The organism is Ruegeria sp. C10 (genome assembly GCF_056537805.1).
On the sequence record NZ_JBQFSC010000004.1, the window covers coordinates 55936 to 113422 of the forward strand.

A 57487-nucleotide genomic window follows, 5' to 3' on the forward strand; every position below is an offset into this window, starting at 1 on the left:
GTATGCACCGGCCACATCGGCATCTTCACCGCGAACGACGCGAAGAAGGCCAGGAACATCAGCGTCTGCATGCCGCCGACGATATAGATGCCCAGTACGCTGAACCCTTCGGACGAGAACTGATGGCTCATCAGCGCCTCGATATCCGTGGTGCCCGCATCCGCATACATCGCAACCATCGCCACCAGCATCAGCACCGAGCCGAGGAAGGTGTATAGGAAGAACTTGAAGCTGGCATAGATGCGGTCCTTGCCACCCCAGATACCGATGATCAGGAACATCGGGATCAGGCCCGCCTCGAAGAACAGGTAAAACAGCACGAGATCCAGCGCCATGAACACGCCCAGCATCAGCGTTTCCAGCAGCAGGAATGCGATCATGTATTCCTTGACCCGGTCCGTGACCTGCCAGCTGGCCAGAATGGTCAGCGGCATGATGAAGGTGGTCAGCAGCACGAAAAGAACGCTGATACCATCGACACCCATCTTGTACTTCAGGCCCAGCAGCCACTCGCCCTCTTCCACCATCTGGAAGCCGGTGTTGGACGGATCAAAGCCGGTATAGATGCCGATTGAGACCAGAAAGGTCACGGTTGTGGCAACCAGCGCAACCCATTTGGCGTTGCGCTGCGCGGCTACGTCCTCGCCATGCAGAAACAGGGCCAGAATGCCTGCTGCGATGGCGGGGATGAAGGTGACAATAGATAGGATATTGTCCATTAGTTTGCGCCTCCGCCGATCGACATCCAGGTGACAAGAGCGGCGATGCCCAAAACCATCCAGAAGGCGTAAGTAAAGATGTAACCCGTCTGAGCTTTGCCTGCGAGGCGGGTAAAGAAGGGCACCACGCCCATCGAAACCCCGTTCAGGAAGCCATCAATCGTGTTGCCGTCACCGCGTTTCCACAGGAACCGACCCAGCGCAACGGTAGGTTTGACAAAGATCGCGTCGTAGATCTCGTCAAAGTACCACTTGTTCTTGAGAAACAGGTACAGCGGCCGCTGGTTCGCCGCCAGACGTGCGGGCAACGACGTGTTCACGATGTAGAACCAATAGGCGACGACAAAACCCAGCAGCATGGCAACAAAAGGCGATACTTTGACCCATTTCGGAGCCTCATGCGCGTCGTTCAGGACATTGTTGTCAGGTGCCATATACAGCGCGCCTTCGCCCGGCTCACCGCCAAAGCTGGCATGCTTTTTGTCCGCCTTGTAGTCACCCTCGCCTTTATCAGCCTTCGCGTCGACTTGGTCGTCATCTGCCTTGGCCTCACCATGAGATGCGTCTGCGGCAACTTCGCCATGACCGCCGGTCTCTTCCGCCAGCGGAATACCGTAGAACTTGGCCACTTTATCGGTGTAGCCGAAGAACTGGTTGTACCACAGCATCCCCGAGAACACCGCGCCCAGAGACAGTACCCCCAGCGGGACCAGCATGACCATCGGACTTTCATGCGCGTGCTCATGCGTATGCTTGTCGCCACGCGGCTCGCCATAGAAGGTCAGGAATATCAGACGCCAGCTGTAGAATGAGGTGAACACCGCTGCGATTACCAACATCCAGAAGGCATAACCTGTGCCACCTACAAAGGCGCTTTCGATTATGGCATCCTTCGACAGGAACCCGGCGAAGCCAAACGTGGTCAGCGGGATGCCCACACCGGTAATGGCCAGCGTGCCGATCATCATCGCCCAGAACGTATAGGGGATTTTCTTCCGCAGACCGCCGTACTCGGTCATCTCTTGCTCATGATGCATCGCATGGATCACTGAACCGGCACCAAGGAACAGTAGCGCCTTGAAGAACGCGTGCGTCAGCAGATGGAACATCGCGGCTGAGTACATGCCAACGCCGGCGGCGACAAACATGTAACCCAATTGCGAACAGGTCGAATACGCAATGACCCGCTTGATATCGGTCTGCACCAAGCCCACGGTTGCTGCGAAAAACGCAGTCGAAGCGCCAAGGAAGGCTATGAACCCGGTGGCCCCCGGTGCGAACTCCATCAGCGGCGACATACGGCAGACCAGGAACACACCTGCGGTAACCATGGTCGCAGCGTGGATCAGCGCGGACACAGGGGTCGGACCTTCCATCGCATCCGGCAGCCAGGTGTGTAGTATCAACTGCGCCGATTTACCCATCGCGCCAATGAACAGCAGAACACAGATCACCTCGATCGCAGTCCACTCACCCCAGAGGAAGCTCAGTTTTTCCTCCGCCAATGCCGGGGCCGACGCGAATATGTCTGAGAAATTGATGCTGTCGGTCAGGAAGAACAGCGCGAAGATCCCCAGCGCAAAGCCGAAATCGCCCACTCGGTTCACGATGAACGCTTTCATCGCCGCTGCATTGGCGCTGGGCTTGCGATAATAAAACCCGATCAGCAGGTACGAGGCGACACCCACGCCTTCCCAGCCAAAGAACATCTGAACCAGATTGTCCGCCGTCACCAGCATCAGCATGGCGAAGGTGAAGAACGACAGATAGGCAAAGAAACGCGGCTTATAGCTTTCGCCTTCACGCCATTGCGGGTCGTGATCCATGTAGCCGAACGAATACAAGTGAACCAGCGCCGAAACGGTCGTCACCACGATCAGCATGATCGCCGTCAGACGGTCCAGACGAATGGCCCAGCTTGTCGACAGCGAACCACTTTCGATCCAGCGCATGATCTCGATCTGCTGGGTGTGGCCATCAAATGAAAGGAAGACGATCCAGCTGAGCAGGCAGGCCAGAAACAGCAGGCCCGTGGCAGTCCACATGGCGGCTTTCTCACCAATGAAGCGCCAGCCAAAACCGCAGATCAACGCACCCACGAGCGGGGCAAAGAGGATGGTGGTTTCCATATTCTCTTACCCCTTCATCATATTGACGTCTTCAACCGCGATGGTGCCACGGTTGCGGAAGAAGCAGACCAGAATGGCAAGACCAATCGCCGCCTCAGCCGCCGCAACTGTCAACACGAACAGCGTAAAGACCTGCCCGACCAGATCGCCGAGGAAACTAGAGAACGCCACGAGGTTGATATTCACCGCCAGCAGCATCAACTCGATGCTCATCAGCAGGATGATGACGTTCTTGCGGTTCAGGAAGAGACCGAAGATGCCGATGACGAATAGCGTCGCCGCGACCGTAAGATAGTGTTCAAGTCCGATCATCGTCTCAAAGTCCCTGCCCCGGTTTCACGTCCTTCAACTCCATCGCTTTGGCCGGGTCGCGCATCATCTGGCCGATGATGTCCTGACGCTTGATGTCCTGACGGTGGCGCAGTGTCAGCACAATGGCACCGATCATGGCCACCAGCAGGATCAGGCCCGCCAGTTGGAACAGAAGGAAGTATTGATCGTATAGAATGACGCCTAGCGCCTCAGTGTTGTGGCGGTCGCTCGGTACCGGCTGCGCCAGATTGGCGGCGGCACCCTGCGCGCTGTCCCATGCTCCGATGGCCATGACGAACTGCATCAGGATCACCAATCCGATCAACAGCGCTAGCGGCATGTAGCGCGCCATCTCGGCCTTCAGCTCGGCAAAGTCCACATCCAGCATCATCACCACGAAGAGGAACAGAACCGCAACCGCGCCGACATAAACGATAATCAGCAGCATCGCCACGAACTCAGCCCCCAGCAGCACGAACAGGCCCGCCGAGGACAGAAAGGACAGGATCAGCCACAGCACCGAATGCACCGGCTGGCGGCTGATCACCGTGAACAGCCCGCCGGTGATGGCGCTGATGGCAAACAGATAGAAGGCAAAGACGGTCATTGATCCTCATCCTCGTTGTCGCCCATGACCTCTTGCGCCAGATCCAGCGCGCGGGTCATGGCCGGGATGCCGGCAAAGACCGACATCTGACCGATCGTTTCCACGATCTCTTGTTTCTTGGCGCCAGCCTCAAGCGCATGGCGCACGGTCTGACGCACCGCCGAGTCCGCCTGAGCGCCCTGACAGGTCAGCCCGGCCAGCGTCAGCAGAAGGCGAGTTTTGGCGTCCAGCCCGTCCTTGTTGACGGTATTGCCGAACATCATCTCCATGACCTCTTTGGGCATGGTTGGCCACAGCGCCTCGAACCCTTTGGGCGAGAAATTCTCCATCGCCGGGTTCATCGCCTTTGCCATGTCCTGAGCTTGCTTCATCATCAGCTCGAACGGATTTGTCGGACTGTCACTCATCTGTACGGCGCGTCCATTTCCAGATTGCGAGCGATTTCGGCTTCCCAGCGTTCGCCGTTATCCAGCAGTTTCTGCTTGTCGTAGAACAACTCTTCCCGGGTTTCGGTGGCGAATTCGAAATTCGGGCCCTCGACGATGGCATCAACCGGACATGCCTCCTGGCAGAAACCGCAATAGATGCATTTGGTCATGTCGATGTCATAGCGCGTGGTGCGGCGGCTTCCGTCTTCGCGCGGCTCGGCATCGATGGTGATGGCTTGTGCAGGACAGATCGCTTCGCACAGTTTGCAGGCGATGCAGCGTTCCTCACCGTTCGGATAACGGCGCAGGGCATGTTCACCCCGGAACCGCGGGGACAAGGGCCCCTTTTCATGCGGGTAGTTCACGGTGGCTTTTGGGGCGAAGAAATACTTCAAGCCCAATTTCATTCCGACCCAGAAGTCCTGCAGCAGGAAATACTTGGCGGCGCGGGTGTAGTCGATTTGAGTCATATCAGCCTCCTACGCTCCAACGGGCAAACGCGCCCCAGAACCAGTCGAATTTCGCCGCGAAGGCCACGAAGACGACCCAGACGAGGCTGAACGGCAAGAACACTTTCCAACCCAGGCGCATCAACTGGTCATAGCGGTAGCGGGGTGTGATCGCCTTGACCATCGCGAAGATGAAGAAGAAGAACGCCATCTTGGCAACCATCCACAACACGCCGTCAGGCAGGCCTGGGATCGGGGACAGCCAGCCGCCAAAGAACAGCAGTGTGGTCAGAGCACACATCAGGAAGATGGCGATGTATTCACCAGCCATGAAAAGCAGGAAAGGCGTGGCCGAGTATTCGACCTGATAGCCTGCAACCAGTTCCGATTCCGCCTCGGGCAGATCGAAGGGTGGACGGTTGGTTTCAGCCAATGCCGAGATGAAAAACAGGAACACCATCGGGAAATGCGGCAGCCAGTACCAGCTGAAGAACCCGAACGAGCCATCCTGTGCGCGGACGATATCACCAAAGTTCATCGAACCGGTCGAGATGATGATGCCGATGATGATCAGACCGATGGATACCTCGTATGAAATCATCTGCGCGGCAGAGCGCAGCGACCCAAGGAATGGATACTTTGAGTTCGACGCCCAACCACCCATAATCACGCCATAAACCTCAAGCGATGAGACTGCGAAGACATAGAGGATGGCGACGTTGATGTCCGACAGGACCCAGCCATCGTTGAACGGGATCACCGCCCAGGCGATCATCGCGAGGACAAAACTGGTCAATGGTGCGAGGATAAACACTGTACGGTCGGCACCTGCGGGAATGACGACCTCTTTCACCACATATTTCAGTGCGTCCGCCACCGATTGCAGCAGGCCGTATACGCCGACAACGTTGGGGCCGCGACGCATCTGGACGGCGGCCCAGATCTTGCGGTCGCCGTAAACGAGGAACAACAGCGAGATCATCACGAACGCAACAACAGCAAGCACTTGCGCCAGAATGATGATGGCTATTCCGCCTGGGGTGTTAAAGAAGTCAGCCATTGGTCCTCACACCGTGGGTATTTTGGTTTCCGCGTGCGATGCAAAGGCCAGATGCCTGCGCAATCTGCGGCTGGGTCGGCGCGTTGGTGTAAACAGCATCTGCCGTCTGTACGCCACCCTTAATCTTCAATTTCACACGCAAATCCGGCGCGGCTATCCGCCACCCGGGCACCGCGTACGTCTGCGATATGAAACGTTTCTGGTTCATTCAGCCGCAATCTTCTCAGTCTTGCGGGTCTGCGCCTGTGCCGATAGTTCGGCCATCAATTGCGAGGCGCGGGCAATCGGGTTGGTCAGGTAGAAATCCTTGATTGCATTGCGGAAGCTGGCTTCACCCAATTTTCCGGCTTGTAGCGCCACTGCTTCATTCTCAATCACCTCATCAATGCGCGCCAGATGCGGAACAGATTCGAGCAAGGAGGTGCGCAATTGAGCCAATGTATCGTAGGGCAGAGTAGCCCCCAGCTCGGCAGACAACGCCCTTAGGATTGCCCAGTTTTCCTTGGCCTCTCCCGGTGCAAAGCCTGCGCGCATGGCGAGTTGAGGACGCCCTTCGGTGTTCACGAACAGACCGTTTTCTTCTGTGTAAGCCGCCCCCGGCAGGATCACATCTGCGCGGTGCGCGCCACGATCGCCGTGACTGCCCTGATAGATCACAAAAGCACCCTCGCCGATCTCGACTTCGTCAGCACCGAGGTTATAGATCACATCGGCCGCGTTGACCGCCTCCATGCCACCTTCGTTGGTTGCATCCACATCCATCGCACCTACGCGCGATGCCGCGGTGTGCAGAACGATCAGCCCACTTTCGGTATTGCTTGCAATGGCTTGCGCGGCGGCCAGAACGGCAGAGCCATCGGCCTCCTGCAGCGCGCCCTGCCCGACGATGACAAGAGAGCGCTTGCTCTTGATCTCATCATCACCACCCATATCAACGATGGTCTGCAGCGCGGCACGGTCGCTGCCTACATGGTGATACTCATAGGTCAGATCGACGGCAGGCCCGACCAGGGCCACCTCGGCGCCGTGTGCCCAGGCCTTGCGGATACGAGCATTCAAAACCGGAGCCTCGTCACGCGGGTTGGTCCCGATCAACAGGATACGTTCAGCCGCATCAATATCTTCGATTGCCGCGGTCCCGGCATAGGCTGCTCGGTTACCCGCAGGTAGTTTGGCGCCGTCGGTGCGGCACTCAACGATACCGCCTTGCCCTTCGATCATCTGTTTCAGCGCATAGATGGCCTCAACCGAAGCCAGATCACCTACGATCCCAGCAGGTTTCTCGGCCCCCTTAAGAACCTCAGCAGCTTTGTTCAGTGCTTCTGGCCATGTGGCAGGACGCAGCTTGCCGTTTTCGCGCACATAAGGCCTGTCCAGTCGCTGACGCCGTAAGCCGTCCCAGACAAAGCGGGTCTTGTCGCTGATCCATTCCTCGTTCACACCGTCATGGTTGCGCGGCAGAAAGCGCATCACTTCACGCCCTTTGGTATCTACACGGATGCTTGAGCCCAAGGCGTCCATCACGTCGATACTCTCGGTTTTGGTCAGTTCCCAAGGGCGAGCGGTGAAGGCATATGGCTTCGAGGTCAACGCCCCTACCGGGCACAGATCGATGATGTTGCCCTGCAGGTTCGAATCCAGCGTCTGGTTCAGGTACGAGGTGATCTCGGCATCCTCGCCGCGTCCGGTCTGACCCATCTGGGTGATCCCGGCGACCTCTGTGGTGAAGCGCACGCAACGGGTACAACTGATGCAGCGAGTCATCGCGGTGCCAACCAGCGGACCAAGGTCCAGATCATCCACGGCACGCTTGGCTTCTTTGAAGCGCGTCCCTGACAGACCATAGGCCATGGCCTGATCCTGCAGGTCACACTCACCGCCCTGATCGCAGATCGGGCAATCCAGCGGGTGGTTGATCAGCAGAAACTCCATCACCCCTTCGCGGGCCTTCTTGACCATGGGCGAGTTCGTCTTGACCACCGGTGCCTGCCCTTCGGGACCCGGACGCAGATCGCGCACCTGCATCGCGCAGGAGGCCGCTGGTTTCGGCGGGCCGCCCACGACCTCGACCAGACACATCCGGCAGTTCCCGGCAATCGACAGACGCTCGTGATAGCAAAAGCGCGGCACTTCGACCCCGGCCTGCTCGCAGGCCTGGATCAGTGTCATCGCGCCATCGACTTCGATTTCCTGCCCGTCGATATTGACTTTGCGGAGGTCAGACATCGCTAGTTCGCCCTCAAATACACGCCGATGGCGCTGTTTCTTTCAATCTCTTTCCGCCCCAACGTGCAGAAAGAATTGGGATTTTCATAAGACACGCCGTTTTGGGTCAGATACGCCTCACCCTTGGCACGCATCCTGTCTTTCTCGGCATCCGAGTCCACATAGGCGCGGATTTCCTTGTCCGAATATCCCAGTTTGTTCGCCTTGGACCGCAGATCCCACATCACCCCAATCGCCTTAAGTCGACGCCCGCTGATCGACGGACAGTACTCCGAAATCTCATTTGCGATCGCGATGTAGTAGAGTTCGTTGTCTATCTCTTTGACATCCCTCAAGGGTGGTTTGGCTTCGGCCATTACAGGCATCGAAATCGCGCAAATCGCGGCCAGAAGTCGTACAACAGTCATGACATTTCCTTTCGTCTTGGGATTCCCAAGACGGCGGTCAGCCGGGCTGCTATGCAATAACAGCCCATGGGTTTTGCCGTGATATGCGATACGGTGGCTCATGGTCGCTGACAGCTTCCGGCATACGTCAGCTTATCGTTTTCGATCCGTAGATTTTGCGGCTCGGTCTCCGGCCCAACCTTCCATACAATTCTGGACGATCCAAAATTCTGAATGCAGAATTTTGTCGCCTCATAGCGGCCCGCTTCGCGTGCGCCTTCCAATGACTGCGAAACGCCATTCACAGTCACAGTGAAATCGGTAGGTGTCGTCTTCTTATCCACGTGTTTAGCGTTGGCGTTGAAGAAAATGCCATCAAACGCCACGCGGGTCGCCCTCGATTTCGCTGTACCGCAGGCAGATACAAGTAAGCTTCCCACCAATACCATTGTCATTACGAATACGCGTTTCGCCATCATGACCACTCCTGTTTCGTGGCTGGCGCTTGTGGCATCCGCTGATGCGCAGGAGAAAGCGTATGAAACAACATCCCGCTCACTCCGCCGCGACCTGTACGCAACGATTGTCGCGCCACTTGCTGGCCTGTTTCAATTCTGCCCACCCAAAGGCATGCTCGCTGGGTCCTTCCGAGCGCAGCTTTTCCAGACGATCCAGCGCTTCGGCCAAACTGGGGCAATGCCCTTCCCGCACCCACCACATGACAAAATGTTGTTCGCCAAGGATTTCGAACCACTCTTGCCGACGCTCGTAGAACTGTTTGTGGATAGTCCCCCAAACAAATTTCTCAAGGCTGGCGACGTCTTCCCAAACCGTCAGGTTCGCGACGAATTGCGGATCATCCCCGATGCTGTTTTCGGTGTTGCCTGTTCCCGGTTCTCCGGACCCTTCCATCATCCAGACAAAGCCGGACATCCGCTTGCCAAGCCCGTTGACGCGATCCAGGTTGGCCATGAATTCAGCCACGCGCGGATCGTCTGTTGGCGCCAACAAACGGCCGACATTCAACTCGGCCAGATGATATCCTTCGGGCTGGATCAAAACGCGGCCACCAAAGCAATAAGGCCAAGAATGAACATGCAGGCCCATCCAACCACATAAGCAACAGACCGGACCCCGCTATGCGGCTTGCCGATCCCGCGCAGGTGAATCACCAACATAACAACCCGCGCCAGCAGCGCTACTGAGGCCAGCAGGTTCACCCAGAACGGGCTGGCCCCCAACAGGATCGCCGCGACTGTAACAGTCAAAAAGGCAGGCAGAGTTTCAGTGCCGTTCAGATAAGCGCGGTTCAAACGATAGGCCCTGTCCGAATAATCCTGATCCGGAGTGGCCCCCGGTGCCAGCCCCTTGCCCGCTTTTGCAAGCGCCGAGAACGGCGACATGAACAGAACGATCAGGGTAAAGATCACCAAAGCGGCGATCGCGTGGGAATATTCGGCATAGACTTCCATCGATTTTACTCCGCTGCCATCGCACCCATGCGGCCCGATTTCTGGGCCTTGATGCGGTCCTCTATTTCTTCTCGGAAATTGCGGATCAGACCTTGGATCGGCCAGGCCGCCGCATCGCCAAGGGCGCAGATCGTGTGGCCTTCAACCTGTTTGGTGACGTCAAACAGCATGTCGATCTCTTCCAGTTCGGCTTCACCGCGTACAAGACGGTCCATCACGCGCATCATCCAACCAGTGCCTTCACGACATGGCGTACACTGGCCGCAACTTTCGTGCTTGTAGAACTTCGACAACCGCCAGATTGCCTTGATGATGTCGGTGGACCTGTCCATCACGATGACCGCTGCCGTGCCCAGACCCGAACCCAGCTCTCCACGCAGATAGTCAAAATCCATGATCGCGTCGCGCATGTTCTCACCGCGCACGCATGGCACCGAAGACCCGCCGGGTATTACCGCCAGCAGATTGTCCCAGCCGCCACGAATGCCGCCGCAATGGGTTTCAATCAGCTCTTCGAAGGAGATCGACATCGCCTCTTCGACGACACAGGGGTTGTTCACATGGCCCGAGATCGCAAACAGCTTGGTGCCCGCGTTGTTCTGACGGCCAAAACCGGCGAACCAGTCGGCACCACGCCGCAGAATCGTGGGCACAACGGCAATCGATTCCACATTGTTCACCGTGGTCGGGCAGCCATAAAGACCCGCACCCGCCGGAAACGGAGGCTTCATGCGCGGCATACCCTTCTTGCCCTCAAGGCTTTCGATCAGAGCAGTTTCCTCGCCGCAGATATAAGCCCCAGCGCCGTGATGCAGGAACAGGTCGAAATCCCAGCCGGAACCAGCAGCATTCTTCCCGAGCAGACCCGCGTCATAGGCTTCGTCAATCGCCGCCTGCAGAGCCTCACGCTCGCGGATGTATTCGCCGCGCAGGTAGATGTAGCAAGTATTCGCGTTCATTGCGAAAGACGCGATCAGGCACCCCTCGATCAGCGTGTGCGGATCATGACGCATAATCTCGCGGTCTTTGCACGTCCCGGGTTCGGATTCATCCGCGTTCACCACCAGATAAGCCGGGCGACCATCGCTTTCCTTGGGCATGAAAGACCATTTCAGACCGGTCGGGAAGCCCGCACCACCACGTCCGCGAAGCCCTGAGTCTTTCATTGTCTGGATGATCCAGTCGCGGCCTTTCTCGATCAGGCCAGCGGTGCCGTCCCAATGCCCGCGGGCCTGCGCGCCTTTCAACGTGCGCTCATGCATCCCGTAGATGTTGGTAAAGATCCTGTCCTGATCCTTCAGCATCGCGTGTTACCTTTGGCTGTCCTGACGCATGCGCCAGAGTTGAAATATGTTGACGCCCGCATAGATGAATCCTGCCAAAGCGGCAAAATCAAACAGCAGCGCATAACGCCCCGGCAATCCGATTGCAGGGCCAATGAACAAGGTCATTCCAAGCCAAATCACCATCGTCACCGCAATGACGATGCCGATATGTCGGCCCTTGCGGGCTATGGCCAGTTCCTTGTCCGTATCCATCTTGTCCTGATGCCCTAGGCGGGCACTCGTTTAATCTTCGTAAGTGCCGTCTTCTTTGGCACGTTTGGCAAACTCGGTTTCTTCACCTGCAGCCAGTTTCGCGGCTTGTTCGATCCACCCGTCCCGCTCGATCCGGCCTTTGAATTTCAGCCGTGCATCGACCCAGGCCACCTGCTCAAGCGTCCATGCAGCGATCTGGTCATAATGATAAAAGCCCAGCCGGTTCAGGGTTTCTTCCAGCTTCGGACCAACGCCCTTGAGCATCTTGAGATCATCCGGCTTGCCACCCCGCGCTGCTTTCAGCGTTTCCGGCTGATCCTCTTTCGCTGCTTTCGCTTCTGCGGCCTGTTTCACAGCAGGTTTCGCGGGGGTCGGCGCTTTGGGTGGCTTCGGCGCGGCTTTGGTCGCTGCTGCTTTGCCATCCTTGCCCAGCCACGGGGTCAGGATCGGAACCTCGGTCCCGTCGATGAGCTTGACGGTATCACCCAGATCGCTCGCTAGCTGGACGCTGGCGTTATACTGCGTACTGCCGCTGTCATATTCTGTCAGGCTTGTCAGCCCTTTGAGGGGTTCCGCCGCATAGCGCCCGTTCTGAGGACCCGGAGTCGGCACTTTGCCCGCCACCAGATCATCGAGAATCTTGCCAAAGCTCTCGGTCGTCAGATCTTCGTAGTAATCCTTACCGATCTGAGCCATCGGCGCGTTGGTGCAGGACCCGAGGCATTCCACCTCTTCCCAGCTCAGCTTACCGTCAGCAGACAGTTCATGCGGCTTGGTCGCGATCTTTTCCTTGCAGACCGCAATCAGATCCTCGGCCCCGCAGATCATGCAGGATGTCGTGCCGCACACCTGAATATGTGCCACCGATCCAACCGGCTGCAGCTGGAACATGAAGTAGAACGACGCGACCTCAAGCACGCGGATATAGGCCACACCCAGCATGTCGGCGACGGATTCAATCGCCGGACGGCTCAGCCAGCCCTCTTGTTCTTGCGCACGCCACAGCAGCGGGATCACCGCGCTGGCCTGACGGCCTTCGGGGTATTTGGTGATCTGCGCTTCGGCCCATTGCTGGTTGGCAGCGGTAAAGGCAAAGCTTTCGGGTTGTTCGGGGTGAAGACGGCGGAGCATTAGCGGTCAATCTCTCCAAATACGACGTCCATGGTGCCGATGATGGCGGCGACGTCGGCCAGTTGGTGTCCTCCGGCAACGTGGTCCATGGCTTGCAGGTGCAGGAAACCCGGCGCGCGGAGTTTGGCGCGGTAGGGCTTGTTGGTGCCGTCGGCGACCAAATAGACGCCGAACTCACCCTTGGGGGCTTCGACAGCGGCATAGACCTCGCCCGCAGGGACGTGGAAGCCTTCGGTATAGAGCTTGAAGTGATGGATCAGACTTTCCATCGAGGTCTTCATGTCCGAACGTTTCGGCGGGGTGATCTTGCCGCGTGCCAGAACGTCACCGGGGCAGTCACGGATTTTGGCGATGGCCTGACGGATGATCAGCAGCGACTGGCGCATCTCTTCCATGCGGACGAGATAGCGGTCATAGCAGTCGCCGTTTTTGCCGACGGGGATCTGAAACTCGAACTCGTCATAGCACTCATAGGGCTGCGCGCGGCGCAGGTCCCATGCCAGCCCCGATCCGCGCACCATTACGCCCGAGAAGCCGTATTTCTGAATGTCATCCTCGGTCACGACACCAATATCGGCGTTGCGCTGTTTGAAGATGCGGTTTTCGGTCAACAGGCCGTCAATGTCATCGAGAACGGCGGGAAACTCGTGGCTCCAAGCCTCGATATCGTCCAGCAGTTCCGGCGGCAGGTCCTGATGCACGCCTCCGGGGCGGAAATAGGCGGCGTGCAGGCGGGCACCACAGGCACGCTCGTAGAACACCATCAGCTTTTCACGCTCTTCAAAACCCCACAGAGGCGGGGTCAGCGCGCCAACGTCCATGGCTTGAGTGGTCACGTTCAGCAGGTGGTTAAGAATACGACCGATCTCGGAATACAAAACGCGGATCAAAGAGCCGCGACGCGGTACTTCAACACCGGTCAGTTTTTCGATGGCCAGACACCAGGCATGTTCCTGGTTCATCGGTGCCACGTAATCAAGACGGTCGAAATACGGCAGATTCTGCAGATACGTCCGACTTTCCATCAGCTTTTCGGTACCACGGTGCAATAGGCCGATATGCGGGTCGCAACGTTCGACGATCTCGCCGTCCAGCTCAAGTACAAGTCGCAGAACTCCGTGCGCCGCAGGGTGTTGCGGGCCGAAGTTAATGTTGAAGTTGCGGATCTTCTGTTCTCCGCTCAGCGCGTCCGTGCTGCCGTCATCGTATCTTGAGCCGTCCATCAACGCCCTCGTTTCTTCTTCGCTTCGGCCCGTACCCGGACCTTTTCCGCCTCAGCTGCCTTGGCAGCGGCCCCAGCCAGCAGAACCCCAAGCGCTCCCAACGCAATCAGTTCCCCCAGACCCATCAGCGGCGCTCCATCTCTTGCAGTTTCATGGCCATGATCCAAATCAGGATCAGCGTTCCAATCGGGATGACGCAGGCTACGACCCAGTATTTCTCGATCCCGAAATGCGGTAGCAGCTTCAGCATCGGGATAATCGTGGCAACCGTGACGGCAATCCAGATCAGGAACTCCATGACTTACGACTCCTGTTTTTCATCCCCCGGAAGAATGTAGTTCGCACCTTCCCACGGGGACATGAAATCAAATTGACGGTATTCCTGAACCAATGAGACCGATTCGTAGACCACGCGCTTTTGCGCTTCGTCATAGCGGACTTCAGTATAGCCAGTGGTCGGGAAATCCTTGCGCAGCGGATAGCCGCGGAAACCATAATCCGTAAGGATGCGTCGCAAGTCTGGATGACCCGAGAACAGGATGCCGAACATGTCGAACACCTCGCGCTCGAACCAATTGGCAGAGGGGTGCACGTCCACGATTGAAGGCACCATGTCATCTTCTCGGATCGAGACTCGCAAGCGAATGCGCTGGTTCTGATACATTGACAGGAAGTGGTAGACCACATCGAACCGCTTGGCCCGTTCGGGGTAGTCGACGCCGGTGATGTCAACCAGGGTCGAGAACTGGCAGGTCCGCTCACTTTTGAGAAACTCAATGAATTCCACCAGATTCGAAGGAGCCACATCGACGTTCAGCTCGCCATGGGTCACATCCCAGGCCAGAACGCAATCTGCACGTTTCAGCTCCAACTGAGCGCCGAGTTCTTTGAGTGCTTCGCTCATCTGCCCTCTCCCTTAGCGTACAATCGTGCCGGTGCGGCGGATTTTGCGTTGCAACTGCATCAGTCCATACAACAATGCCTCAGCGGTTGGAGGGCAGCCGGGCACGTAGATATCCACCGGAACAACCCGGTCACAGCCACGAACGACAGAATAAGAATAGTGATAGTACCCACCGCCATTCGCGCAGGAGCCCATCGAGATCACATAGCGCGGCTCGGGCATCTGGTCATAAACCTTGCGCAGCGCCGGGGCCATCTTGTTGGTCAGCGTTCCAGCGACGATCATCACATCAGACTGGCGCGGAGACGCACGAGGCGCGATGCCGAACCGTTCCGCGTCATACCGTGGCATCGACGTGTGCATCATCTCAACCGCGCAGCAGGCCAGACCAAAGGTCATCCAATGCAAGGATCCGGTCCGCGCCCAGTTGATGATGTCCTCGGTCGAGGTCAGCAGAAACCCCTTGTCCTGCAGTTCCGCATTCAGGGCCTGGGTGGCGACTTCCTTGTCGACGCCGGCGGTGTTTGCGCCCGTCATCACTCCCATTCCAGGGCCCCTTTCTTCCATTCATAGGCAAAGCCGATGGTCAGCACCGCCAGGAACACCATCATCGACCAGAACCCAACATCGCTGATGTCTTTGAAGCCAACGGCCCAGGGGAACAGGAAGGCGATTTCCAGATCAAAGATGATGAAGAGAATCGCGACCAGATAGAATCGGACGTCGAATTTCATCCGCGCATCGTCGAATGCGTTGAAGCCACATTCATAGGCGCTGACCTTTTCGGGGTCGGGATTGCGGACAGCCAGGACCACAGCAGCCAGAATCAGCACGATTCCAAGGCCTACGGCAACGGCCAGAAACACCAGAATCGGGAGGTACTCCCGCAGCAGGTCTTCCACGTATAGCTCCTTTCCTGCGCAAGTCCCGAAAGGGTGCGCCGTCAATTGGCGATTTGACTGGACATTCTCTATCCCTGTGGGGTCAGAGGGTCAACCGAACAGAAACGCGCAGGTCGGCATTGTTACAATCATCCAGCGGGCGATTGCGGAGAATACTTCTGGAACAAAGTGATCGGCTAAACCTAACTAATCCATGCAGGTTTTCGTTTGTCGAAAAAGGCGCCGATTCCCTCTTGCGCCTCATCAGTTTCCCAACGCGCGACAAGCTGTCGAATGGTGTGGTCAATCACCGCGTCATCAATTCGCGGCCCAAGTGACTGGATCAGCTGCTTGGCCGAAGACACTGCACCGGGTGCACAGGACAGATAGGGAAGCACCTCGGCTTCAACCGCCTCGGCCAACGTTTCAGCAGGCACTGCGCGGGCCAGCAGGCCCAGTTCGACCGCTTCCGCCGCTTCGAACAGGCGGGCAGACATAAAGACGCGCCGCGACCGTGCTTCGCCCATTCGGGCAATGACATAGGGTCCAATCGTCGCCGGAATCAGGCCAAGCCGCGTCTCGGTCAGACCCATCTTCAGGCTTTCCACACCGATCGCCACATCGCAGACCGAGGCCATCCCGACACCTCCACCAAACGCGTTTCCCTGCAACGCGCCGATCAAGGGTTTGGGCAGCGTATTTAAGGCATTCAGCATCTCAGCCAGCTTGCGCGCTTCGGCAAAACGCGTCTCGGGATCGGCAGCCATCTGCGCCTGCATCCAACCCAGATCACCCCCGGCGCAAAAGCTCTTGCCCGCGGCGGCCAGAACCACCACCCGCACCGCATCATCATTTGCCAATTGCCCAGCGGCCTTGGTTAGTTCTGCAATCATCTGCGCCGACAGTGCGTTGTGCTTCTCGGGTCGATCCAGCGTCAGAGTAGCCACGCCACGCGCGTCTGTGTTCAGCGTAATGGTCCCGAACATATCTTATTCCGCCCGCATTGCCCGCGCCATGCGCGCCGCCTGTTCCAGAACCGGCACATCCAGACCGGTCTCATATCCCAACCGTTCCAGATGTGCGGTCACGGCTTCGGTTGCGACATTACCGGCCGCACCCGGCGCATAAGGGCAACCACCCAGCCCGCCCACGGCGGTATCAAATACCCGCACACCCAAGGCAAGCGAAGCGTCTATGTTGTCGATTGCCCGCCCGTTGGTATCATGAAAATGTCCTGCAAGCCGGGTAACCGGCACTCGTTCGCGCACGGCCAGCAGCATATGAGCAATCTTGTCCGGCGTTCCCTGCCCAATTGTATCCCCCAGCGAAATCTCATAGCAGCCATGGGCAAACAGCGCGTCCGCCACCTCGGCCACCTTCTCGGGCGGGGTCGGGCCGTCATAGGGACAGTCGGTCACGCACGAGACATAGCCCCGGACGGGCAGATCAATATGTCGTGCCGCTTCGAGAATGGGCACAAACCGTTCGATGGATTCGGCAATCGTCGCGTTTATGTTCGCTTTCGAGAATCCCTCGGACGCCGAAGCAAACACCGCGATCTCATCTGCCTTGGCTGCCAACGCGTCCTCATACCCGCGCATATTCGGCGTCAGCGCAGCGTACCGCACGCCTTCGGTCCGTGTGATTCCAGCCATTACTTCACCGCTGCCCGCCATTTGCGGGACCCATTTCGGTGAGACAAAACTGGCAACTTCGATCCGGTTGAAACCGGCCCGGCTGAGGCAATCGACCAAGGCGACCTTCTCGGCCACCGGGATCTCGCGCTGTTCGTTCTGCAGGCCGTCGCGTGGCCCGACCTCGAATATTTCGACCCGTTCTTTCATCAGCGCATCCCTTCCCGGTTTCTTATCGTTTCAATTGCGGATGGCCCGACTTTGCCACGCAATCCACGGGCCGAACAGATCAATCCTCGGCCAACCGAACCAACGCCGCACCTGCCTCGACCTGTGCCCCCGCTTCGGCCAGCACTTCTGCAACCACGCCATCGCGAGCGGCTAATAGAGAATGCTCCATCTTCATGGCTTCCAGAATGGCCAGCCGGTCGCCCTCTTTCACCTCCTGCCCCGCCGAGGCGAAGACGGCCTTGACCAGCCCGGGCATCGGCGCCTCGATCACGTTGGTGTCACCTGCAGCACTGGCATCGCGGTCCAGAGGGTCAATGACCTCAAATACCTGCCCATAGTCGTCGAATACAGTGACCTGTGACCCGGCCATGACAACATTGGGCATGGGTGTCCCATCGATGGTCCAGCCAGCGCCACGCCGCCGCGCAACAAGCTGCGCACCTTCGATCTCCCAAATCTGCCGATCCGGGCCTTCGACCTGGACATCCAGATCAACAACCTCTCCGTCCCGCAGTAACTGCACAGCGCGATGTAACGGTGCCCATAGCGTAAAGCCCGTTTCAGAGACCGTCTCGGCCAGACCCAACGCCGTCATCGCCGCAGCCACTGCCGAAGCGTTGCTTACGCCAGCTTCCTGCACCAGATCATCAAGATCCCGCCCGATCAGCCCGGTATCCACGTCGCCCGACGCAAACCCGCTGTGCCGCGTCAGAGCACCAAGGAAGGCGAGATTTGTGACAGTCCCGGCGACCTCGGTCTGGCGCAAGGTCCGGTGGAGATTTTCCAAAGCGACCGCGCGTGTCGGGCCATGCACCACGACCTTGGCGATCATAGGGTCGTACCATGGGCTGATCGTATCCCCGGCGCGCACGCCACTGTCGGCACGGCAGCCTTCCGGGAACTGTAGATGAGTCAGCGTACCCGTCGCAGGCAGAAAGCCTTTGGGCACATCTTCGGCATAAAGCCTCGCCTCAAAGGAATGCCCGCGGATCGACAAATCGCCCTGCCGCTTCGGCAGGCTTTCACCCGCTGCTACGCGCAACTGCCATTCGACCAGATCAACGCCGGTAATGGCCTCGGTCACCGGGTGCTCGACTTGCAGGCGCGTATTCATCTCCATGAACCAGAACCGATCCGGGCGCAGCCCGTCCGAGGCATCGACGATGAACTCAACCGTCCCTGCACCTTTGTAGCCAATCGCCTCAGCCGCGCGCACGCCCGCCTGCCCCATCGCCTCACGCATCTCGGCAGTCATTCCAGGGGCTGGGGCCTCTTCGATCACTTTCTGATGTCGCCGCTGCAACGAGCAGTCGCGTTCAAACAGATGCACCGCATGGGTGCCATCGCCGAACACCTGCACCTCGATATGGCGGGGCTTGGCGACGAATTTCTCGACAAGTACAGCATCATTACCGAACGCCGTCTTTGCCTCACCGCGCGCGCTGTCCAATGCAGCCGAGAACTCCTCGGGCGCCTCGACCAGCCGCATCCCCTTGCCACCACCACCTGCAACGGCCTTGATCAAAACGGGATACCCGATGGTATCTGCCGCGCCAGCCAGATGTTCAGGGTCCTGATTGTCGCCATGATAGCCGGGGACGACGGGAACTCCTGCGTCCTCCATCAATACCTTGGCTGCATCCTTAAGGCCCATCTTGCGGATCGCGTCCGCCGATGGCCCGATGAAGGTCAGACCTGCAGCCTCGACTGCATCCACAAAATCCGGGTTTTCGGACAAGAACCCATAACCAGGATGGATCGCCTGCGCTCCTGTATCCAGCGCCGCCTGAATGATCACATCACCCTTCAGATAGCTTTCGGCTGGGGCCGCGCCACCAATATGCACCGCTTCATCCGCCATCTGCGCATGCTTGGCCGATGCATCAGCATCCGAATACACAGCCACACAAGATACGCCCATCTTCTGAGCAGTTTCCATGACTCGGCAGGCGATCTCGCCGCGGTTGGCAATCAGGATTTTGTTAAACATAGCTTACCCCTTAACCGCCAGATCTTCGACAAGGCGGAAGCGTTCGCACAGCAATTCCATCTCGGGATCGAACCCGCCATTGCGTTCGAAATACCGGCGATGATCCTCGCGCCATCCCTCAAGCGTTTCATTCTCACCCTCGGCCAACGCAAAGTCTTCGGTCACATCGCAATATCGGCAGGTCGAGACCTCGACCGTTTCGATCACCAAAGCGGGGCGATCATCCCATTCCAGCGCAATATCCTGACGCCCAACGACCGGGGTATCAGCACTGCCTTCTGGGTAGTCTCGCAAAGCACCACATGTCGCCGTTTTTCGGCCTAATCTTACCAACGCCAGCAGCTCGGCGCTTAGCGATGCGCTGTCTCCAAACTTGAAGGTCTGCGCGCCCGGGTAGCGGGCCATTACTTCATTCAATGAAACGCTCATCTTACATCCTGAACACGCCGAAACGTGTCTCCTCAATCGGGGCGTTAAGTGCGGCACTCAGCGACAATGCCAACACATCGCGCGATTTGCGCGGGTCGATGATGCCGTCATCCCACAACCGCGCCGACGCGTAGAGCGGGTGGGATTGTTCTTCGAACATGCTCAGCGTCGGGCGCTTGAATTCAGCTTCTTCCTCAGCCGACCATGTGCCGCCCTGTCGTTCGATCCCGTCGCGTTTGACAGTCGCTAGGACACCTGCAGCTTGCTCGCCCCCCATCACTGAGATACGCGAATTCGGCCAAGTCCACAGGAACCGAGGCTGATAGGCGCGTCCTGCCATGCCGTAGTTTCCAGCTCCGAAGGACCCTCCGACAAGCATTGTGATCTTTGGAACGCTCGTCGTCGCCACCGCCGTCACCATCTTGGCCCCGTGCCGCGCGATGCCTTCGTTTTCGTATTTGCGGCCGACCATGAAGCCGGTGATGTTCTGCAGGAAGACCAGCGGGGTTTTGCGCTGCGAGCACAGTTCGACAAAATGCGTACCCTTCTGCGCGGCCTCAGAAAACAACACACCGTTGTTGGCAATGATCCCGACCGGGCAGCCTTTGACATGGGCAAAACCGGTCACCAGCGTCTCACCAAATCGCGGTTTGAACTCGTCGAACCGAGAGCCATCGACCAGCCGCGCAATCACCTCGCGAATGTCATAGGGTGTGCGCAGATCGGCCGGAACTACGCCCAAAATTTCCTCGGGATCATAGGCAGGCTCTTCTGGTGTTTCGAACTGTAGGCCAGGCTTCAGCCCTGCACCCCCCAACGACCCGACGGCCCGCCGTGCCAGGGCCAACGCATGCGCATCGTCCTCGGCCAGATAATCCGCCACGCCGGACAGGCGCGTATGCACATCGCCGCCACCCAGATCTTCGGCTGTCACAACCTCCCCCGTCGCGGCCTTGACCAAAGGCGGTCCGGCCAAAAAGATCGTCCCCTGCTCTTTCACGATGATCGTCACGTCGGACATCGCCGGAACGTAAGCCCCGCCCGCCGTACACGACCCCATTACAACGGCGATCTGAGCAATCCCCTTCGCGCTCATCCGCGCCTGATTATAGAAGATGCGGCCAAAGTGATCGCGGTCGGGGAAAACCTCATCCTGATTGGGCAGGTTCGCACCGCCGCTATCGACCAGATAGATGCAGGGCAGATGGTTTTCCTCGGCAATCTCCTGCGCGCGGAGGTGTTTCTTGACCGTCAGCGGATAATATGTGCCGCCTTTCACAGTGGCGTCGTTGCACACCACCATGACCTCGCGCCCCTGCACCCGGCCAATCCCCGCGATCACCCCGGCACAGGGCGCGGCATCTCCATACATCCCATGTGCCGCCGTCGCGCCGATTTCCAAGAACGGAGAACCCGGATCGAGCAGGTTCGCCACCCGACGACGCGGCAGCATCTTGCCCCGCGATTCATGCCGCGTCCGCGATTTTTCACCGCCACCCATGCGGGCCGCTTCGGCGGCATCCGCAATATGTGCCAGCGCATCCAGATGTGCGGCTCGGTTCGCCTTAAACCCCTCAGAGGTTGGTATGGCTTTGGATTTTATTTTCATTCCATCTTCCCCAAGTCGCGCAATTCCACAGCGCGTTCAGCGGTTTCGGTCAGCAGGCAATTTGCAGCAACAATCGAGCGTATCGTTCCATCAGACCATATGCCGTAGGCCAGAGCACATTCAGCATCCCGAAACCCGATCCATGCGCGTTGAGCATCTCGCAACTGGTCCGAAAGTTCGGGACTTTGTTCAGCCAGTTCTGCTCGACGCTGTTTATACTGTTCGTTTAGATATGAATCCCAAATTTGGGTTTCGGCTTGAATACACTCGGTGATGCCAAGGGTTGTTTCATTTCCCGGTATCGTTTGGCAGGCATTGGCAGCTGCGCCGAGACATGATGACATGCTATCGCCCTGCTGCGTCTGAGAAAAACATTGTTGAATATACGACTGGTCTACCCAAGCGCCCTGAGCGGAAACAAGCGATGGTACTAGCGTCGCAGCAAGTGCAATTCGCATCATGTAATTGCCTCCCCTGCAGCCCGCGCCTTCAATTCCTTCCGGATCACCTTTCCCGTCACCGTCATCGGCAACTCTTCCAGAAACGACACCTCACGCGGATAGGAATACTGCGCCAAACGGTCCTTAACCCAATTCTGCAACTCAGCGCCCGACGCCTCAGCCCCCGGCTTCAATACCACATAGGCCTTCACGATCTCGGTCCGCAGCTCATCGGGCTTGCCGACCACGCCCACAGTTGCCACTGACGGATGGGTCAGCAGGCAATCCTCGATCTCAGCCGGGCCAATCCGGTATCCTGCCGAGGTAATCACGTCATCATCACGACCGACAAAGCGCAGATAATCGCCCTCCCACACGCCACGGTCACCGGTGATCAGCCAATCACCTCGGAATTTCTCAGCCGTTGCTTGCGGATTATTCCAGTATTCCAGCAGCATTGAGGCCGACCCTCGCCGGATGGCGACGTCGCCTTCCTCCGTCGTCGGTTGGCCATGATCGTCAATTACCGCCACCTCATGACCCGGCACCGGTTTACCGATACAGCCGGGGCAAACGGGGAAGTCCTCGGCGCAGGAGGATACGACCATGTTACACTCGGTCTGGCCATAAAACTCGTTGATCGTCAGACCAAACGCCTGCTGGCCCCAAGCCAACATCTCAGCCCCCAAAGGCTCGCCCCCGGACGCCACCGACCGCAATCCCGGTATCGACTGATCCGCAGCTTTGAGCATCCGTAAAGCCGTCGGCGGAAAGAAGACGTTCCGCACCCCCGCCCGCGCGATCACATCGGCGCAGGCCTGTGGGGTGAATTTGTCCAAACGCGTGGCAACCACCGGAACACCCAGCGCAAGCCCGGGTATCAGAACGTCGAACAAACCGCCGATCCACGCCCAGTCTGCTGGCGTCCACAGGCAATCCCCATCACGCAGGTGGTTGTGGCTGATCGAGACGCCCGGCAGGTGGCCCAGCAGCACACGATGACCATGCAGCGCACCCTTGGGACTGCCAGTGGTGCCGGACGTGTAGATCAGGACCGCCGGATCTTCGGGGCCGGTATCGGCAAAGGGCACCGGTTCCCCCTCCTGCCCGATCTCGTCAACCAAAAGTGGCTGGGCCAGATCCCCCAGCAACGCGGCCCCTTCTGCATCGGTCAAAACAATCAGGGCGCCTGAATCTCTGACGCGCGATGCCAGCGCATCGTGTTTGAACAGCTTGAACAACGGCACCGAAATCGCGCCGATCTTCCAGATCGCCAGATGCGCGGCGGCACACCACGGCGACTGGCTGAGCAAGACGCCAACCCGGTCTCCTGGCTGGACCCGAGCTATCAACGCGCGAGCGATGCCATCAACCATAAGCTCCAGTTCGCCAAATGTTACCACGCTCGGATCGCCCTGGGTCAGATCCAACAAAGCAACCCGATCGGATTGTTGCGACAGGCATTGCTGCGCCATGTTCAGCCGATCAGGGATCGCCCAGCTTTGGTCGCCGCGCAAACCCGGTATGCGCTCAGCGGGATGCATGCTGATTTTCCCTTATTTCATTAGCGGTTGCAGCTAGCCTCCCCGCTTCAGCAATTTCCGGAGTTTGATGCAGATCAGAGCGTTTTTGCACCGCGGCATTCAAAACATCGGCATCAACGCAAGCAAAGGCACGAATATGACAAAGAAACTCGCCGCTTTGACCCTTTCTACCGCACTTGTCGCTCTGGCTGCCCCAGCCTTCGCCCAATCCCAGGGCGATTGGACAGTCGGTGTTGGTGTCGGCTATCTGGACCCCAAATCCGACAATGGGACTCTGGCCGGGTTCGACGCCGAAATCGACTCGGACACCCGTCCGATTTTCACCGTCGAATACTTCGTTCAGGACAATCTCGGGATCGAGCTCTTGGCCTCGACCCCCTACAAGCATGACATCACTCTCGGCGGCAGCGTTGACGCGGGCAGCGTCAAGCATCTTCCGCCTACTCTGTCGCTGAACTATCACTTCCCGACCAATAGCGCGTGGAAGCCCTATGTCGGCGCCGGTCTGAACTACACCATCTTCTTCGAGGAAGACTCGCCTTTGGGCGATCTCGATCTGGACAACTCCTTCGGCGTTTCTCTGCAGGCCGGTCTGGATTACATGGTCACGGAAAAAGGCGCGGTGCGTCTGAACGTGCGCTGGTTCGACATCGACTCGGACGTCAAACTTGACGGCAACGACATCGGCACCGCCGAAATCGACCCGTTCCTGATTGGCCTGTCCTACGTTCATCGTTTCTGATCCAATCGCAAAAAGCCCCGTGGTTCAATGAACTGCGGGGTTTTCCGTCACAACATCTCGTTCATCATTTCGCGCCCAATCAGCATGCGGCGGATTTCGCTGGTGCCCGCGCCGATCTCCATCAGCTTTGCATCTCGGAAAATCCGGCTGACCGGCGAATCCGACAGGAATCCGGCACCACCCAACGCCTGAACGGCTTGATGCGCCTGCACCATCGCCTGTTCCGAGGCATATAGGCAGCACGCCGCAGCATCCTGACGGGTTACATCCCCGCGGTCGCAAGCCTTGGCAACTTCGTAGACATAGGCCCGCGCCGAATTCATTGCTGTGTACATATCCGCGATCTTGCCTTGCATGAGCTGGAAGCTCCCGATCGGTTTTCCGAACTGCTTACGCTCGGCCAGATAGGGCATCACTTCATCCAAGCAGGCGGCCATGATCCCGGTTCCAATACCCGCAAGAACCACACGCTCATAGTCCAGACCGGACATCAGAACGGCTACACCCCGCCCTTCTTCGCCCAGAACATTCTCGAACGGCACTTCAACATCTTCAAAGATCAACTCAGCGGTGTTCGAGCCGCGCATGCCAAGCTTGTCGAAATGAGGCGAAGTCGAAAACCCGATCATCTCTTTCTCGATCAGAAAGGCCGTGATCCCCTTTGACCCGGCGTCCGGATCGGTCTTGGCATAGACGACCAGAGTGTCTGCATCCGGCCCGTTGGTGATCCAGTATTTGTTGCCATTCAGCCGATAGTGATCGTTTCGCTTTTCTGCACGTAGCTTCATGGAAACCACATCCGACCCAGCCGAGGACTCGGACATAGCCAACGCCCCGACGTGTTCACCCGAAATCAGACGGGGCAGATATTTTTTCTTCTGCTCTTCTGTTCCGTTCAACTTGATCTGGTTCACGCACAAGTTCGAATGCGCGCCATAGGACAAAGATACCGAGGCCGAGGCGCGCGCCACTTCCTCAACTGCCACCGTATGCGCCAGATAGGACATACCGGCCCCGCCATATTCTTCAGGGACTGTGACGCCCAACAAACCAAGCTCACCCATCTCTTTCCACAGCTCATTCGGAAAGGCATTGGACGCGTCGATCTCGGCCGCCATCGGCTTGACCCGTTCCTGAGCCCAGCGGTGCACCATCTCACGCAAGGCGTTCACGTCCTCGCCCAGATCGAATTGCATTGTGGCCATAAACATGCAGGGCTCCTCCGATTGCATTAATGAACAAGCGTTCAATAATCAGATAGCAGCGTTTCCTCCTCGGGTCAATGACGACACGCAGGCCAACGCAAAACGCCGCCCGGCAAGGGGCGGCGTTTTCAGATAAATCGAGCGTGCGCTGAAAGCGCACTCCGCTGGACTATGACTGATAGACAGCGCTGACTTCAGCCCGGATAATGCGTGCAATTTGGGCACAATCTTCCAGCGAAAAGGTCAGTGGAACGCGCATATCCATGATCCCTGCCAATATCCGATCACTGACCGGCATCGGGGCGCTGTCGGCATAACGCCAACTGTCATAGCGTGAGGTAAAGCCCGACGGTTCAGTCCCCCCGAACCACTTCAGTTCGACCCCGCGCGCGGCGCAACGCTGGATTACCTCGGCAATGCGCTCGGGTGTCCAGTCCAGCAACAGGAATTGTATCGATGAACCGACATAGGTCTCAGCATCAGGCCGCTCCACCATCGTCAAACCCGGCGTTTCACGCAGGCCACGCTCAATCTCAACATAGCGTTCGTTCCAGCGCTGCACCTGCCGGTCCAGATCGCGCAACTGCGGGCGCAGGATCGCCGCACGCAGATTATCCATCCGGCCCGAGACATTGGGGGTGGTGTATTTGATCTGCTCGAACACCTCCGGCCCAGGCGCGGCCAGATGGCGTTCATAAAGCATATAAGACCCGGACAACATCGTAGCCTTGGCGGCCAGTTCCGGATCATCCGTGATCAGCAACCCGCCCTCGCCCGAATTGACATGTTTATAGGTCTGGCACGAGTAACATCCAATGGCCCCCTGCCGCCCAGACAGTTGTCCGCGCCACGCCGCACCCATGGTATGCGCGCAATCCTCGATCACGATCACGCCGGCGGCGTCGCACATCTGCATCAGCCGATCCATATCGCACAGATGCCCTCGCATGTGGCTAAGCATTAGTACTTTCGCCTGATCCAGCTTGGCCTCAAGATCATCCAGATCGATGGTCAGGGCTTCGGTCACACCAACAAAGACCGGCTTTGCCCCAACCGACGCGATCGCCCCTGGCACCGGGGCCAGAGTGAACGCGTTGGTCAAAACCGGATCGCCCGGCTTAACCCCCACCGCCCGCAGAGCTGTGGCCAAAGCATACCCCCCAGATGAGACTGCCAGACAGTATTTCGCACCCATTTGGGCGGCGAATTCCTGCTCCAACAAAGCCGTCTCGCTCAATTCGCCAGGGGCAACATTGTAGCGGTGCAAACGACCATGGCGCAAAACGGCCATGGCGGCCTCGATCGCCTCTTCGGGAATGGGTTCTTGCTGGGTGAAATTACCTGTGAATGTCTCAGTCATGAATCCGTTTTTATGCTGAGTGTTAAGCGGGTCAAGGGATCAGGCTGCCGCTCCGATCAAATCGGAGACCAGTTTCGGTAAATCATCAAAATGATGCAACAACGCCTCGGGCTCCAGCGCAGCCATCTCATCGCCCGACGGGCCGAATGTCACCAGTACCGACGGCACTCCTGCAGCCCGCGCCGTATTTCGGTCGGTATCTGAGTCGCCGACCAATACACAGTGGTCAGGGTGCCCTCCCGCGCGACGCGCTGCTTCGCGTAACGGTTCAGGGTCGGGTTTCCGCACCGGTAATGTGTCTGCACCGATCAGTGAAGCAAAGTGATCACGGACACCCATCCGGGTCAGCAGCAAATCAGCCAGGCCTTCGGGCTTGTTGGTGCAAATCCCGACGCCATAACCTGCATCTTTCAGTGTTTCGACGGCTTCAAGCGCACCGGGATAGAAATAGGTATGCGTATCGATCGCCTGCCCATAGACGTCCAAAAAGACCGGATAATAGGCTTCGACAACATCCGCATCATAGGCGCCGACCCGCTTCAATCCATGGGACAACATCAAGCGTGCACCGCGTACCGATACCGCCGCATCAAGCTCGGGCGACAGAACATCCCCATGACCCATCTCGCGAAAACAATGGTTTGCAGCGGCCAGCAAATCACCAGATGTATCCGCCAAAGTTCCATCCAGATCAAAGATTACCGTTCGCATGCTCACCTCCTGAACCGGCGGGATTCCGCCATGTCGTGTTGCAAACGGCAATCTTCTTTGATGGCTGAACCGCTTGCGCCTTTGCCCACAGCGGATAAAACGGGCGGCGACAAAACAAAAGAGAAAACGATTTCATGAGCACTGCCCTTGTCATTCTTGCCGCCGGAAAAGGCACAAGGATGAACTCTGATATTCCCAAAGTCCTGCATCCGATCGCTCAGGCCCCAATGCTGGTTCACGCCATGCGCGCCGGTGCTGTCCTGTCGCCCGAGCGCACGGTGATTGTTACCGGCCACGGTGCGGAAGCAGTCGCGCGTGTGGCTGAAGCCGAAGATGAAAACGCCAGCATTGCGGTGCAGGAAGAACAACTTGGCACCGCCCACGCGGTTGCGCAGGCGCGTGCAGCGCTGGAGGGCTTTCAGGGGGATGTGGTCGTCCTCTATGGTGACACCCCGTTTCTACAGCCCGACACCCTGCAGCGGATGATCGAAGCGCGCGCAAAAAACGATCTGGTCATTCTTGGATTCGAAGCTGCAGACCCCGCCCGTTATGGCCGCCTTGTGATGAACGGAGACGCCCTAGAGCGGATCGTCGAGTTCAAGGATGCCACAGATGAAGAGCGCACTATAACCTTCTGTAACTCTGGTCTTTTGGCATGTGATACTGAAACTTTGTTCTCGCTGATCGATGCCGTTGGAAGTGACAATGCCTCAGGTGAATACTACCTGACCGACGTGGTTGAAATCGCCCGCAGCCGGGGGCTGAACGTGACCGCTGTGGCCTGTGACGAGGCACAAACGCTGGGCGTCAACTCGCGCACTGACCTGGCGGCGGCTGATGCGGTGTTTCAGGTGCAAGCACGGTCTGCATTGCTGGATCTGGGGGTCACACTGATGGCCCCTGAAACCGTGTATCTGGCCGCAGATACCGTAATTGGCCGCGACACTGTCATTGAACCCAATGTGGTTTTCGGCCCCGGAGTGACCGTGGAAAGCGGCGCAACGATCCGGGCGTTTTCACATCTCGAAGGCTGCCATGTCAGCCGAGGTTCGGTGGTCGGACCCTATGCCCGGCTGCGTCCGGGTACAGAGCTGGCTGAAAACGCCAAAATTGGCAACTTTGTCGAGATCAAGAACGCCGAAATCGCCGAAGGCGCTAAGGTGAATCACCTCAGCTATATCGGCGATGCCTCAGTCGGGGCGGCGACAAATATTGGTGCGGGAACCATCACCTGCAACTATGACGGCGTGATGAAGCATAAAACGACCATCGGGGAAAAGGTGTTCATCGGATCGAACACGATGCTGGTGGCCCCGGTCACTCTGGGTGATGGCGCAATGACCGCCACGGGGACCGTAGTGACCAAGGATATTGAGCCAGACGCATTGGCCGTAGCGCGTTCCAAGCAGGAAAACAAACCCGGCTATGCGCGTAAATTGTTTGAAATGTTGAAGGCGAAGAAGGCTCGCCGCGACAAAGGAGCCTGAGTTATGTGTGGAATTGTTGGTGTTCTGGGCAGTCACGAAGCTGCCCCTATCCTGGTCGAAGCACTGAAGCGGCTTGAATATCGCGGTTATGACAGCGCCGGTATTGCGACCGTGAACGATGGCGCTTTGGGCCGCCGACGGGCCGTCGGCAAGTTGGTGAACCTAAGCGACCTTCTGGTTCACAACCCCCTTCCGGGTAAATCCGGTATCGGTCATACCCGCTGGGCCACCCATGGTGCCCCATCGGTTAACAATGCACATCCGCACAAGGCCGGGCCTGTCGCCGTAGTGCACAACGGCATCGTTGAAAACTATCGTGAATTGCGGGCTGAACTGGCCGATAATGGGGTCGGTTTCGTGACGGATACCGACACTGAAACCGTTGCCCTGATGACGGAAAGGTACATGTCCGAAGGGCTGTCTCCGGTCGACGCCGCGTTTAAAACCATTGATCGACTCAAAGGTGCATTTGCGCTCGCCTTTCTGTTCGACGGTCAAGAAGACCTGATTGTTGCGGCGCGCAAGGGCTCGCCCCTTGCAATTGGTCACGGCGATGGTGAGATGTTTGTTGGGTCTGATGCGATCGCGCTGGCCCCCCTGACGGATCGCATCACCTATCTTGAGGAAGGCGATCGGGCGGTTCTGACCCGCACTTCGCTTGAGATTCGAACCGAATCGGGAGAGCTTGCCAACCGCGAAATTCGGCAAATTCAAATCGATCAGACCCGTGCCGACAAAGGCGGCCACAAGCATTATATGGCCAAGGAAATTGCCGAGCAGCCTGTTGTGGTGGCCGAAGCCATCCGCTCGTATCTTCCGACCGGAGGCGATCAGGTTGTATTGCCCGGTGACGGTCTGGATTTCACCAAGCTGGACCGTCTGACCATGGTGGCTTGCGGCACGGCATTCTACGCTTGCCTGACGGCAAAATACTGGTTCGAACAGCTGGCCAAGATGCCGGTTGAAGTCGATATCGCCAGCGAGTTCCGCTATCGCGAACCTCCGATCTCGGACCGGACGTTGGCGCTGTTTGTAAGCCAGTCGGGCGAAACCGCCGACACGCTTGCTGCCCTGCGCTATTGCGAAGGCAAGGCGGACAAGATTGTCTCGGTCGTGAATGTCGCGGAAAGCTCGATTGCGCGCGAAAGCGATGTGGCGTTGCCGATCCATGCGGGTGTTGAGATCGGTGTTGCTTCGACCAAGGCGTTCACCTGTCAGCTTAGCGTGTTGCTGATGCTTGCCCTCAAGGCCGCTGCAGATCGAGGCACGCTTAGCGATGAAGAGATCGCCGATCACGCGGCCGCCCTTCGCGGTTTGCCGACTGTTCTGAATGCTGCGCTGGATCAAAATGACGCTATTCGCCAATCTGCCCAGCGCCTGTCCGAGGCGCGCGACGTGCTGTTCCTGGGCCGTGGCCTCATGTACCCGCTGGCGATGGAAGGCGCGCTGAAACTCAAGGAAATCAGCTATATTCACGCCGAAGGCTATGCCTCGGGTGAGTTGAAGCACGGCCCCATCGCCTTGATCGACAAGCATATGCCGGTTGTTGTCATGGCACCACGCGACGCAGTTTTCGACAAGACAGTTTCGAACATGCAGGAGGTGATGGCGCGCAAGGGCAAGGTTATCCTTGTCTCGGATGATGACGGTATCGCTGAGGCAGAAGATGGAGTTTGGAGCACGATCCGTATGCCACATGTGCACACCAGCCTTGCCCCGATTCTCTATTCGGTGCCCGCGCAATTGTTAGCCTACCACACGGCGGTGGCCAAAGGCACAGATGTTGATCAGCCCCGTAATCTGGCAAAATCCGTCACGGTCGAGTGACGGCAGATGCAGGCCTATCTGGATCAGATCAAAGCCCATGCCGATCCTGAACGCGCAGAACAGGTGGCGGCCTATCACAAGGTAGACCGCCCCTATCTGGGTGTTCCGAACCCGGTTCTGAACGATCTGACCAAGGCTTGGCGGCGCGAACTTGAAGTCATCGACCGCATCGCTGTCGCCGATGGCTTATGGCAGACCAACATTCATGAAGCGCGGGTCGCGGCAGCAAAGCTGCTGACCCAAGCCCGTATCCGACCGGATGACGCGGTGTGGGACCTGCTGCAAAGCTGGCTACCGGATTTTGACGCCTGGGCCGTGGCCGATCATGCCTGTATGGCGATACAAAAGCGTCTTTCGGCTGATCCAACCCGGCTGGATCAGGTCGAACGTTGGACCACGTCGGGCCACATGTGGACCAAACGCGCCGCGCTGGTCGCCACCTTGCCCTGGACCAAACAGAACCATCCCAAACCGGAAGACCTGGCATGTCGCGACCGTATACTCGGCTGGGCTGCCACGTATGTCTCCGATCGGGAATGGTTTATCCAGAAGGCCATCGCATGGTGGCTGCGCGAATTGTCAAAGCATGATCCAGAGCGCGTAGTCGCGTTTCTGGAAACGCACGGCGCAAACATGAAACCCTTTGCCCGCAAAGAGGCTGGGAAATACCTGCGCGCTCAGTCGGAATAAACTTCCAGTTCCACCAACTCGTCATATGGCACCAACAACGCGCGCATGGCTTCAAGCGACAGCCGTCCGCCACCGCCTTCGGGGCCTGGTGCGGGAACAAGCGTGACATAGGCCTGCGCACCCGTGCGCGGCACAACCACGCGGCCGTTGATTTCAGTTTGCACCAGAGGCGTCTGCAACCAGCGCCCCGGTGTGTTGGGATCGCCCAGCCCGGCAACGGTCGTTTTGGCGCCAGACCACCCTGCGGCAGCCACAGGCTCGGGAGTTACCTCCGTCGCCTCTGCTGTAACGGGTTCAGCCGCCGTCTCGTTGGATGAACTTCCGAACACCCGATCCGTCGTGGACCGAACGGCATCGCAACCGGCAACGAGGCTAAAAGCTAAAACCAAAGCATATTTCATAACACAAAACCTAGAGCGCTGCGCCTAACTGTACCAGTCCAAAACGCAGATGGCACTTGCCGCGAACATGCCTCCGCTTTACCTATGAGCCATGACAGCTCCGCTTATAGACCCGTTTGCCCGCGCCATCACCTATCTTCGCGTCTCCGTTACGGATCGCTGCGATTTCCGCTGCGTTTACTGCATGTCCGAAGATATGAAGTTTCTTCCCAAGAAAGACCTTCTGACTCTGGAAGAGTTGGATCGTATGTGCACGACTTTCGTCAATTTGGGCGTCGAGAAATTGCGCATCACCGGGGGCGAACCACTGGTTAGGCGAAACATCATGTCATTCTTCAACAGCATGACCCGACATCTGGACAGCGGCGCCCTGAAGGAGCTGACGCTGACAACCAACGGATCACAATTGCACCGATTTGCGGATGATCTTTTCGCAGCGGGCGTGCGGCGCGTGAATGTCTCGCTCGATACGCTGGATGAAGACAAATTTGCCAAGGTCACCCGATGGGGCCGCCTGAAACAGGTGCTGAACGGCATTGACGCAGCACAAAAGGCTGGCCTGCGGATCAAGATCAACGCTGTCGCTCTGAAAGGGTTCAACGAGCCCGAGCTACCCAAGATCACCGAATGGTGTGCCGAACGCGATATGGACCTGACCTGGATCGAGGTCATGCCCATGGGCGATATAGGCAACGAAGACCGGCTGGATCAGTATTGGTCGCTCAAAGACGTCCGCAAGGAATATCAGAACCACTATACGGTCACTGATCTGGCCGAACGGACAGGTGGTCCGGCGCGGTATGTCAGGCTTGAGGAGACCGGTCAAAAGATCGGTTTCATAACGCCACTCAGCCATAACTTCTGCGAAAGCTGCAACCGCGTGCGCCTGACCTGCACTGGTGAGATCTACATGTGCCTTGGCCAGGAAGATATGGCTGATCTGCGCGCACCCCTGCGCGATCATCCCGATACCGAGAAACCGTTGGAAGACGCGATCCGCGCAGCCATCAATCTCAAGCCCAAGGGCCATGATTTCGACTATTCCCGGCAAGCCGTCGACGGTCAGATGAGCCGCCACATGAGTCATACGGGCGGCTGAGATGCCCGATAGATCCGCGCAGCCGACGCTGCTGTACAAACTGTACTGCGGTCTCATATCTATTGCCGAACCCCTGATTTGGCGGAAAGTACGCAACAAACTGCACGCTGCGGGTGTTCCCGAAAGCCGCCAGCAAGAACGGCTTGGCCATGCCAGTTTGCCGCGCCCAGATGGGCAGCTGATCTGGTTTCACGCGGCCAGTGTGGGTGAAAGCCTATCGGTTCTAAGCCTGATCAACCGTCTGGGGCAGCGCCTGCCGAATGCTGAGTTTCTCATCACCTCAGGCACCCCGAACTCGGCGACGTTGATTGCTAAGCGCTTGCCTGCCCGGACGCGCCACCAGTATCCGCCATTGGACAGCGCCGCTCCGGTGCGCGAGTTTCTGGACCACTGGAAACCCGATGCAGGCATCTTTGTAGAAAGTGAAATCTGGCCCCGGCTGATCGTAGAGGCCGCAAATCGCGGCACGCCACTGGCGCTCTTGAATGCCCGGCTATCTGACAAATCAGTGGATAGTTGGAACAAGCGCCCGAACACGGCGCGCTTCATTCTGGATCATTTCAAGGTATTTCTGACCCAGAACGACAAAACCGCCGCTAATCTGATCGCAATTGGTGCCGACGCGAATCGCGTACAGCCCGGCACCAACCTCAAGGCCATGTCTGACCCGCTGCCCGTAAATCAGGATGTCCTGACCGAAACCCAAGCGCAGATAGATGGTCGCCCGATATGGATTGCCAGTTCGACCCATGCAGGGGAAGAAGAAACGGTTCTGGCAGCCCACAAAGCGTTGCTACAGCGCTGGCCCGACCTGCTATTGCTGCTGATCCCTCGCCATCCGGAGCGTGGAGACGACGTTGCTAAATTGGTGAGTGATGCTGGTCTTTCGCATGCACGACGCAGCGCTGACCAACAGATAGCATCAGATATACAGGTCTATGTCGCGGATACATTGGGTGAAACCGGAACCTGGTACGCCCTCTGCCCCATCGTTTTCCTAGGGGGATCGCTGAAAGAGATCGGCGGCCATAATCCGTTTGAACCGGTTCAGGCGGGGGCTGCGGTGATCACCGGCCCTGGTTATTTCAATTTTGCCGAGACATTTGAGCCGCTCATCAAAACGGGCGGCGCCGTCCGGATCAACTCGGCCAACGCATTGTCATATGCTGTCACCCTCTGGCTGTCGGACAAAGCCGAACTGCACACCGCTCGAATGGCAGCCGATGCCTGCGTGAAAACACAGAGTTCGGCTTTGGATGCGGTGATCGAAACGCTCTGCTCCCGCCTGTCTCTCGGCTGACAAAACACACCGATCCCTCTTCATCAGGCTAAAAATACCTCGGGGGGGGTGGGGCAGAGCCCCCACCCTTCCCATCAAGCAGCAGGCATCCGCTGCTCAACAATCTCGGCCCACCAACTACACCCGGCAGGAATGGCCTCGTCGTTGAAATTATACTCGGGATGATGAACCATGGCCGTATCTCCATTGCCCACCAGAATATAAGCCCCCGGACGCTCTTCGAGCATAAAGGCAAAATCCTCACCCCCCATGACAAGGGGCGCCTCGTCACAGCTGCCCGAGACCGATTTCGCCACCTCGGCCGCGAAATCGGTCTGCTCGTCACTGTTCACCATCACCGGATAGCCACGAATATAGGTCACATCCGCCGTGCCACCAAAGGTCGCTGCAACTCCTGCGCAAATCTCGTTGATCCGTTTCTCGGCAAGATCGCGCATCTCTTTGCTCATGGTGCGTACGGTGCCTTTGATCTGCACTGTTTGAGGAATGACATTGAACGCCTTCGAGGATGTCTCGAACGATGTCACAGACACCACGACCTGATCGATCGGGTCGGCATTGCGCGAGGCAATCGTCTGCAACGCCAACACGGCCTGCGCGGTCATCACGGTCGTATCCACGGTCTCCTGCGGTTTCGCGGCGTGGCCACCGCGACCTTCAAAGGTGATGTCGAACTGATCGGTCGCGGCAAAGAACGAACCCGGACGGATAGAGAAACTGCCGACCGGACGGCCCGGCCAGTTGTGCATGCCGTAGACTTCCTGAATGTTCCAGCGCGCCATCATGCCGTCTTCGCACATTTCGCGACCACCGCCGCCACCTTCTTCAGCGGGCTGGAAGATCACCACTACAGTACCGTCAAAATTACGCGTTTCCGAAAGGTATTTCGCCGCCCCGAGCAGCATCGCCGTATGTCCATCATGGCCACAAGCATGCATCGCCCCATCGGTTTTCGAGGCGTAATTCAACCCCGTCGCCTCGTGAATCGGCAGCGCATCCATATCAGCACGCAGACCGATGACTTTGCCACTCGAGTCTGATTTGCCCTTGATCACACCGACAACCCCGGTGCGACCGATCCCGGTAACGACCTCGTCGCAGCCGAACTCTTTCAGTTTGTCCGCGACCAAAGCACTGGTGCGGTGGGTTTCAAACAGAATCTCGGGGTTTTCATGAATATCCCGTCGCCATTCGGTGATTTCGGCCTGCAATTCGGCAAAGCGGTTCTTAACTGGCATGTCTTCTCTCTCCTAATTCAAGCCGCCGGCATCCGGCGCTCGACCATTTCGGCAAACCATGAGCATCCCATCGGGATGATCTCATCGTTGAAATTGTATTCAGGGTGGTGCAGCCCGGCGCTGTCGCCATTGCCCAGCACGATGAAGGCCCCGGGGCGTTCTTCCAGCATGAACGAGAAATCCTCGCCCCCCATCACCATCGGCGCCTCATCACAGCTGCCACCTACGGAAATGGCGGCCTCAGCGGCAAATTCCGTCTGTTCTTCGGCGTTGATCGTCACCGGAACTCCACGCGTGTATGAGACTTTGACAGTGCCACCGAAGGTTTCAGCAATACCCTCAGCCACCTCGGTCAGCCGCGTCTCGATCAGGTCGCGCATTTCGTTCGAATGCGTTCGTACAGTACCGCGCACCTGCGCCGATTGAGGGATCACATTGAACGCTTTGGATGAGGTCTCGACCGAAGTCACAGACAGAACCGCTTGTAAAATAGGGTCCGCGTTACGCGACACGATGGTCTGAAGTGCCACGATCAGTTGCGACAACATCACTGTAGTATCAATTGTTTCATGCGGTTTCGCCGCGTGGCCGCCCCGGCCTTCCAGATGAATGTCGAACTCATCCGCAGCCGCCAGCAGCGGGCCAGACCGGATCGCGAACTGCCCTGTCGGCACACCTGGCACATTGTGCATGGCATAGACTTCCTGAATGCCGAACCGATCCATCAGACCGTCTTTGCACATCGCCTCGGCCCCATTGCCACCTTCTTCCGCTGGTTGGAAAATCACAATGGCCGTGCCGTCGAAGTTCCGCGTCTCAGACAAGTATTTCGCCGCGCCCAACACCATCGCCGTATGGCCATCATGGCCACAGGCATGCATGGCGCCATCGGTTTTCGAGGCATAATCAAGGCCCGTCTGCTCCTGCATCGGCAGCGCGTCCATATCGGCACGCAGGCCGATCACACGACCCTGCGTGTCGGTCTTGCCCTTGATGACGCCAACGACACCGGTGCGGCCAATGCCCGTCACAACCTCATCGCAACCGAACTCTTTCAGCTTTTCAGCCACCAAGGCGCTGGTGCGGTGGGTGTCATAGAGGATCTCAGGGTGTTGATGAATATCCCGCCGCCAACCGGTGATTTCTTCGTGCATTTCGGCAAGTCGGTTCTTGATTGGCATCTGATCCTCCCAAATCAGGCGACGGGTAATCGTCGTTCCACCAGCTCGGCAAACCAGCTGCAACCGGCGGGAATGGCGTCGTCGTCGAAGTTGTATTCCGGGTGATGGCACATGGCCGTGTCCCCGTTTCCGATAAAGATGTAGGCTCCGGGCCGTTCTTCAAGCATGTAAGCAAAATCTTCTGACGGCATGATTGGATCGGTGCTGTCATTGACCTTGCCTGCCACGGCCTGCGCGGCCTCAGCAGCATAGATGGTTTCATCGTCCGAATTCACCGTCACCGGATAGCCCGGTGTCCACGTCATCTTAGCCGAAGCTCCAAAGGCCGAGGCAGTGTCTTCGGCGATCCGGCGCACGCGTTCTTCAGCGACCTTTCGATATTCTGGGTCAAGTGTACGAACAGTTCCCCGCAACCGCACCGTATGGGCAATCACATTCGAAGCCACACTATCGGTTTCAAAAGTCCCGACGGTCAGCACCACCCTTTTGATAGGGTCCACGGTACGCGACACCACTGATTGCAAAGCTACAACAATGTGCGACGCAATCAGCGTTGTATCTACCGCCTCATGCGGGGCGGCAGCATGACCGCCTTTACCCGTTACAACAATTTCGAATTCATCCGAAGAAGCCAGCAATGCGCCTGGTCGAATGGCAAACTCACCAACCGGCATTCCCGGCATGTTGTGCATGCCATAGACTTCCTGAATACCCCAGCGCTCCATCAGCCCGTCCTGACACATGGCCAGACCACCCGCCCCGCCTTCTTCGGCAGGCTGGAAAATTAACACAACGGTACCGTCAAAATTCCTCGTCTCGGCCAGATACTGCGCCGCGCCCAACAGCATCGAGGTATGACCGTCATGACCACAGGCATGCATCTTACCAGAAACCGTCGAAGCATAGTCCAGCCCCGTCGCCTCTTCTATGGGCAGCGCATCCATGTCGGCACGCAACCCGATAACACGGCCTAGCGTATCCTGACGTCCCTTGATCACGGCAACCACGCCAGTCTTGCCGATGCCGGGCGTGATCTCATCCACACCGAACTCCTTCAGTCGGTCGACCACAAACCCTGCCGTTTCTTCCACATCATACATCAGCTCGGGATGCATATGCAGGTGACGGCGCCATTTGGTGATCTCGCCATGCATTTCGGCGAGCCGGTTCTTGACGGGCATCTTTAACCTCTCCTTTGAGATGTTATGCGCAAAGCCTCTTTACCAGACGCTCCATAAATTTTTGACCTGCGTTGAATTGAGAAATCGTAATGAACTCATTCGGCTGATGGGCCTGCGCGATATCACCTGGGCCGCAGATAACAGCGGAATAACCAGCTTCCTGAAACTGCCCCGCCTCGGTGCCATAGCTTACCACATGTGTCGCATTGTCACCGGTGAGCGCGCGCACCAGCGTCTCAGCCTCGCCATCTTCTTCAGGCACAAGACCTGGGATCGAAAAATGCTCGGACAGCTCGATCCGGGCGTCGGGATGAACCGCTTGCATCCGCGCCTCGACTTCACGAACCTTATCGAAATAGGCCTTCTGCCAGACCGATTTTTCATCGTCCGGAACGGTGCGGAAATCCATCATGAAGCGACAGTCTTTGGCAGTGATATTATGCGCGGTTCCGCCTTCGATCATACCAACATGGCAGGTAGTCCAAGGCGGATCGAACACTGACGCAATGTCTGAAGGTTGCGCCGCCATATTCTCGGCGTTCCGATCATTGGCCCAATTGATCAGCGGCGCGGCCTCCATGATCGCATTGACGCCTGTGTGCATGATTGAGCTGTGAACTTCGAACCCCACCACATGCGTGTCAAAGCCAAACCCGCCCTTATGGCCGGTGACGGCCTGCATCATCGACGGCTCGCCCACAATCACGGCTGATCCTTTGGGCAGAACCTCCTGCATGTGGGCGATCATCGGCGGCGCGCCGGTGCAGCCAACCTCTTCATCAAAGCTCAACGCCAGTTGCAGGGGGCGTTTGGTGTCAGCGTGATGCGCCTCGACCAAGGCCCAGATCGCCAGCGCGTCAAAGCCCTTCATGTCGCAGGTGCCACGCCCGAAATACTTGCCATCTTTCTCGGTCACGACAAATGGATCGGTGTACCAAGGCTGGCCATCGATGGGAACAACATCAGTGTGACCTGATAGGACAATCGCGCCCTCTTCCCACGGGCCGACATGCGCGAACAGAGCCGCCTTATGCGGCTGATCCGGATCAGGCCAACGATGCGGTTCGATCCCGTGGCTTTGCAGATACGCCTCGACCCAATCCACCAACGGTAAATTCGTATCGCGACTGACAGTCGGGAATGAGATCAGCTTAGTCATGATCTCTAGCGGAGACAGGCGCTCAGCCATGAGGGTCAATATCCGCTGTCAGTGGTCAAAACAAAATGGCCCGGTTCAACCTCGTTGTATTGCGAGGGTTCGGGCGCGTATCCAATCGGATGAATTGGCGACGGGATCGGTTTGAAGTTCAAGTCTTTTTCCGACTTGCGCTTGTTCGGATCGGCTATCGGAACCGCCTTCATCAGCGCCTGCGTATAAGGGTGCTGTGGGTTCTCAAACACCCGAGCACGCGGACCCAGTTCGACAATGCGGCCCAGATACATCACACCGACATGGTGACTGACCCTCTCGACCACCGCCATGTCATGGCTGATGAACAGATAGCTTAGGCCAAGTTCCGATTGCAGCTCCATCATCAGGTTCAGCACCTGCGCCTGAACCGAGACGTCCAGCGCCGAAACGGCCTCATCCGCGATGATTAGCTTGGGATTCAGCGCCAGTGCTCGCGCAATCGCAATCCGTTGCCGCTGACCACCCGACATCTCATGCGGGAAGCGGCGCATGAAGCTGCGCGGCAGTTGCACCTTGTCGAACAGTTGCGCTACCCGGTCCTGCAGTTCTGACCCCGAGGCAACCCCATAGTTCCGCATCGGTTCAGCGACTTGATCAACCAACTGCATCTGAGGGTTTAGCGAGGCGAACGGATCCTGAAAGATCATCTGCATGTCCAGCCGCGCTTTGCGCAGGCCGGCCTGGTCCAGCTTCATGATGTCGACACCGTCCAGATCAACCTCACCCGCCATCGGCTCCACCAACCGCAGGATCGAGCGCCCTGCCGACGACTTGCCACACCCAGATTCGCCAACGAGGCTGAGTGTTTGCCCCCGGTTCAGCGTGAACGAGACATCTTCGACTGCATGCACGTTCGAGATGGTCCGACGCAGCAATCCGCCTTTCACCGCAAATCGCGTGGTCAGGTTCTTGACCGTCAGCAACACTTCGTTCGTGCCCGGGATCGGAGCGATCTTCTGGCCTTCCTCACCCAGCAGTTTCATTGGCTCGGGCGCGGCTTTGCCCTGCATCTCGCCCAATTTCGGAACCGCCGCCAGCAACGCCTTGGTGTAATCGTGCTGCGGGTTTTCGAAGATTTCTTTGACGGTGCCTTCCTCGACCTTGTTGCCGCGGAACATAACCACCACGCGGTCCGCCATCTGCGCGACCACAGCCATGTCATGGGTGATAAACATCACCGCCGTACCTGTCTCGCGCTTCAGGCGGTCCATCAGCGCCAGAATCTCGGCCTGGATGGTCACATCCAATGCAGTAGTGGGTTCATCCGCAATCAGCAGGCGAGGCTCACACGCCATGGCCATGGCGATCACCACACGCTGGCGCATGCCACCGGACAGTTCATGCGGATATTGCTTCAAACGTCGCTCGGGCTCGGGGATGCGCACCTGACGCAATAATTCCAGCGCGCGCTCTTCGGCCTGCGCTTTGTTCATGTCCTTGTGGATTCGCAATCCTTCGGTGAGCTGCCGTCCGACGGTGAAAACCGGGTTCAAGGCCGTCATCGGCTCCTGAAAGATCATTCCGATCTCATTTCCGCGAATCTGCTTCATCAGATCTTGATCGGCGTGGGACAGATCCATTTCCTCGCCGCCGCGGCGATCAAAAAGCAGTTGTCCGCCAGCAATTTCACCGCCGCCGAACTCGACCAAGCGCATCAGCGATAGAGATGAGACTGATTTGCCCGACCCCGATTCGCCCACGATACAGACGGTTTCGCCTGGATTAACCTCGAACGAGACGTCCTCGACGCCCACCACCGGGCCATCTTTAGTTTGAAATTCGACCCGCAGTTTTTTGATCTGGGCAATTGGCTGATCCAGCACGCGCGCTCTCCCCTTGGCGGCTTTTCGGATTGGGTGCCAAACGCTAAGGCGGGCAGATGTGAAAAGTCAAACCGATAGGTCAAATTTCGCAAGGCAAGGCTTGCAATTTTCCAAAACTCTGTTTCGATACGCCGCGTAACCGTTCTGGGGAGAGGTCTGAATACACGAAGGCGATACAATCGTTTCCGTTTGATTCCAAATCCTTATCCCTTTTGACGGCCACGCCTAACCCGCGGGCATCGCGGAGATAATCGAGACACGTATGTGTCCAACATGGAGTGTATGATGAAAATCAAAACCCTTTTGCTTGGTGCGATTGCAAGCACGGCAATGGCCCCGATGGCCATGGCCGAGCGTGGATCGGACGGCAATGTCAGCATCATTTACTGGCAAGCCCCATCGATCCTGAACCCGTTCCTTTCGGGTGGCACCAAGGATGTGGAATCCGCGTCGCTAGTGATTGAGCCGCTCGCCCGGTACAATCAAGATGGCGAAATGGTTCCGTTCCTGGCATCCGAAATTCCGACAGTTGCAAATGGTGGCGTCAGCGAAGACCTGACCTCGATCACTTGGAAAATCGCGCCGGGAATCACCTGGTCAGACGGCACGCCATTCACCTCCGCTGATGTTGTGTTCACTGCAAACTATTGCATGGACCCAGAGGGCGGTTGTGCGCAGGTGACCAAATTTGAAGGTGTCACCAATGTCGAAGCTGTCGATGATCTGACCGTCAAAGTCACATTCGATGCGCCGACCCCGTTCCCTTACGGCCCGTTCGTGGGTGGTGAGAGCCCGATCATCCAGGCAGCACAGTTCGCGGATTGCATGGGAGCCAAAGCGCCCGAATGCACCGAGCAGAACTTTAACCCGATCGGCACAGGCCCATTTGTTGTCACCGAATTCAAGCCGAATGACGTGATCACTTTCAAGGCCAATGATAACTACCGTGACCCGGCAAAGCCTGCGTTCGCAACGGTAACATTCAAAGGCGGTGGCGATGCAACTGCTGCTGGTCGTGCGGTCATGGAAACCGGCGAATTTGACTATGCCTGGAACTTGCAGCTTGCGCCTGAAGTGATCGCGCAGATGCAGGAAGGCGGCAAAGGCACTCCGGTCGCAGGCTTCGGCCCGCTGGTGGAACGCATCATGCTGAACCAGACCAACCCGTCGCCAGATCTGCCGGAGGGCGAGCGTTCGACTGCAACGCATCCGCACCCGTTCCTGCAGGACCCTGCTGTTTACAAGGCCATGTCGCTGGCCATCGACCGGCCGCTGCTGGTTGAAATCGGCTACGGTCAGGCCGGTAAGGTTACCTGCAACTGGGTACCTGCGCCTGCCGCGGTGAATTCCGACACATTCAGCTGCGATACTCAGGATATCGAAGGTGCCAAGAAGCTTTTGGATGACGCGGGTATCGTAGATTCCGATGGCGATGGCATCCGTGAAAAAGACGGTGTACCGCTGAAGATTGTCTACCAGACCTCTACCAACGCAGTTCGCCAGGACTTCCAGGCGCTGATCAAAGAATGGTGGAGCCAAATCGGTATCGAAACTGAGCTGCGCAACATCAATGCTTCGGTCTTCTTTGGTGGTGATCCGGGTTCGCCTGACACCTTCCAGAAGTTCTATGCCGACGTTGAAATGTATGCCAACACCTTCAACGGTACTGACCCGCAGTCCTATCTGGGCAACGGCCTGTGCGACAAGGCACCCAAGCCTGAAAGCCAGTGGCAGGGCGAGAACATTAGCCGTTTCTGCAACGAAGAGTTCGACAAGCTGCATGGCAAACTGGCCGAAACCGCAGGTGCGGATGAGCGCGCGCAGATCGCGCGTCAGCTGAACGACATCATGGTTGAAAATGGCGGAATGATCCCGCTGGTGCACCGTGGTCGTCTGTCGGCACACGCCAACACGCTGGGTGGCGTTGTCCTGAACGTTTGGGACAGCGAGCTGTGGAACATTGCGGACTGGTACCGCAAGACCGGTTCCTAAGCGTTAATCTTGCAAAACCGCGCCCCGACCCATATCGGGGCGCGGTCATTTGCAGACCACTCCAACAAGAAGACGCATATAAAGGCGCCTCTTAATGCTCAACTTTACCATCAGACGACTGGTGCTGGCCGTTCCCACGCTACTGTTCATCAGCCTCGTCATCTTCCTGCTCCTCGAACTCGCACCCGGCGATCCGATGGCGCAGGTTCCACTTACCGTCCCTCCCGAAGTCAAAGAGAAGATGCGCGAGGCACTGGGCCTCGGTCAGCCGATGCATATCCGGTTCTGGAAATGGATCGTGCAGTTCTTCTGGATCGAACCGCAGGTTCTGGTCGACTCGATCTTTGGTACAACCTTCTCCGAAGGTGACCTGCGCGTGATTTCGTGGCAGACCCGCTCACCCGTCATGGACATCGTCGTTCAGCGCATCCCGCAGACCCTGTGGGTTGTCGGCACCGCTTATGTGGTCGCCATCCTGATCGCCCTGCCCATCGGCATCTATTCGGCCTATCGCCAGTATTCCTGGTTCGACCAAATGGGCACATTCGTGTCGATGGTCGGCTTCTCGGTACCGCCGTTCTTCTCGGGCGTATTGGTGATCGTGATCTTCTCAGTCCAGCTTGGGTGGTTCCCGTCGATCTATGATACTACCCATGTGGTCAACAGCTGGGACAGCTTTGTTGTACAACTGAAACAGATGATCATGCCGGTCATGGTCCTGGCTCTGCAGATCACCGCGCAGCTCAGCCGATTCATGCGCGCCTCGATGCTGGACAACCTTAATCAGGATTATGTCCGCACTGCCCGCGCCAAGGGCCTCAGCGAATACACGGTTGTCATGGTCCACGTCCTGCGCAACTCGATGATCCCTGTGGTCACCGTTATCGCGCTGGGTATTCCGGCCATCTTCGGCGGAGCGATCATTACCGAGCAGGTGTTCAAAGTGAACGGCATCGGCCAGTTGCTGATCGGTGCCATTCAGGCCAACGACCTGCCGATGGTCCAAACCCTGACCTTCATCTTTGCCGTGCTGATCGTCCTGTTCAATCTGATCGCCGACGTTCTCTATGGCATTCTGGACCCGAGGATTCGTTATGACTGATCATGATCGTACCGATACACTGGTCCCGGACGAAGGGCTTGCGCCCGCCTCGACAGCGCTGCCAACCACCGATGTGATGGAAGAACTGGCCACCCCACCACGGAGCCAATGGCGCGATGTCTGGGACCAGTTCAAGACCCACAAAGGCGCGATGATCGGAGCGATTCTGTTCATCTTCATCGTCGCAGGCGTCTATCTGGGCCCATACTTATGGAGCATCGACCCCACTCAGATCGACATCCGTTCGCGCAATCAGGGCCCCAGTTGGGCGCATCCCTTTGGCACCGACCAGTTGGGCCGCGATATCCTAGCTCGCATGATGTCAGGCGGTCAGACATCGGTGTCAGTCGGCATCACCGCGATGCTGTTGGCGCTGTTTCTGGGCTCGTTCATCGGTGTTCTGGCCGGGTTTTTCAAACGGCTGGATGGCCCACTGATGCGCCTGACGGATCTGTTCTTGGCCTTGCCGTTGCTACCGCTGCTGCTGGTCATGATGCTGCTCTTCCGCGAGCCGCTATCTGCTGCCTTCGGGTTAGAGCGTGGAATCTTCATCCTGATCGTCTGCGCCATCGGCATCACCTCATGGATGCCCACAGCGCGGATCGTGCGCGGCGATGTGCTGGCGATCAAAGAGCGTGAGTTCGTTCTGGCCGCCCGGTCCATCGGCACCAGCAATGGCCAGATCATCACGCGGCACATCCTGCCGAATGTTCTGTCTCCGATCATGGTGTCGGCCACGCTGGGGATTGCAACTGCGATCATCACCGAAAGCGCGCTTTCCTTCCTCGGCCTCGGATTTCCGCCGGACTTCCCGACATGGGGTCGGCTGCTCTTCGATGGCGTCGACTATCTGCAGCAATACCCCGAGCGCGTGTTCTGGCCCGGACTGGCGATCTCACTAACCGTCCTCAGTGTAAATTATCTGGGTGACGGCCTGCGCGATGCGCTGGATCCACGTATTCGCGGACGTTAAGCGAACTTAGTCGGCGCGCTTCAGCGCGCCGGCCAATACGATGATCAGAACGGCCAGCGGCAAAAGAACTGCAAAGGCAAATCTCAGCGTCATCAACTCGGCCAGAAATCCGATCAGAGGCGGCCCAATTAATAAACCTCCATATCCCAAAGTCGCGACGCTTGCGATCGCCTGTCCGGGCGGGACATGCGGGTCGTTGGCCGCGCGGCTAAAGGCCAGAGGCATGATTACCGCATAGCCCACTCCCATCAGAGCAAAACCTGCCAAAGCCAATCCTGCCCCTCCCGCCGATACTACGCCAAACACGCCCAGCGCAGCGCAAACGCCGCCAAATCGTGCTGTTGCAACAGGCCCGAAACGCGCGATCACCACCCCGCCCGCAAGCCGGAACGCAACCATCGTGACCGAGAAGACCGCATAGCCTAACGCCGCGATACTCTCAGCCGCACCGGTAACGTCACGCAGGAAAATCGCGCTCCAATCCGCAACAGCCCCCTCGCCCAAAGCGCCGCACAGCGCTGTGAAACCCACAAGGATTAGGGCACCCGACGGCAAAGCGAACACCGATCCAGGTTTTGAAGCCGATCGTTTCGAAGTCCAGCGTACCCAAGACAAAACAAGCGCAAGCGCGACGACAACGCCACCCGCTAGCAGAAAATGTTGCAACACCGACAGCCCCATCTGTACGGCACCGTATCCGCTGAGCGCTCCCAGTCCGGCTCCAAGGCTCCACATCGCGTGAAAGGACGACATGACCGGCTTGTCATAGGCCTGTTCGACCTCTGCCGCCCAGGCGTTCATCGCAACATCCATCGAGCCATGGAAGGCTCCGAATACAAACAGAAACGCCGCAAGCGACCAGAACCCGCCGGCGAGAGCCAAAAGGATCAGGGAAAAGGTGTAGAGAACCGCGATCACCCGCGTGATCGCCACCGCCCCAAACTTGTCCGTCAAACGGCCCGTGATCGGAAACGAACAAACGGCCCCTGCTGCCATGAACAGCAAACCAAGCCCTAGCGCCTCGTGCGTCAGATCCAGCCTGTCCCGAACCGCAGGTATGCGCGATGCCCAGATGCCGAACAGCGCACCGTTCAGGATAAACATGGCGGCCACAGCCCGCCACGCCGCAACAATACCGATCACAGGGAATCCTCATAAAATCTGCCAAACGCCACCCGTTCTACAGATCATTCGTCGCCCGGCATAGACCGCTTATTCAATTCGCTTCCGGATCTGGCGCACCCCGAACCAAACGGCAAGGATGACAGGCACGGTCACAATTGCCGTCAGCATCCCTTTGCTAATCCCGGCCTGCGTCAGTGGGTAGAGCAAGTAGCTGACCAGAGACACCGCATAGTAGCTGATCGCCACCACAGATAATCCCTCGACTGTGTGCTGCAATCTAAGGGCCAGATCAGCACGCCGGTCCATGCTTTCCAGCAGAGCCTGATTTTGAGCGCTGCGTTCGACATCGACACGGGTACGCAACAGGTCGCCGGCGCGAATAGCCCTGTCGGACAAGGCCTGCAAACGTCGCTCGGTTGATTTAACCGTCCGCATCGCGGGGTCATAACGACGCATCATGAAATCGGCAAAACTCTGACGTCCATTGAATCTTTGTTCACGCAACACTTCGATGCGCTGATTGACAATCGCCTCATAGGCACCCGTGGCGCCGAACCGAAAAGAACACCGTGCCGAAAGTGTCTCAAGCTCGATCGAGGTAGACAGAAGATCCGGCAACAATTCGTCTGGGTGCGCTGTTTCATCGGACATCTGCCCCATCAGGCGGGTCAATTGACCATCCAGTTCGCCGATGCGCGGCATCAGTTGCTTGACCCGTGCAAATCCCAGCATCGACATTGCCTTGTAGGTCTCAATCTCGCACAGCCGCTGAACGATCCGCCCGGTCCGACGCCGCCCGGTGCCTTTCTTGACAAACATCGCAAGCCGCATATGCCCCGCCGGATCAATTCGGAAATCACAAGCGCAGATCGCAGCATCATCCAGCACCCGCGCCACTGCTAGGCTTTCCGGCTCGAACCACTGAGCCAGCGAAGCCTTTGCCGCCTCATCTCCCTCGTATTCGACGACGCGAATTAAGGCCGATGTCACCCGCTGCCCCGGGCTCGCCATCAACCAGTCTGGAGGAAACACCTCAAAGTCTGCCGGATTGAATGCACGTTCACTGACGTTCGGAGTGATCGCGGTATAGGTCACAAACTCGGTATGTTGTTCCCATTTCAGCCAATGACGCCCGATTTGACCCGCGTAGTGAGTGGCTTCTGGCTGAGGGTGCTGCGCGCCGTGGCGATCCAGCAGATTGATCAGGTGGGCCATATCCTCGCCACGATCGCGCGTAACCGCTTCTTTGGGCTTCTTGATCGCCAGAAACACAACCGTGCTGGGTAAGGGTGCAACCGGAAATGGGCGTGCATGCAGTTCATTGGCCAGCGTATAGCGAAGCGGATGATTGTCTATGGGCGTCATGTAAGGCTCCGGTGTATCACCGGCACTATAAGGCAGACCGACACAACATCAATTGTTTATTTATTTCAATTACTTACAAGGATACAACGGTATACAATCCCGCTATCTTATTGATTCGGCTCCCATAGCTCGATGGGATTGCCTTCAGGATCGTGGATGCGGGCGAATTTCCCGACCTCGCTGTCCCACTCCGGGTTCGTCTCGACGGTGATTCCGGCGTTCTGTAGTTGGTTGATCAACGCGCTCAGGTCATCAACACGAAAATTGATCATCCATTGCTGCTCGGAGCGGCCGAAATACTCGGTGTCCTGCGCAAAGGGTGCGAACACCGTATATCCTTCCCGCTGCTTCCAGGGCACAGGATCGTAGTGATTGACGCCCAAATGCTTCTCATACCAAGCACTCAACGCCTGCGGATCACGGGCCCGAAAGAATATCCCGCCAATTCCATTTACCTTCTGCATGGTCTGCCTCCGACTATCCCGAACACTCGCCAAGTTTAACACAGCCCGCTTGCTTCATATGGCAAAAAAACCTTGAGGGGGTTGAAGGCAAGCCCCATCTCATCACAAAAGAAAAGGGCGCCCTCAGGCGCCCTTTGCAATCAGATTGTCCCTTCTGATCAATCGATCATGGGCAGCAGCTTGTCCAGGCTCGCTTTGGCGTCGCCATAGAACATGCGGGTGTTCTCCTTGAAGAACAGCGGGTTCTCGATGCCCGAATATCCGGTGCCCTGACCACGCTTGGACACAAACACCTGCTTGGCTTTCCAGCATTCCAACACCGGCATCCCGGCGATGGGGCTGTTCGGGTCTTCCTGCGCCGCAGGGTTCACGATGTCGTTCGAGCCGATGACGATCGCCACATCCGTATCCGGGAAATCGTCGTTGATCTCGTCCATCTCCAGAACAATGTCATACGGCACCTTCGCCTCGGCCAGCAGCACGTTCATGTGGCCCGGCAGACGACCGGCAACGGGGTGGATCGCAAAGCGCACCTCTTTGCCTTTAGCGCGCAGCTTGCGGACCAGTTCAGAGACCGACTGCTGCGCCTGCGCCACGGCCATGCCGTAGCCGGGGATGATGACGATACTATCTGCATCATTCAGCGCCGCCGCGACACCATCTGCCTCGATGGCGATCTGTTCACCCTCAACAGCCATCTGTTCACCCTGCGGGCCACCAAAGCCGCCCAGAATTACGCTGACAAAGTGACGGTTCATCGCCTTACACATGATGTAGGACAGGATTGCACCAGACGAGCCCACCAATGCACCAACCACGATCAGCAGGTCGTTGCCTAGCGAGAAGCCGATGGCCGCAGCCGCCCAACCCGAATAGCTGTTCAGCATCGACACAACCACCGGCATGTCGGCCCCGCCGATGCCCATGATCAGGTGATAGCCGATGAACAGCGCTGCCAGCGTCATCAGGAACAGCGGGAAGAAACCGCCCGAATTGGTGTACCAGATCAGGCAGATGAACGACAAAGCAGCCGCACCCGCGTTCAGAGCATGACCGCCCGGAAGCTTGGTCGCCGCTGAGGTCACCTTGCCCGCCAACTTGCCATAAGCCACGACCGATCCAGTAAAGGTGATCGCACCGATGAAGATACCGAGGAACAGCTCAACATGCAGGATCGCCAGTTCGGCCGCGGTCTTCTTGGCGATCAGCTTGGCGAACGCCCCCAGATCGGACAGGTCTGCCTGAGACGCACTGTCAGCAATCGCCATGACTTGTGCCACATTGCCGATCTCGAAATGGGCATTGAATCCCACGAACACAGCCGCGAGACCCACCAGCGAATGCATCGCGGCCACAAGCTGTGGCATCTCGGTCATCTGGACGCGCTGCGCCACGTACTGACCGATCAGACCACCGCCCGCGATCAGCAGCAACGACAGCAGCCACAGGCCTGAACCCGGACCAACCAGCGTCGCAAAAACCGCGAGCGCCATACCAACAATGCCATACCAGACCGCCCGCTTGGCGCTTTCCTGGTTCGACAATCCACCCAGAGACAGGATGAAAAGGACAGCCGCAACGACATAGGCGGCAGTAGTGAAGCCAAATTCCATTTGCCCGGCCTCCTTAAGATTTCTGGAACATGGCGAGCATGCGCCGGGTTACGAGGAAGCCGCCGAAGATGTTGATTCCGGCCATGAAGACGCTAAGCGCTGCCAGCAGAATGACAAGGAAAGATCCTGATCCGATCTGCATTAAGGCCCCAACGATAATGATCGACGAGATCGCGTTGGTGATCGCCATCAGTGGTGTGTGCAGGCTGTGGCTCACATTCCAGATCACCTGGAAGCCCACAAAGATCGCCAGCACAAAGACGATGAAATGCTGCATGAAGCTGGCCGGAGCGATCAACCCCACCAGCAACATCAACGCACCGCCGACGCCCAGCAACGTGAACTGTTGCTTGGTCTGCGCTTTGAAGGCCGCGATTTCCTGCGCCCTTTTCTCTTCCGGTGTCAGTTCCTTGACCTCGGCCTTAGGCTGTGCCGCAATCGCCTGCACCTTGGGCGGAGGTGGCGGGAAGGTGATCTCGCCTTCATGGGTCACAGTCGCGCCACGGATCACGTCATCTTCCATGTCGTGATTGACCTTGCCGTCCTTCTCGGGTGTCAGGTCAGCCATCATGTGACGGATATTGGTCGCGTAAAGAGACGATGACTGCGCCGCCATCCGGCTGGGGAAGTCGGTATAGCCGATAATGGTCACGCCATTGTCGGTCACGATCTTCTCATCCGGCACCGTCAGTTTACAGTTACCGCCCTTTTCCGCTGCAAGGTCAACGATGACCGAACCCGGCTTCATGCTTTCGACCATATCTTTGGTCCAAAGCTCAGGTGCCTCACGGTTGGGGATCAGCGCCGTGGTGATGACGATGTCCATCTCGGGTGCCAGTTCCCGGAACTTGGCAAGCTGGGCGTTGCGGAATTCTTCCGACTGGACCGATGCGTAGCCGCCAGTCGATGCACCGTCCTGCTGTTCTTCCTCAAAATCCAGATAGACGAACTCAGCCCCCATGGATTCGACCTGCTCGGCCACTTCGGGGCGCACGTCGAACGCGTAGGTGATCGCACCCAGCGAGGTTGAGGTCCCAATCGCGGCCAGACCAGCCACACCAGCACCAACGATCAGCACCTTGGCAGGCGGTACCTTACCGGCCGCCGTCACCTGACCGGTGAAGAAACGGCCAAAGTTGTTGCCTGCCTCGATCACAGCACGGTACCCGGCGATATTGGCCATCGAAGACAGCGCGTCCATCTTCTGCGCGCGCGAGATACGCGGGACCATCTCCATCGCGATCACGGTCGCGCCCTTGGATTTGGCGGCCTCCATCCCATCTTCATTTCCAGCCGGGTTAAAGAAGGAAATCAGAGTCTTATCCTTGGTCAGACGCTTCAGTTCGGTGGCATCGGGCTGACGCACCTTGGCAATAATATCCGCCGCCTTCCAAAGCGAGGCGGCGGTCTTCATGACCTCAACGCCTGCGGCTTCATAAGCGGCGTCCGAAAACCCCGCAGCAGCGCCTGCGCCCTTTTCGATCAGGCACTCATAGCCCAGTTTCTGCAACTGCACAGCCGAGTCCGGAGTCATCGCGACCCGGTTCTCGCCCTTGTACGTTTCCTTTGGCGTCCCAATTTTCACCAGTCGGTTCCCCCTAATTTTTGATTCAGGCCAGGTGGGTGTTCGGCATAGAATGACAAGCAGACATGTATCCTGCGCAAGATTATTTCGCAAGCGCAGCAATTATGACGCTGTGTCATGATGACCACACCCTTATATCCATCGTCTGGTCTTGCGTTCATACCGGGCGAAATCGGCGCGGAATGTGCGGCGCAGACGGTCTTCCTCGGGTATGATAAAGCGGCGTTCCAGCACCCAGACAAAAACCGGGATCAGCACCAGCGACAACACCGCGTCAAAACGCAGGATCAGCCCGGTCAGGATCAGCACATCGCCCACATAGATAGGATTGCGGCTGCGCTTATAAATCCCGGTCTGCACCATGGTCGAGGGTGTTTCGTGCGGAAAGACCGTGGTTTTGTGCCGGCGGAACTCGATTACCGCCATCACGGCCAGAATGATACCGCCACCGATCAGTATGCCGCTGAGCAGATCTGTCACCGCCCCATCCAGAGACAACCCCAGCGGCAACACGCGGGCCTGGACCCAGGCGAGCAAGGCAAAGCCCACAAGCCAAACAGGTGGTATGTCGATCAGGCGCATGGCTGTCCCTTCACGCGGCGACACATGGTGGCAGATGTCGCTTCTGATCGCTCTCCTATCGTTTTCTGACCGCATTGGCAAAAGCGCAGGGTGTCGCATCGACCCAGGGCGCTGGACAACCCGCACCAATAGACAGACACAACGGGATCAGATAGCCAGTTACAACCTGACTGTTTCAGAAAGACAAAGCCTCGCCATGACCGATTTCGCCAAAACCAAATCCATGTTTCACCTGCCCGAGGGCGTTCTTTATCTCGACGGTAACTCTCTGGGCCCGTTGCCGAAATCAGCCGGTGACCGTGTCGGAAGCATGATGAAGGACGAATGGGGTCAGTTGCTGATCACCGGCTGGAACAAAGCCGGGTGGATGGGCATGCCGACCGGCCTGGGGGATCGGATCGGACGGCTGATCGGGGCAGAGCCCGGCAGCGTCGTGGTGGGCGATACTCTGTCGATCAAGGTTTATCAGGCGGTCGCCTCAGCGCTGGAGCTGAACCCGACCCGCAAGGTCGTCCTGTCGGACAACGGCAATTTCCCGTCGGATCTTTACATGGCAGATGGACTATTGCGATCACTGGGAACGGATTACGAACTGCGCGTGGTCGATCCCGAAAACGTCGCTGCACATATCACCGAAGAGGTCGCCGTTCTGATGCTGACCGAGGTCGATTATCGTTCCGGCCGTATGCATGACATGAAGGCTTTGACCGAACTGGCCCACGCGAACGGTGTCGTGACCGTCTGGGACCTTGCCCATTCTGCGGGGGCAATCCCGGTCGATCTGTCCGGTTGCAACGCGGATTTCGCTGTTGGCTGCACGTATAAGTACCTCAATGGCGGTCCCGGTGCGCCAGCGTTCGTCTATGTCGCTCCGCGTCTGTCGGATCGCGTGCGCCCGGCGCTTTCGGGCTGGTTGGGGCATGAAGCCCCCTTTGCCTTCGATCTCGACTATCGCCCCGGCGCGGGAATAGAGAGGATGCGGGTCGGAACCCCTCCGGTCATTCAGATGGCAGCGCTGTCGGCAGCGATGGATATCTGGGACATGGCTAAAATGGCCGATGTGCGCGCCAAGTCTATCGAATTGACCGAATTGTTCATAACCCGGGTTGAGGCTACCTGCCTGGGATTGACACTCGCAAGCCCCCGCGATCCAGCCCAGCGCGGAAGTCAAGTCTCGTTTCATTTTGATGAAGGTTACGCTGCCATGCAGGCTTTGATCGCGCGTGGCGTGATCGGCGATTTCCGAGCGCCCGATATCATGCGGTTTGGCTTTACACCGCTATATGTCGATGAAGGGGATGTAGAACAGGCCGCCCAAATTCTGGCCGATATCATAACCAACAATCTGTGGGACAAACCGGAATACAAAGTTCGTCTGCGCGTCACCTGACCTCAAGCGCCGCGCCCAAAAGCATGGCCAGTTGCAAAATGCCTTGTTCGAACTCTTCAGCGCTGGAGGCTGTCATCTTGACGCCCTTCAGCGATGTGGTGATTGTCTTTGCGGCCTCATCCGGGCCGACAGGCAAATGCGCGCGACCTGCCGCATCCTCGCGCCGTAACCATTCGGCGTAAAGTCGCGTCAATTTGGCCTCACCCTCCTGAACGATATCCGTCGACATGGATTTGGTCGCGTCCAGCATTTCAAGCCCATGAGGTGAGGCCAAAATATCAGCCATCCCGCTTGATTGCGCCTCGATCGCCTGCGCGAGGATCTGAGGCAAAGGACCTTCGCTGGCCAAGGCTTCAGCGACTAGGGTGACTTTCTCGCCATAATAAAACTGCGTCAGTTCGCGAACGATGGCCTCTTTATTCTTGAAATGCAGATAGACCGCAGGCCGGGACATCCCTGCCCCTTTGGCAATGTCATCCATCGAAGTTTTCTTAAACCCATAGGTCGCAAAGGCCTGAAATGCCGATTTCAGAATGGCCGCTGTCTTGGAATCTTCACTTACACTCGTCATGCGAGAACCTCTGACACTTCTTGTTCATTTTGTCAATTGACAAGCTGACACATTTCATTAATTATGTCAGAAACCAGCCAAAGCTAAGAGAGGTGCGCCATGGCGACGGCCCTTAAGATCAACGGAAAGACCCATCAGGTTGATCTGCCTGATGATGTGCCCTTGTTATGGGTTCTGCGTGATGAGGTTGGACTAACCGGTACCAAGTTCGGCTGTGGTGTGGCTGCCTGCGGTGCCTGCACCGTTCATATTGATGGTGAGGCCGTGCGGTCCTGCCAGGTAGCGCTCTCGGATGTTTGGGGTGATGTCACCACGATCGAGGGGCTTGGCACGCCTGACGCCATGGCAACGATCCAGAAGGCCTGGGTTGACCACCAAGTGGCGCAATGTGGTTACTGCCAGTCGGGCCAGATCATGCAGGCCGCATCGCTACTGGCTGAAAACCCGGCCCCAACGGACGAAGACATCGACGATGCGATGCAAGGCAACCTTTGCCGCTGTGGCACCTATCCTCGCATCCGCGCGGCCATCCATGATGCCGCTGCCAAGTTGAAGGAGGCTTGAGCCATGGGACGTATCGGTAAAATCGTTCGCCGCACATTCCTGATCGGATCTGCCGCCATCGTAGGTGGAGTGGCCTTCGGTGCCTACTACGTCACGCGTCCAGCTGCGAACCCGCTGAAACCGCGTGACGGGGAAACCGCGCTTAGCCCCTTTGTTCTGATCGACCAGCAGGGCGTGACCCTGTTCGCCCCCCGCGCTGAAATGGGTCAGGGCGTTATGACCACCTGGGCAGCACTGATCGCCGAGGAGCTGGATGTTGAGCTGGACGAAATCCGTGTGCTGCACGGACCTGCTGCTGCCGCCTATTACAACCATGCTCTTATGGGGGAAAGCCTGCCAGGCAAGGGCTATGACATCTCGGATTTCCAGCACAATCTGGGTGAGGCACTGGGTGTTCTGGGCAAAACGTTAAGCCTGCAGGTTACCGGCGGCTCAACCTCGATGAAAGACGGGTTCGAACGGATGCGGATGGCCGGCGCTACTGCGCGAGAAACCTTGAAGCAGGCTGCCGCGGACCAACTGGGGGTCGATCGCGATCAACTCATGACCGAAAATGGTGCTGTGGTTGCCCCGGATGGCACGCGCATTCCCTATAGCGAACTGGCCGAGGCCGCAGGCCAGATCGAACCGCCCGAGGTTTCCCCGCGTGATCCGTCCGAATGGCGTTTGATCGGCAAATCCCTGCCCCGCGTCGACATTCCGGGCAAATCCACCGGCACCGCCACCTTTGGCATCGACGTGCGCCCCGAGGGCCTGAAATTCGCCTCGGTCCGCATGAACCCCAAGCTGGGCGGGGCAATGAACGACTTTGACGCCAGTGCTGCAGAAACCATGCCCGGCGTTGAAAAGATCGTCGATCTGGGCACGGGCGTCGCGGTGATTGCCAACAACACTTGGCTTGCCATGCAGGCGGTCGAGGCGATTGACGTGGATTGGGGCGATGCCCCCTATCCGCCCGATACTGATGCGGTATTCGCGCAAATTGCCAAGGCGTTTGATGACGCCCCGAACTCGACCATGCGCGATGAAGGCGATGTCGAAACGCTTCCTGAAGGTGCCACCGAGATTACGGCAGAATATACCGTGCCCTATCTGGCCCACGCCACAATGGAACCGATGAACGCCACGGCGCTCTATACCAGTAACAAGCTGGACCTGTGGTGCGGCAATCAGGCCCCGACCCTGATCCAGATCCGCGCAGCCAACACCGCCGGTCTAGATACCGAAGCGGTTGAGATTCACACCACCTATCTGGGCGGCGGTTTCGGCCGCCGGGGCGAGTTGGATTTCGGCGAGATCGCCACAAAGGTCGCCATGGCCATTCCAGGCACCCCTGTGCAAACGACGTGGAGCCGCGAAGAGGATATGCGTCACGATTTCTACCGCCCCGGCGCGATGGCGCGCATGCGAGGGGCAGTGAAGGATGGCAAGGCCGTTCTGATCGACGGCAAGGTCGCCTCGCAATCGCCGACCCATCAGGCGGTTGAACGTGTTACGGGTTTCTCAGGCGGTGGCCCCGACAAGGTTCTGGTTGAGGGATTTTTTAACCAGCCCTACGCGGTGCCCAACTACCGCATGAGCGGTCATGTCGCCGATCTGGCCGTGCCGGTGGGCTTCTGGCGCTCGGTCGGCAACAGCCATAATGCCTTCTTCCACGAAACCTTCCTTGATGAAATGGCCCATGCCGCCGGGCGCGACCCGCTGGAGTTCCGGCTGGAGCTGGCAAGGTCCGAGTTCGCCCCGGCTGCGGGGTGCCTGGAGGCCGTGAAAGAGATGTCAGGCTGGACCGGCAAAACCCCCGATGGTGTCGGACGTGGCGTGGCAATGGCCTACAGCTTTGGCACCCCGGTCGCACAGGTGATCGAAGTGGTTGACGATGACGGCACCATCCGCATCAACAAGGCCTGGATCGCCTGCGATGTCGGCTTGGCTTTGGATCCGGCGACGGTCGAGGCGCAGATGATCGGCGGCATGATCTACGGATTGTCTGCCGCCGTTCAAGAAGAGATCACCTTTGCCGATGGTGAGGTCGAACAGTATAATTTCCCGGATTATGATGCGTTAAGGATGCAAAGCACACCGATCACGGAAGTCCGGATACTCGAGACCAACAAACATCTGGGCGGTGTCGGTGAACCGGGGACACCGCCGTCGATGCCCGCTTTGGGCAACGCGCTGTTCGACCTGACCGGCCAACGCGCGCGCAGCTTGCCGCTGAACAAGAAGTTCGACTTGCTCGTATGATCAATTTGCGCCGACCCGGCTCTGGGTCGGCGCTCGCTCTTTCTGATGGCCTTAGAAGTTGACAGAGAGAAAGATTGCAGCTTCCGTCGCTTCAAAATCACTTTCGAACATGTCGAGATATCCGATTGAAGCCTCCAGAAACACCGTCTTGCTTGTGCGTCCTCTCACACCCAAACGGGTTGACCAAACAACATCATTGTCAGTGTTTGCAACTGTTCCACCCCCTAAGTTCTCGCGTTCAAACCAATAGGTCGCGCTGAGCGATGCATAAGGTGAAATGACAGAGCTGCCATTGAAGAACGGACGACTTACTTCGACCTCGGGCGTTAGGGCACTGTATTTTGCTTCTTGGATTTCACCAATAAACTCGGCTGGATTTCCCAGATACGTCCCGGTGAGATCGTAATCCTCGGCACTGTAATTATAGTAATCAAACGAGATCGACGGACGAATTAAGTAAGCTCCAGCCTCATATTGTCCGATTGCCTCGAGATTCGCGCGCCAACGGGTGCGATCAAAATCACCGCTCAGCTCCAGCACATCCACATCCGTGGAGAAGCGACCGATCGTGGCGAGACCGTTTAGAACCCACCTCTCAGACATCCGCCAGGCGAAATAGGGTCCGATCGCGAATCCCGAAGTATCCTGAGAAAACTGCCCCTGAAAGCCGTCCAGCTGAGTGTTTTCGTATTCAAGCTGCAAACCAAGCACGAGGTTTTCTTGGACAAGACGGTCGATCCCAATTTCGAAAAAGCTGTCGTTCACATCCAGTTCGCTGTTTCCACGGGTGTCTTCAATGTCTGTGTAGGTGAAATTGGTCCATACATTCCAAACAGATTCTGGCCCAAACTCGCGCCCCTCCGTCAGCGGAGGGCCGACAACCGGATCGCACAAGGCAGGGTCAAGCTTACCCGTCGCATCCGCCACGCAGGCTTTGTCATCGCCCGAAGGTCGCCCCCTTACGTAGAGCGGATTAACGGGTCGACCTGTCTCGCCTATGTTGCCAATTCCACCGCCCGACCCTCCGGAACCGCCACCAGAGCCACCACCGGATCCGCCACCAGAGCCACCACCGGATCCGCCCGAGCCGCCGCCGCCGCCGAAGCCACCCCCGGAACCGCCGCCTCCAAAGCCGCCC

Annotated in this window: 57 protein-coding genes (2 of these 57 running past the window's edge); 12 read left to right on the forward strand and 45 right to left on the reverse strand. The window is 57.8% G+C overall.

The window, feature by feature from the left end; all coding sequences use genetic code 11:
* The 28 genes from ACR0DE_RS16580 to ACR0DE_RS16715 form a co-directional block, all read right to left on the reverse strand.
* A protein-coding gene (locus ACR0DE_RS16580; RefSeq protein ID WP_170403976.1) for an NADH-quinone oxidoreductase subunit M crosses the window boundary here: on the reverse strand, window positions 1–719 show its start. Its footprint begins 826 nt before the window's first position; only the first 719 of its 1545 coding nucleotides appear in the window; it begins with the start codon at window positions 717–719; its stop codon lies off the left edge, out of view.
* Window positions 719–2848, reverse strand: a complete 2130-nt coding sequence (nuoL, locus tag ACR0DE_RS16585) for an NADH-quinone oxidoreductase subunit L (protein WP_170564948.1) — start codon at window positions 2846–2848, stop codon at window positions 719–721. The genes ACR0DE_RS16580 and nuoL overlap by 1 nt, the downstream gene beginning before the upstream one ends.
* A 6-nt stretch (window positions 2849–2854) precedes the next feature.
* Window positions 2855–3160 carry an NADH-quinone oxidoreductase subunit NuoK gene (gene nuoK, locus ACR0DE_RS16590; protein WP_005984024.1) on the reverse strand — a complete coding sequence of 102 codons (306 nt, stop codon included), beginning with the start codon at window positions 3158–3160 and terminating at the stop codon, window positions 2855–2857.
* A 4-nt stretch (window positions 3161–3164) separates the two neighbouring features.
* On the reverse strand, window positions 3165–3767 hold the full coding sequence (locus tag ACR0DE_RS16595; protein ID WP_170397038.1) for an NADH-quinone oxidoreductase subunit J: 603 nt from the start codon (window positions 3765–3767) through the stop codon (window positions 3165–3167).
* Window positions 3764–4174, reverse strand: coding sequence for a carboxymuconolactone decarboxylase family protein (locus ACR0DE_RS16600; protein ID WP_010442761.1), 411 nt, complete (start codon window positions 4172–4174; stop codon window positions 3764–3766). The genes ACR0DE_RS16595 and ACR0DE_RS16600 overlap by 4 nt, the downstream gene beginning before the upstream one ends.
* Complete coding sequence (nuoI, locus tag ACR0DE_RS16605; RefSeq protein ID WP_170397042.1) at window positions 4171–4665, reverse strand: NADH-quinone oxidoreductase subunit NuoI; 495 nt, start codon at window positions 4663–4665, stop codon at window positions 4171–4173. Before nuoI ends, ACR0DE_RS16600 begins: the two co-directional genes overlap by 4 nt.
* A 1-nt stretch (window position 4666) precedes the next feature.
* A complete protein-coding gene (nuoH, locus tag ACR0DE_RS16610) occupies window positions 4667–5704 on the reverse strand; it encodes an NADH-quinone oxidoreductase subunit NuoH (protein ID WP_039534288.1) in 1038 nt (345 codons plus the stop codon).
* A gap of 204 nt (window positions 5705–5908) precedes the next feature.
* The gene (gene nuoG, locus ACR0DE_RS16615) at window positions 5909–7930 is read right to left on the reverse strand and encodes an NADH-quinone oxidoreductase subunit NuoG (RefSeq protein WP_480754355.1); all 2022 of its coding nucleotides are present in this window, start codon (window positions 7928–7930) and stop codon (window positions 5909–5911) included.
* A gap of 2 nt (window positions 7931–7932) precedes the next feature.
* Window positions 7933–8337, reverse strand: a complete 405-nt coding sequence (locus tag ACR0DE_RS16620; RefSeq protein WP_170424103.1) for a DUF5333 domain-containing protein — start codon at window positions 8335–8337, stop codon at window positions 7933–7935.
* Window positions 8338–8435: 98 nt separating this feature from the next.
* On the reverse strand, window positions 8436–8795 hold the full coding sequence (locus ACR0DE_RS16625; RefSeq protein ID WP_170397047.1) for a hypothetical protein: 360 nt from the start codon (window positions 8793–8795) through the stop codon (window positions 8436–8438).
* A 76-nt stretch (window positions 8796–8871) separates the two neighbouring features.
* Window positions 8872–9375: a DUF3291 domain-containing protein gene (locus tag ACR0DE_RS16630; protein ID WP_170403991.1), complete on the reverse strand. Its 504-nt coding sequence runs from the start codon at window positions 9373–9375 to the stop codon at window positions 8872–8874.
* Window positions 9372–9788 (reverse strand): MAPEG family protein, encoded by a 417-nt coding sequence (locus ACR0DE_RS16635; protein WP_170424105.1) that lies wholly within the window; start codon window positions 9786–9788, stop codon window positions 9372–9374. Before ACR0DE_RS16635 ends, ACR0DE_RS16630 begins: the two co-directional genes overlap by 4 nt.
* A gap of 5 nt (window positions 9789–9793) precedes the next feature.
* Entirely contained in the window at window positions 9794–11092 is a 1299-nt protein-coding gene (nuoF, locus tag ACR0DE_RS16640; protein ID WP_170397053.1) for an NADH-quinone oxidoreductase subunit NuoF, read from the reverse strand.
* Window positions 11093–11098: 6 nt separating this feature from the next.
* Window positions 11099–11326 carry a DUF5337 domain-containing protein gene (locus ACR0DE_RS16645; RefSeq protein ID WP_170404000.1) on the reverse strand — a complete coding sequence of 76 codons (228 nt, stop codon included), beginning with the start codon at window positions 11324–11326 and terminating at the stop codon, window positions 11099–11101.
* Window positions 11327–11356: 30 nt separating this feature from the next.
* On the reverse strand, window positions 11357–12457 hold the full coding sequence (nuoE, locus tag ACR0DE_RS16650) for an NADH-quinone oxidoreductase subunit NuoE (protein WP_480754358.1): 1101 nt from the start codon (window positions 12455–12457) through the stop codon (window positions 11357–11359).
* Window positions 12457–13680 (reverse strand): NADH-quinone oxidoreductase subunit D, encoded by a 1224-nt coding sequence (locus tag ACR0DE_RS16655; protein WP_010442773.1) that lies wholly within the window; start codon window positions 13678–13680, stop codon window positions 12457–12459. The genes nuoE and ACR0DE_RS16655 overlap by 1 nt, the downstream gene beginning before the upstream one ends.
* A complete protein-coding gene (locus ACR0DE_RS16660) occupies window positions 13680–13805 on the reverse strand; it encodes a hypothetical protein (protein ID WP_010442774.1) in 126 nt (41 codons plus the stop codon). The genes ACR0DE_RS16655 and ACR0DE_RS16660 overlap by 1 nt, the downstream gene beginning before the upstream one ends.
* The gene (locus ACR0DE_RS16665) at window positions 13805–13978 is read right to left on the reverse strand and encodes a hypothetical protein (RefSeq protein WP_170397057.1); all 174 of its coding nucleotides are present in this window, start codon (window positions 13976–13978) and stop codon (window positions 13805–13807) included. The genes ACR0DE_RS16660 and ACR0DE_RS16665 overlap by 1 nt, the downstream gene beginning before the upstream one ends.
* A gap of 3 nt (window positions 13979–13981) precedes the next feature.
* Window positions 13982–14584 carry an NADH-quinone oxidoreductase subunit C gene (locus ACR0DE_RS16670; RefSeq protein ID WP_480754360.1) on the reverse strand — a complete coding sequence of 201 codons (603 nt, stop codon included), beginning with the start codon at window positions 14582–14584 and terminating at the stop codon, window positions 13982–13984.
* Between the two features lie 12 nt (window positions 14585–14596).
* Window positions 14597–15130, reverse strand: coding sequence for a NuoB/complex I 20 kDa subunit family protein (locus ACR0DE_RS16675; RefSeq protein WP_010442777.1), 534 nt, complete (start codon window positions 15128–15130; stop codon window positions 14597–14599).
* On the reverse strand, window positions 15121–15486 hold the full coding sequence (locus ACR0DE_RS16680) for an NADH-quinone oxidoreductase subunit A (protein ID WP_010442778.1): 366 nt from the start codon (window positions 15484–15486) through the stop codon (window positions 15121–15123). Before ACR0DE_RS16680 ends, ACR0DE_RS16675 begins: the two co-directional genes overlap by 10 nt.
* 182 nt (window positions 15487–15668) lie before the next feature.
* Window positions 15669–16451 (reverse strand): crotonase/enoyl-CoA hydratase family protein, encoded by a 783-nt coding sequence (locus ACR0DE_RS16685; RefSeq protein ID WP_480754361.1) that lies wholly within the window; start codon window positions 16449–16451, stop codon window positions 15669–15671.
* A 3-nt stretch (window positions 16452–16454) separates the two neighbouring features.
* The gene (locus ACR0DE_RS16690; protein ID WP_170397063.1) at window positions 16455–17309 is read right to left on the reverse strand and encodes a hydroxymethylglutaryl-CoA lyase; all 855 of its coding nucleotides are present in this window, start codon (window positions 17307–17309) and stop codon (window positions 16455–16457) included.
* A 79-nt stretch (window positions 17310–17388) separates the two neighbouring features.
* Window positions 17389–19320 (reverse strand): acetyl-CoA carboxylase biotin carboxylase subunit, encoded by a 1932-nt coding sequence (locus ACR0DE_RS16695; RefSeq protein WP_170397065.1) that lies wholly within the window; start codon window positions 19318–19320, stop codon window positions 17389–17391.
* Window positions 19321–19323: 3 nt separating this feature from the next.
* On the reverse strand, window positions 19324–19749 hold the full coding sequence (locus tag ACR0DE_RS16700) for an ASCH domain-containing protein (RefSeq protein ID WP_170465996.1): 426 nt from the start codon (window positions 19747–19749) through the stop codon (window positions 19324–19326).
* Window position 19750: 1 nt separating this feature from the next.
* A complete protein-coding gene (locus ACR0DE_RS16705; RefSeq protein WP_480754364.1) occupies window positions 19751–21358 on the reverse strand; it encodes a carboxyl transferase domain-containing protein in 1608 nt (535 codons plus the stop codon).
* Window positions 21355–21819, reverse strand: coding sequence for a lysozyme inhibitor LprI family protein (locus tag ACR0DE_RS16710; protein WP_170776341.1), 465 nt, complete (start codon window positions 21817–21819; stop codon window positions 21355–21357). The genes ACR0DE_RS16705 and ACR0DE_RS16710 overlap by 4 nt, the downstream gene beginning before the upstream one ends.
* Entirely contained in the window at window positions 21816–23342 is a 1527-nt protein-coding gene (locus tag ACR0DE_RS16715; protein WP_480754366.1) for an AMP-binding protein, read from the reverse strand. The genes ACR0DE_RS16710 and ACR0DE_RS16715 overlap by 4 nt, the downstream gene beginning before the upstream one ends.
* A gap of 136 nt (window positions 23343–23478) precedes the next feature.
* Between ACR0DE_RS16715 and ACR0DE_RS16720 the strand changes: the two genes are divergently transcribed.
* Entirely contained in the window at window positions 23479–24084 is a 606-nt protein-coding gene (locus tag ACR0DE_RS16720; RefSeq protein WP_170612223.1) for an OmpW family outer membrane protein, read from the forward strand.
* 47 nt (window positions 24085–24131) lie between these two features.
* Here ACR0DE_RS16720 and ACR0DE_RS16725 read toward each other — a convergent pair whose 3' ends face one another.
* From ACR0DE_RS16725 to ACR0DE_RS16735, 3 genes are all read right to left on the reverse strand, one after another.
* The gene (locus ACR0DE_RS16725) at window positions 24132–25295 is read right to left on the reverse strand and encodes an isovaleryl-CoA dehydrogenase (RefSeq protein WP_170424129.1); all 1164 of its coding nucleotides are present in this window, start codon (window positions 25293–25295) and stop codon (window positions 24132–24134) included.
* Between the two features lie 163 nt (window positions 25296–25458).
* Window positions 25459–26649, reverse strand: a complete 1191-nt coding sequence (locus ACR0DE_RS16730; protein WP_170424131.1) for an aminotransferase class I/II-fold pyridoxal phosphate-dependent enzyme — start codon at window positions 26647–26649, stop codon at window positions 25459–25461.
* A 39-nt stretch (window positions 26650–26688) separates the two neighbouring features.
* Entirely contained in the window at window positions 26689–27360 is a 672-nt protein-coding gene (locus ACR0DE_RS16735) for an HAD-IA family hydrolase (RefSeq protein ID WP_170733164.1), read from the reverse strand.
* A 134-nt stretch (window positions 27361–27494) separates the two neighbouring features.
* Here ACR0DE_RS16735 and glmU point away from each other — a divergent pair, with 134 nt between their 5' ends.
* Genes glmU through ACR0DE_RS16750 form a run of 3 tightly spaced genes read left to right on the forward strand, consistent with a single transcriptional unit; the run spans window position 27495 to window position 31364 of the window.
* Window positions 27495–28847 (forward strand): bifunctional UDP-N-acetylglucosamine diphosphorylase/glucosamine-1-phosphate N-acetyltransferase GlmU, encoded by a 1353-nt coding sequence (gene glmU / locus ACR0DE_RS16740; RefSeq protein WP_480754369.1) that lies wholly within the window; start codon window positions 27495–27497, stop codon window positions 28845–28847.
* 3 nt (window positions 28848–28850) lie between these two features.
* Window positions 28851–30674: a glutamine--fructose-6-phosphate transaminase (isomerizing) gene (gene glmS / locus ACR0DE_RS16745; RefSeq protein WP_170736393.1), complete on the forward strand. Its 1824-nt coding sequence runs from the start codon at window positions 28851–28853 to the stop codon at window positions 30672–30674.
* A gap of 6 nt (window positions 30675–30680) precedes the next feature.
* Entirely contained in the window at window positions 30681–31364 is a 684-nt protein-coding gene (locus ACR0DE_RS16750; RefSeq protein WP_480754371.1) for a DNA alkylation repair protein, read from the forward strand.
* Here the strand turns inward: ACR0DE_RS16750 and ACR0DE_RS16755 are convergent.
* Complete coding sequence (locus ACR0DE_RS16755) at window positions 31352–31765, reverse strand: hypothetical protein (protein ID WP_170404060.1); 414 nt, start codon at window positions 31763–31765, stop codon at window positions 31352–31354. The genes ACR0DE_RS16750 and ACR0DE_RS16755 overlap by 13 nt on opposite strands.
* A 91-nt stretch (window positions 31766–31856) precedes the next feature.
* Between ACR0DE_RS16755 and moaA the strand changes: the two genes are divergently transcribed.
* Together moaA and ACR0DE_RS16765 are read left to right on the forward strand one after the other, a co-directional pair.
* Window positions 31857–32864, forward strand: a complete 1008-nt coding sequence (moaA, locus tag ACR0DE_RS16760; protein ID WP_170511552.1) for a GTP 3',8-cyclase MoaA — start codon at window positions 31857–31859, stop codon at window positions 32862–32864.
* 1 nt (window position 32865) lies between these two features.
* Window positions 32866–34164, forward strand: a complete 1299-nt coding sequence (locus ACR0DE_RS16765; RefSeq protein WP_480754373.1) for a 3-deoxy-D-manno-octulosonic acid transferase — start codon at window positions 32866–32868, stop codon at window positions 34162–34164.
* Between the two features lie 74 nt (window positions 34165–34238).
* Here ACR0DE_RS16765 and ACR0DE_RS16770 read toward each other — a convergent pair whose 3' ends face one another.
* Genes ACR0DE_RS16770 through ACR0DE_RS16790 form a run of 5 tightly spaced genes read right to left on the reverse strand, consistent with a single transcriptional unit; the run spans window position 34239 to window position 40779 of the window.
* Window positions 34239–35402: a M20 aminoacylase family protein gene (locus ACR0DE_RS16770; RefSeq protein ID WP_170404069.1), complete on the reverse strand. Its 1164-nt coding sequence runs from the start codon at window positions 35400–35402 to the stop codon at window positions 34239–34241.
* Between the two features lie 17 nt (window positions 35403–35419).
* Window positions 35420–36583 (reverse strand): M20 aminoacylase family protein, encoded by a 1164-nt coding sequence (locus ACR0DE_RS16775; RefSeq protein WP_480705463.1) that lies wholly within the window; start codon window positions 36581–36583, stop codon window positions 35420–35422.
* 14 nt (window positions 36584–36597) lie between these two features.
* Window positions 36598–37764, reverse strand: coding sequence for a M20 aminoacylase family protein (locus ACR0DE_RS16780; protein WP_170424149.1), 1167 nt, complete (start codon window positions 37762–37764; stop codon window positions 36598–36600).
* Window positions 37765–37786: 22 nt separating this feature from the next.
* Entirely contained in the window at window positions 37787–38953 is a 1167-nt protein-coding gene (gene argE, locus ACR0DE_RS16785; protein ID WP_480754375.1) for an acetylornithine deacetylase, read from the reverse strand.
* Window positions 38954–38958: 5 nt separating this feature from the next.
* Window positions 38959–40779, reverse strand: a complete 1821-nt coding sequence (locus ACR0DE_RS16790; RefSeq protein ID WP_170397103.1) for an ABC transporter ATP-binding protein — start codon at window positions 40777–40779, stop codon at window positions 38959–38961.
* A gap of 285 nt (window positions 40780–41064) precedes the next feature.
* Between ACR0DE_RS16790 and ACR0DE_RS16795 the strand changes: the two genes are divergently transcribed.
* From ACR0DE_RS16795 to ACR0DE_RS16805, 3 genes are all read left to right on the forward strand, one after another.
* Window positions 41065–42771 carry a peptide ABC transporter substrate-binding protein gene (locus tag ACR0DE_RS16795; RefSeq protein WP_170397105.1) on the forward strand — a complete coding sequence of 569 codons (1707 nt, stop codon included), beginning with the start codon at window positions 41065–41067 and terminating at the stop codon, window positions 42769–42771.
* Window positions 42772–42865: 94 nt separating this feature from the next.
* Window positions 42866–43873 carry an ABC transporter permease gene (locus ACR0DE_RS16800; RefSeq protein ID WP_170397107.1) on the forward strand — a complete coding sequence of 336 codons (1008 nt, stop codon included), beginning with the start codon at window positions 42866–42868 and terminating at the stop codon, window positions 43871–43873.
* Window positions 43866–44846, forward strand: coding sequence for an ABC transporter permease (locus tag ACR0DE_RS16805; RefSeq protein WP_170397109.1), 981 nt, complete (start codon window positions 43866–43868; stop codon window positions 44844–44846). The genes ACR0DE_RS16800 and ACR0DE_RS16805 overlap by 8 nt, the downstream gene beginning before the upstream one ends.
* A 6-nt stretch (window positions 44847–44852) precedes the next feature.
* Here ACR0DE_RS16805 and ACR0DE_RS16810 read toward each other — a convergent pair whose 3' ends face one another.
* The 6 genes from ACR0DE_RS16810 to ACR0DE_RS16835 form a co-directional block, all read right to left on the reverse strand.
* On the reverse strand, window positions 44853–45989 hold the full coding sequence (locus ACR0DE_RS16810; RefSeq protein WP_170397111.1) for an MFS transporter: 1137 nt from the start codon (window positions 45987–45989) through the stop codon (window positions 44853–44855).
* A 69-nt stretch (window positions 45990–46058) separates the two neighbouring features.
* Window positions 46059–47336, reverse strand: a complete 1278-nt coding sequence (locus tag ACR0DE_RS16815; protein WP_170404096.1) for a DUF3422 family protein — start codon at window positions 47334–47336, stop codon at window positions 46059–46061.
* 107 nt (window positions 47337–47443) lie between these two features.
* Complete coding sequence (locus tag ACR0DE_RS16820; protein ID WP_170663823.1) at window positions 47444–47800, reverse strand: VOC family protein; 357 nt, start codon at window positions 47798–47800, stop codon at window positions 47444–47446.
* Between the two features lie 158 nt (window positions 47801–47958).
* Window positions 47959–49413, reverse strand: coding sequence for an NAD(P)(+) transhydrogenase (Re/Si-specific) subunit beta (locus tag ACR0DE_RS16825; protein WP_480754376.1), 1455 nt, complete (start codon window positions 49411–49413; stop codon window positions 47959–47961).
* A gap of 13 nt (window positions 49414–49426) precedes the next feature.
* On the reverse strand, window positions 49427–50998 hold the full coding sequence (locus tag ACR0DE_RS16830; RefSeq protein WP_170397119.1) for a Re/Si-specific NAD(P)(+) transhydrogenase subunit alpha: 1572 nt from the start codon (window positions 50996–50998) through the stop codon (window positions 49427–49429).
* 132 nt (window positions 50999–51130) lie between these two features.
* Complete coding sequence (locus ACR0DE_RS16835; RefSeq protein ID WP_170397122.1) at window positions 51131–51580, reverse strand: methyltransferase family protein; 450 nt, start codon at window positions 51578–51580, stop codon at window positions 51131–51133.
* Window positions 51581–51776: 196 nt separating this feature from the next.
* Between ACR0DE_RS16835 and kynU the strand changes: the two genes are divergently transcribed.
* On the forward strand, window positions 51777–52970 hold the full coding sequence (kynU, locus tag ACR0DE_RS16840) for a kynureninase (protein ID WP_480754655.1): 1194 nt from the start codon (window positions 51777–51779) through the stop codon (window positions 52968–52970).
* On the opposite strand, the gene ACR0DE_RS16845 is transcribed toward kynU, so the two are convergent.
* Window positions 52963–53541, reverse strand: coding sequence for a TetR/AcrR family transcriptional regulator (locus ACR0DE_RS16845; RefSeq protein ID WP_223117758.1), 579 nt, complete (start codon window positions 53539–53541; stop codon window positions 52963–52965). The two genes, kynU and ACR0DE_RS16845, sit on opposite strands and share 8 nt — an antisense overlap.
* A gap of 99 nt (window positions 53542–53640) precedes the next feature.
* On the opposite strand from ACR0DE_RS16845, the gene ACR0DE_RS16850 reads away from it, so the two are divergent.
* The gene (locus ACR0DE_RS16850) at window positions 53641–54105 is read left to right on the forward strand and encodes a (2Fe-2S)-binding protein (protein ID WP_170397127.1); all 465 of its coding nucleotides are present in this window, start codon (window positions 53641–53643) and stop codon (window positions 54103–54105) included.
* A gap of 3 nt (window positions 54106–54108) precedes the next feature.
* Complete coding sequence (locus ACR0DE_RS16855) at window positions 54109–56349, forward strand: xanthine dehydrogenase family protein molybdopterin-binding subunit (protein ID WP_480754378.1); 2241 nt, start codon at window positions 54109–54111, stop codon at window positions 56347–56349.
* Between the two features lie 51 nt (window positions 56350–56400).
* Here ACR0DE_RS16855 and ACR0DE_RS16860 read toward each other — a convergent pair whose 3' ends face one another.
* On the reverse strand, window positions 56401–57487 hold the 3' portion of the coding sequence (locus ACR0DE_RS16860; RefSeq protein WP_480754380.1) for an autotransporter outer membrane beta-barrel domain-containing protein. 251 nt of this gene lie beyond the right edge of the window; 1087 of the gene's 1338 nt are visible here — the last part of the coding sequence; its start codon lies beyond the right edge, outside the window; it ends in the stop codon at window positions 56401–56403.

Coding starts and splice junctions, on each gene's coding strand:
- nuoL (WP_170564948.1), bottom strand. CDS start 2,848: ATGGAAACCACCATCCTCTTTGCCCCGCTCGTGGGTGCGTTGATCTGC.
- nuoK (WP_005984024.1), bottom strand. CDS start 3,160: ATGATCGGACTTGAACACTATCTTACGGTCGCGGCGACGCTATTCGTC.
- ACR0DE_RS16595 (WP_170397038.1), bottom strand. CDS start 3,767: ATGACCGTCTTTGCCTTCTATCTGTTTGCCATCAGCGCCATCACCGGC.
- ACR0DE_RS16600 (WP_010442761.1), bottom strand. CDS start 4,174: ATGAGTGACAGTCCGACAAATCCGTTCGAGCTGATGATGAAGCAAGCT.
- nuoI (WP_170397042.1), bottom strand. CDS start 4,665: ATGACTCAAATCGACTACACCCGCGCCGCCAAGTATTTCCTGCTGCAG.
- nuoH (WP_039534288.1), bottom strand. CDS start 5,704: ATGGCTGACTTCTTTAACACCCCAGGCGGAATAGCCATCATCATTCTG.
- nuoG (WP_480754355.1), bottom strand. CDS start 7,930: ATGTCTGACCTCCGCAAAGTCAATATCGACGGGCAGGAAATCGAAGTC.
- ACR0DE_RS16620 (WP_170424103.1), bottom strand. CDS start 8,337: ATGACTGTTGTACGACTTCTGGCCGCGATTTGCGCGATTTCGATGCCT.
- ACR0DE_RS16625 (WP_170397047.1), bottom strand. CDS start 8,795: ATGATGGCGAAACGCGTATTCGTAATGACAATGGTATTGGTGGGAAGC.
- ACR0DE_RS16635 (WP_170424105.1), bottom strand. CDS start 9,788: ATGGAAGTCTATGCCGAATATTCCCACGCGATCGCCGCTTTGGTGATC.
- nuoF (WP_170397053.1), bottom strand. CDS start 11,092: ATGCTGAAGGATCAGGACAGGATCTTTACCAACATCTACGGGATGCAT.
- ACR0DE_RS16645 (WP_170404000.1), bottom strand. CDS start 11,326: ATGGATACGGACAAGGAACTGGCCATAGCCCGCAAGGGCCGACATATC.
- nuoE (WP_480754358.1), bottom strand. CDS start 12,457: ATGCTCCGCCGTCTTCACCCCGAACAACCCGAAAGCTTTGCCTTTACC.
- ACR0DE_RS16655 (WP_010442773.1), bottom strand. CDS start 13,680: ATGGACGGCTCAAGATACGATGACGGCAGCACGGACGCGCTGAGCGGA.
- ACR0DE_RS16660 (WP_010442774.1), bottom strand. CDS start 13,805: ATGGGTCTGGGGGAACTGATTGCGTTGGGAGCGCTTGGGGTTCTGCTG.
- ACR0DE_RS16665 (WP_170397057.1), bottom strand. CDS start 13,978: ATGGAGTTCCTGATCTGGATTGCCGTCACGGTTGCCACGATTATCCCG.
- ACR0DE_RS16670 (WP_480754360.1), bottom strand. CDS start 14,584: ATGAGCGAAGCACTCAAAGAACTCGGCGCTCAGTTGGAGCTGAAACGT.
- ACR0DE_RS16675 (WP_010442777.1), bottom strand. CDS start 15,130: ATGGGAGTGATGACGGGCGCAAACACCGCCGGCGTCGACAAGGAAGTC.
- ACR0DE_RS16685 (WP_480754361.1), bottom strand. CDS start 16,451: ATGTTCGGGACCATTACGCTGAACACAGACGCGCGTGGCGTGGCTACT.
- ACR0DE_RS16690 (WP_170397063.1), bottom strand. CDS start 17,309: ATGAAAGAACGGGTCGAAATATTCGAGGTCGGGCCACGCGACGGCCTG.
- ACR0DE_RS16695 (WP_170397065.1), bottom strand. CDS start 19,320: ATGTTTAACAAAATCCTGATTGCCAACCGCGGCGAGATCGCCTGCCGA.
- ACR0DE_RS16700 (WP_170465996.1), bottom strand. CDS start 19,749: ATGAGCGTTTCATTGAATGAAGTAATGGCCCGCTACCCGGGCGCGCAG.
- ACR0DE_RS16705 (WP_480754364.1), bottom strand. CDS start 21,358: ATGAAAATAAAATCCAAAGCCATACCAACCTCTGAGGGGTTTAAGGCG.
- ACR0DE_RS16710 (WP_170776341.1), bottom strand. CDS start 21,819: ATGATGCGAATTGCACTTGCTGCGACGCTAGTACCATCGCTTGTTTCC.
- ACR0DE_RS16715 (WP_480754366.1), bottom strand. CDS start 23,342: ATGCATCCCGCTGAGCGCATACCGGGTTTGCGCGGCGACCAAAGCTGG.
- ACR0DE_RS16720 (WP_170612223.1), top strand. CDS start 23,479: ATGACAAAGAAACTCGCCGCTTTGACCCTTTCTACCGCACTTGTCGCT.
- ACR0DE_RS16725 (WP_170424129.1), bottom strand. CDS start 25,295: ATGTTTATGGCCACAATGCAATTCGATCTGGGCGAGGACGTGAACGCC.
- ACR0DE_RS16730 (WP_170424131.1), bottom strand. CDS start 26,649: ATGACTGAGACATTCACAGGTAATTTCACCCAGCAAGAACCCATTCCC.
- ACR0DE_RS16735 (WP_170733164.1), bottom strand. CDS start 27,360: ATGCGAACGGTAATCTTTGATCTGGATGGAACTTTGGCGGATACATCT.
- glmU (WP_480754369.1), top strand. CDS start 27,495: ATGAGCACTGCCCTTGTCATTCTTGCCGCCGGAAAAGGCACAAGGATG.
- glmS (WP_170736393.1), top strand. CDS start 28,851: ATGTGTGGAATTGTTGGTGTTCTGGGCAGTCACGAAGCTGCCCCTATC.
- ACR0DE_RS16750 (WP_480754371.1), top strand. CDS start 30,681: ATGCAGGCCTATCTGGATCAGATCAAAGCCCATGCCGATCCTGAACGC.
- ACR0DE_RS16755 (WP_170404060.1), bottom strand. CDS start 31,765: ATGAAATATGCTTTGGTTTTAGCTTTTAGCCTCGTTGCCGGTTGCGAT.
- moaA (WP_170511552.1), top strand. CDS start 31,857: ATGACAGCTCCGCTTATAGACCCGTTTGCCCGCGCCATCACCTATCTT.
- ACR0DE_RS16765 (WP_480754373.1), top strand. CDS start 32,866: ATGCCCGATAGATCCGCGCAGCCGACGCTGCTGTACAAACTGTACTGC.
- ACR0DE_RS16770 (WP_170404069.1), bottom strand. CDS start 35,402: ATGCCAGTTAAGAACCGCTTTGCCGAATTGCAGGCCGAAATCACCGAA.
- ACR0DE_RS16775 (WP_480705463.1), bottom strand. CDS start 36,583: ATGCCAATCAAGAACCGACTTGCCGAAATGCACGAAGAAATCACCGGT.
- ACR0DE_RS16780 (WP_170424149.1), bottom strand. CDS start 37,764: ATGCCCGTCAAGAACCGGCTCGCCGAAATGCATGGCGAGATCACCAAA.
- argE (WP_480754375.1), bottom strand. CDS start 38,953: ATGGCTGAGCGCCTGTCTCCGCTAGAGATCATGACTAAGCTGATCTCA.
- ACR0DE_RS16795 (WP_170397105.1), top strand. CDS start 41,065: ATGAAAATCAAAACCCTTTTGCTTGGTGCGATTGCAAGCACGGCAATG.
- ACR0DE_RS16800 (WP_170397107.1), top strand. CDS start 42,866: ATGCTCAACTTTACCATCAGACGACTGGTGCTGGCCGTTCCCACGCTA.
- ACR0DE_RS16805 (WP_170397109.1), top strand. CDS start 43,866: ATGACTGATCATGATCGTACCGATACACTGGTCCCGGACGAAGGGCTT.
- ACR0DE_RS16815 (WP_170404096.1), bottom strand. CDS start 47,336: ATGACGCCCATAGACAATCATCCGCTTCGCTATACGCTGGCCAATGAA.
- ACR0DE_RS16820 (WP_170663823.1), bottom strand. CDS start 47,800: ATGCAGAAGGTAAATGGAATTGGCGGGATATTCTTTCGGGCCCGTGAT.
- ACR0DE_RS16825 (WP_480754376.1), bottom strand. CDS start 49,413: ATGGAATTTGGCTTCACTACTGCCGCCTATGTCGTTGCGGCTGTCCTT.
- ACR0DE_RS16835 (WP_170397122.1), bottom strand. CDS start 51,580: ATGCGCCTGATCGACATACCACCTGTTTGGCTTGTGGGCTTTGCCTTG.
- kynU (WP_480754655.1), top strand. CDS start 51,777: ATGACCGATTTCGCCAAAACCAAATCCATGTTTCACCTGCCCGAGGGC.
- ACR0DE_RS16845 (WP_223117758.1), bottom strand. CDS start 53,541: ATGACGAGTGTAAGTGAAGATTCCAAGACAGCGGCCATTCTGAAATCG.
- ACR0DE_RS16850 (WP_170397127.1), top strand. CDS start 53,641: ATGGCGACGGCCCTTAAGATCAACGGAAAGACCCATCAGGTTGATCTG.
- ACR0DE_RS16855 (WP_480754378.1), top strand. CDS start 54,109: ATGGGACGTATCGGTAAAATCGTTCGCCGCACATTCCTGATCGGATCT.